Origin of the sequence: Roseibium aestuarii (assembly GCF_008477545.1) — a bacterium.
GTDB lineage: Bacteria > Pseudomonadota > Alphaproteobacteria > Rhizobiales > Stappiaceae > Roseibium > Roseibium aestuarii.
The window spans coordinates 55,589-112,108 of record NZ_VORA01000007.1 but is presented as its reverse complement, the minus strand read 5'-3'; the positions used below and the strand labels follow the sequence as shown (position 1 = coordinate 112,108).

The following is a 56,520-nucleotide window of genomic DNA, read 5'->3' as shown; positions in this document are numbered from 1 at the left end:
GCTTCACTTCCGCCGCAACGACGGCAAAGCCCTTGCCCGCTTCGCCGGCACGCGCCGCCTCGATCGTGGCATTCAGCGCCAGCAGGTTGGTCTGGTCGGCAATGTCGCGAATGAGTTTCATCACCTCGCCGATCCGATCCGCCGCGCGGGCCAGCTCGGCCATGGTGCGCGAAGTTTCGCCCGCACTCTCCACCGCCTGCTTGGCAACTTCCGTCGACTTGTTGGCCTGATGGGCGATCTCGTTGATGGACGCCACGAGCTCTTCGGTCGCCGAGGCGGCCGAATTGACGTTCTCCGCCGCGGTCATCACCGCCGCGCTCGCCTGCTCCGCCTGCTCGGTCATGTCATCGGCTGCCGCATCCACCGCAACGGAGGTCTGGGTCAATTCGCCGGTGGCCCGGTCCAGGCTGGCAAGAGCCTGGTTCACGGTTCCCTCGAAATTACCGATCAGGGTTTCCAGCCGGGCGACACGGGCATCCCGCTCGCGGTTTTCCTCTTCCGAGGCGGCTGCGAGCCGCTGACGCTCGATTGCATTGTCCCGGAACACGGCAACCGCATCCACCATGGTGGTGATCTCGGTGCGGCCGACGGTTTGGGGCAGACGCACATCCGTTTCACCGGCAGCAAGGGTCTTCATCGCCGCGCTCAGGTTGGTCAGAGGACCGGCGATAGACCGGCCGACGAAGACCGCGAGCGCCGGCAGACCGATCAGCATGGACAGCAGCACGACCGACAGCACGGACGTCGACAGGGTGCGCACCCGGGCGAGATCGGCTTCCGCCTCGGTCACGCCTTGCGTCGCCGCTGCATTCAGGGTCGCCACCTGCGGCGGCACCAGATCGAAGAGGTTTTCCAGGAGCTCGACCGAGCGGGCCTTTTCGACCAGCTTTTCCGTGTAGCTGTTGAAGGCAGCGCGATACTCGGTGATCCGCCCCTCGATGTCGGCCTTCACCTCGTTGGGCAGATAGGCCTTCTTGATCAGTCGCTCATAACGTCCGTAGGCAACTTCGAAATTGCCGAGCGCCAGATCGTTATGGTCGATGATGTATTCCTTTTCCGCCAGCTGAATGAAGGCCACCGCGCGCGCCAGCTTCTCGAAGTCAGGGCCGCCGCCGAAGTTCATTTCCTTGGCGATGCGCTTGCTTGCTTCCGTTGCCGTCGACCCCATGATCGCCCGCAGTCCGGTGGTGCTGTCGAAGCCGATCGCGGATTGGGTCTCGTTCAGGGTCGAGAACGCGTTCCCCACGCCTTCGAGCGTCTCCTTCACGTCGGCGATTTCCGCTGACACACCGCCCGCCAGGGGATGGGCGGCAATTTCCGACAGGACCCCAAGCGCCTCGTCCAGCGACGCCTTGAACGCGTCGTGGGCCCGCTGGGTCGGAACGGCAAGATATCCCTTTTCCTGCACATGCATGGAATTGGTCATCTGCTGCAGGGCGGCAACCTTCTGGACCAGATCCAGGCTCGCACGCTGCTCACGGAAAGCCTGATCAACGACCGTCTGGCTCCACCAGAAGACGGAACCGATAACCACCAGTCCACCGGCGGTCAGAATGCTGAGGGAGAGAATTCGCGTCTTGACCGAGAGACGGCCGAGCGAGGGGAAGCGGAGTTGCATCGTGGTGCCAGACCTTTTAGCCCAATGTTCTTCCCCTATGGTGACCGCAAGAAGTTAAGGAAAGTTCGAGCGGACAAGCACTTGCCATTGTAAGAATGCACGAATATTCAGCATGCTGAACAAGAACACATCACCTTCCTGCCACCAGTAACGGAACATTCCGACCGTGTCCCTGCTCCTGCGCTCCGCAATGCCGCTTTTCTTCGTGCTTCTCTGGTCGACCGGGTTCATCGGGTCCAAGATGGGGGCGCCTTATGCACCGCCGATGGTCTTCCTCAGCCTGCGCTTCCTGATCGTCCTGCCGATCCTCGCTCTGGTGGCCATCGCCGCCGGGAGTGTCTGGCCGAAGTCGCGTGCAATCGTCGCCAACAGCATCTTCGTCGGCATGCTCGTGCACGGAGTCTATCTGGGCGGGGTCTTCTGGGCCATCGACAATGGCCTGCCAGCGGGAATGACCGCCATCATCGTCGGCCTTCAGCCGGTCATCAGCACCCTCTTCGCCGCCCTGCTTCTGGGAGAAGCTCTCGACCGCAGACATGCGGCGGGCCTGGCCATGGGTCTGGCCGGGGTCTTCCTCGTCCTCGCGCCGGGCATCGACCTGGAGCACATTGCCCTGCGCTCGGCGGAGATCGCGGCGGTGGCGCTGGCGGTGGCCGCCATCAGCTTCGGCACCGTCTACCAGAAGCGCGCGATCCGGGAAGCAGATCTGATCTCCACCACGGTCTGGCAATATGTGGGTGCGCTGATCGTGACGCTGCCGCTCTGCCTTCTTGAACCCTGGGAGGTCGCCTGGACCGGCGAATTCATCTTCGCGCTCGGCTGGCTGGTGCTGGTCCTGTCGGTCGGCGCGATCCTGCTGCTGATGATCCTCATCCGGCGCGGGGCGGTGTCTCAGGTCTCCTCGCTCTTCTATCTCGTCCCCGTGGCGACAAGCATCGAGAGCTATCTGCTCTTCGGCGAAACCCTGGCGCCCCTGCAGCTGGCCGGCATGGCCCTTGTGGCTCTGGCTGTCGTGATCATCCGCCTGAAGCCGCGCTGAGGCATCAGGCGGCGCGCGCGATGACCTTCTGCCGGATCAGGGCGGCGTTCAGCTCGCCGCCCAGAATGAAGGCCATGGAGCAGATGTAGAGGAAGACCAGGGCGGACATGATCCCGCCCAACCCGCCATAGGTCGACACATAATTGGCGAAATTGGCGAGATAGGCGCCGAAGAGACTGCCCAGCATCATCCACATGACCATGGTGGCCAGCACGCCCGGCAGGATCTCCATGAAGCGCCGGTGACCGGCCGGAAGCAGAAGGTGGGTCAGGATCAGCCCAACCAGCAACAGGCTACCGGCCACGGCAAGGCGCACCAGGTCGAAGGACCGCAGCACCGTTTCCACGCCGGGAATGCGGCTGACCACCGCCTCGATGACCAGAGGCGCCAGAACCACCAGGAACGTGTAGCCGATCAGCACGATGGCCCCGAGAACGACGAGCGCCAGCGACTGGATCCGCAGCACGATGAGCGACCGGGTCTCGCGCCGCCGGTAGGCCCGGTTCAGCGCCGTCCGCATGGCCTCGAGCCCGTTAGACGCAAACCAGAGCGCGGTGATCACGCCGAAGGTCAGCAGGTCCGTGCGCGGCACCGTCAGCACCTGATGGATCTCGTCGACCACGGGGGCCGCCACATCCTCTGGCCAGGCCTCGAACAGCAGGTCGGAGACCTGATCGGCCACACCCTGAAGCCCGAGGAAACCGGTCAGCGCCGCAATGAAGATCAGCAAGGGAAAGAGCGCCAACAGGCCGGACAGGGCCACATGGCTGGCCATGGCATAGCCATCATCCCGGCTGAAATGCCCCAGTGCATCACGAAGCACTTGATAGATGGCGCGAAATCTCGTCTGGCCTGTCATTCCCGGATCAGACAGGCCCCGGCGTCAAAATGCAAGCCTTCCACGGGCGGTTGCACTCGATTTCCCGCAGGGGCTGCATCGCTCCCGGAAAGGGTCGTCAGAGGTTTCCCGGCCCCTCCGAAAGACCAAGAAGAACGCGCTCGACAAAGCCGCTGCTGCATCGCAACATGCTGACCTTTACGGAAGCTGAGACCTTGAGGAGGAAGTCACGGTGTCCATGGCAGAAGCCCCGGAAGCGACAATGGCAAGACCGCATCAGCCCGCACTCGAAACCGCAACCGCCCTGGCGCTGGAAGCTCTGGACGGCCTTCTCGATCTGGCCGCCGCCCGCGTGCGCGAGACCGTGACCCGCGATGGCAAGCTGTCCGCCTCCCTGATGGAAGAGCACCAGAAGGCCACGCATGGTCTTGCCTGGCTCGCCACCTATGTGGAAGCCCTGCGCCAGATGGCCGCCTACGGCGAGAGACTGGCCGCGGAAGGCCGGGGCTCGGAGCTGGAAACGCTCATCATCCGACTGGCCTTTGCCGAATATCTGGCCCAGATCTTCGGCGGGATCCCGATGAACCAGGGCGAGTTCATCCGGCCGCAGGACCTCTTCCTCACCGCCGACGACATGGCCCGCATCCGCACCGATGTCATCGATGACCTGATCGCCTCCGGCGCAACGCCCGAGCTGCGCCAGACGCTGACCGGGCTGATCCGCCAGCAGGCCGGCCGCTCGACCTTCGGCGACAGCGCGCTTGAAGACACCTACGAACAGATCCGCGAGGAAATGCGCAAGTTCGCGGAAGCCCGCGTCACCCCCTTCGCCCACGAATGGCACCTCGCCAACGACTACATCCCCCTCGAGGTCATCGCCGAGATGGCCGAGCTCGGGGTCTTCGGCCTGACCATTCCGGAAGAATTCGGCGGGCTCGGCCTCGGCAAGGAAAGCATGTGCGTGGTCTCCGAAGAGCTGTCCCGCGCCTATATCGGTGTCGGCTCCCTCGGCACCCGCTCCGAGATCGCCGCCGAGCTGATCCTGTGCGGCGGCACCGAGGAGCAGAAGGCCAAGTGGCTGCCGCTGATCGCCTCCGGCGAAATCCTGCCCACCGCCGTCTTCACCGAGCCCAATACCGGTTCCGACCTGGCCTCGCTCAAGACCCGCGCCGTGCGGGACGGAGACGTCTACAAGGTCACCGGCAACAAGACCTGGATCACCCATCCGGTCCGTGCCGACGTGATGACCCTGCTGACCCGCACCAACCCGGAAGAGCCCGGCTACAAGGGCCTGTCCATGTTCCTGGCCGAAAAGCCGCGCGGCACCGACGCGGATCCCTTCCCGGCGCAGGGCATGTCCGGCGGCGAGATCGAGGTTCTGGGCTATCGCGGCATGAAGGAATATGAGATCAGCTTCGACGGCTTCGAGGTGAAGGCGGAAAACCTCCTCGGCGGCGAAGAGGGACAGGGCTTCAAGCAGCTCATGCAGACCTTCGAAGGCGCCCGCATCCAGACGGCAGCCCGCGCCCTCGGCGTGGCGCAGAACGCCCTCGATCTCGGCCTGCGCTATGCGGAGGAGCGGATCCAGTTCGGCAAGCCCCTGGTCGCCTTCCCGCGCGTGTCCGACAAGCTCGCCATGATGGCCATGGAAGTGATGGTGGCCCGCCAGCTCACCTATTTCTCCGCCCGCGAAAAGGACTCCGGCCGCCGCTGCGATCTGGAAGCCGGCATGGCCAAGCTGCTCGGTGCCCGCGTTGCCTGGGCCGCTGCCGACAATGCCCTGCAGATCCATGGCGGCAATGGCTTTGCGCTGGAGTATCAGATCTCCCGCGTGCTCTGCGATGCCCGCATTCTGAACATCTTCGAAGGCGCCGGCGAGATCCAGGCTCAGGTGATTGCCCGCCGTATTCTGGAAACCCGCGGCCTGCAATAAGCCGTTCGGGCGTGCCAGACGCGCTCGAACGCAAGGAAATTCGGGGTGGCTTGCAACCAAATGGCGGCCACCCCATTTTTCCTGTCATGACCAGACAGAGCCAGACAACCCCGGAAGACCTGTTCGACGACGTGGATTTCGACCCCGCGCGCCTTGGCTCGCAGGAGTCCCAGCTGCGCCGCATCCGGGACGGTGTCTTCCGCACAGCCCGCAAGGCTTCCCGCCAGATCCCCTTCCTCGACGAAGTGCTTGCGGCCTATTACTGCCTGCGCGACCCGGCCACACCGGCCCGCGTCCGCTGGACCGTCACGGCGGCCCTTGCGTATTTTGTCCTGCCGCTGGATGCGGTGCCGGATTTCATCCTGGGCCTGGGCTTCGGCGATGACGCCACGGTGCTGCTTGCAGCCCTCTCGGCCATTCGCGGACACATCAAGCCCGAGCACCGGGACAAGGCCCGCGACGCGCTGGCCCGCGAGGAGATCGACGTCTCGCGCGCAGCCGAGGTCCCGACGCGCTAGTCAGTCGCTGAGTTGTCCCGCGGCAGGGTCTTCCAGCACCCGGAAGACCGCCCGGCGAGCAGCCAGTAGGCGGCACCTCCGATGAAGCCGGCCGCCAGCACGATGCTGCCCGCGCTCGTCAGCGCATCGGTCTGAGAGCGTGCCCCATCCGGTCCGAGCATCCAGAGACCGAAAGCCAGAAGTCCGCCCGCGCCCACGTGATAGACAAGGCTGCGCAGGGACGCGATCTCCGCCACCGTCACGAGCAGGACCGCCGGAAGAAACAGCGAGGCGCCGATCACCGACGCCGAGACCAGCGCAGTGCCCACGATGGTCACGACCACCACCGGGTCCCCATCGGCGGTCGCGCCGGAAAAGAAGCTCCAGGCCAGAAAACCGCCGCCACTCACAAGCCCGGCGATGAAGCCGACCGCACTGCGCAGGAGCTGCAGGGTCAGCATGCGTCCATTGATCATTGTCGAAATCCCGGAACCTCTTCTTCGGTCTCCGGTTTACCCCAGGACGCAAACAGGTGAAAGCGATGCCTTTTCCACCCGCATTACAGGGGCCCATACATGAATGCGGGGTTCGGTCGCGGGGCGAGCCAAGGTTTTCGGTTGACTTTTTGCCACTTTCGCTGGATTTTTCCGCCCTGTCCCAGCGGTGATGAAGCGTGGCGCCTCGCGACAAGAACGCGAGCCCTTCAACGCATTTTCACAAGGGGCTGTGAGCAGAGGATGTGCTGACATCTTTCGGCCTCCCCAGCTCGATCCGAAACAACAGAGGAGATAGCGACCATTCGCCGTCCGTTCCGCGCCCCGCCACTTACAAAGGATGGCCCGCGCACAAACCAAGAAATTCGCGTTCGCGAAGTCCAGCTGATCGATCATGAAGGCAACAACCGCGGCATCGTGCTGACGGATGAAGCCATGGACATCGCGATGGAAGCTGGCCTGGACCTGGTCGAGATTCAGCCCAACGCCCAGCCTCCGGTTTGCAAGATTCTGGACTATGGCCGGTTTAAGTACCAGTCCCAGAAGAAGGCATCCGAAGCGCGAAAGAAGCAGAAGACCGTCGAGATCAAGGAGATCAAGATGCGTCCCAACATCGACACGCATGACTATGACGTGAAGATGCGCGCGATGCTGCGGTTCTTTGACGAAGGCGACAAGGTCAAGGTTACTCTTCGCTTCCGTGGCCGTGAAATGGCCCACCAGGACCTGGGCATGAACCTGCTCAACAAGGTCCGGGAAGAAACCGCGGAAATCGCCAAGTGCGAATCCGCGCCGCGCCTCGAAGGCCGCCAGATGGTGATGATCCTGGCGCCGATCAAGTGATCGCGCTGCCGGGCTCAGGCCTCTGATCGGCTGATCTGCCGAGCTACGAAAAACCCCGCCACTGGCGGGGTTTTTTTGTTTGTCTGAAGCTCGTTCAGCGGCTCGAAGCGGATCAGAGATCCACCCAGCCCCCGGTCTTCTCGGAGGCAAACATGGCATCCAGGATCGCCATGTTCTGGACCGCATCCGCCGGCCCGTAGGGCAGATCGATCTCGCCACGGATGGCCCGGCCGAACACATCCACCAGCTCCGCATACTGATCGGCCGCGCCGACGGTCTCCGCCTGAGCCGAGACGTCACCCAGCTGGGACCCGTCGTCGAGCCGCAGCACGGTCTCGGAGCCCTGAGGCGCATTGAAGGGAATGACGATCTCCAGCCGCTTCTTCGTGCCGAAGAGATTGACCCGCTGATAGGGGACGAGCTGGGTGGAGACCGTGAAATCGAGACGGCGGCCGCCGCCGAAGTCCAGGACCGCGCTCGACAGGATGTCGGTTCCGAAACGCGCGTCCCGGTCGATCAGCGACACGACCCGCTTCGGCTCATCCTCGAAGAAATAGCGCCCGGTCACCATCGGGTAGCAGCCGATGTCGAGCAGGGCACCGCCGCCGATCTCCGGATTGTTGCGAATATTGGCCGGGTCCGCATTGAAATAGGAGAAGAAGGACTGGATGGCGCGCAGCTCACCCAGCTCGCCTGAGCGCACGATCTCGCGGGCGCGGACCCACTGCGGATGGGCTCGCACCATGAAGCCTTCCGCCACCAGCTTGTCCTTCGGCAAGGCCAGCAGCTGGCGCGCCTCGTCCGCATTGAGCGCGATCGGCTTTTCGCACAGCACATGCTTGCCGGCGGTCACCGCCTGCAGCGTCAGCGGCACATGCAGGTGGTTCGGCAGCGGATTGTAGATCGCGTCGATCTCCGGATCCGCCAGCAGCTCCTCGTAGGAGCCATAGGCCTTTTCGATGCCCAGACTGTCGGCCACCTTGCGGGCGCTTTCCGTCGAGCGGGAGGCAATGGCAACCGCCTTGCCGGTCGCAGACCGGTTGATACCCGGGATGACCTTCTCGACGCCGATCTTCGCGGTCGAGAGAATCCCCCAGCGGATGGTCTGGGTGTCGGTGGCCATGGTGCGCTCTCCTCCTGAAGCAATCTGTCACGCGGCCTGAGCAACGTCCCTCAGGCCCGGCAGACATGCCAAGGATTGGTGCTTCTGGCAAGGCAACCGAAGCGCGGTTGCCGTCCCGATCAGAATTTTTCCGGCACGTAGAGCTCGTCCGGCAGCACCTTGCGCTCGTAATCCGGATTGAAGACCCGCTCCGGCAGGTGGATCGGATCGTGCGGCACCTCCCCATAAGGCAGGAGCGAGAGCAGATGGCTGATGCAATTCAGCCGCGCCCGCTTCTTGTCATTGCCCTCCACGATGAACCAGGGCGCCTCGGGAATGTTCGTCCGCTCGAAGGTCTCTTCCTTGGCCTTGGTGTATTTTTCCCAGCGCTTGCGGGATTCCAGGTCCATGGGGCTGAGCTTCCACTGCTTCAGCGGATCGTGGATGCGCATGAGGAAACGCAGCTGCTGCTCCTGATCGGTGATGGAGAACCAGTATTTCACCAGGGTAATGCCGGAGCGCACCAGCATGCGCTCGAACTCGGGCACGTCGTTGAAGAACTGTTCAACCTGATCATCGGAGGCAAAGCCCATGACCCGCTCCACCCCGGACCGGTTGTACCAGGACCGGTCGAAGAGAACGATCTCGCCGGCCGCCGGCAGATGGGGCACGTAGCGCTGGAAATACCACTGGCTCTTCTCGCGCTCCGTCGGCGCCGGCAGGGCGACCACGCGGGCAACGCGCGGATTGAGCCGCTGGGTGATGCGCTTAATCACGCCGCCCTTGCCGGCCGCATCGCGCCCTTCGAAGATCACGACGACCTTGCGCCCCTCCGCCTGCACCCAGTCCTGCAGCTTCACCAGCTCGGCCTGCAGGCGCAGCAACTCGTGGAAATAGACCTTCCGGTCCAGCTCGGACGTGTGCCGGTGCTCGGTGATGAAGGCGAGTTCCTTGGAGATCAGGAGATCGTCGATCTCCATTTCCAGTTCCTCGTCCAGACTGTCCAGCCACTCGGCCTCGACCCAGCTGCGGGCACTGTCGTCGCTCATCCCGAAGTCTCCTCGATCCTGTCTCCCGGCCGGAGCGGCCGATGACCCGTTTTACCGTGCCCGACCCGCCGCCGTGTGACCGTTTTCTGACAAGTCGCGGAAAACCGGCGCAAGCGGCCGCAAAAACGGACTAGCCGCGCTCAGTCCGCACCGATCAGCACGCGCCCGTCAGCCCCCCCTCAGCCCGAGGCGAGCTTGCGCTGCCGGTACCGGCGGATGGTCTCGGCAATGCGGGAGGAATCGAGCTTTTCCATGCGGCCTGCGGAATCCGAGAGCTCCGGCTTGCCGTAGATCCGCTCCTTCATCTTCCGGGTGCGCTTGCGCTGTCGCTCCGCGAAGGCCGCAGGCAAGTCCACCCCGGCCCGGTCCAGACCGACCAGCACCCGGTTAAGATCCGGGATCACCTCACAGGACACGGAGAACACATCCCCGTTGCGGGCCCGGAAGATCATGGCCTTGGTTTCCGACCCGGCATTCAGCAGGGTGATTCGCTTGTGGCCGCCACCACCTGCAAAGAGCGACATCATCCAGCCGCGCCCGCCACTTGCGCGCAGGCTCTTCAGCTCGACGTCCCGGATCTCCGAATAGGGAACCCGGGCGGTCAGGCCCATCTGCGTGATCTCGAAGCCGTTGTTGACGAAGCGGATCCAGGAGGTCTCCTGCCGCACGATCAGGATGAAGAGCGGGATGCAGAGACTGCCCGGCAAAAGCAGCGCCAGATAGACCAGCGCCATGGCCGGATCGGCAGCGCCCGCCCCCACAAGCCCGGCGGTGAGGAGCGGCACCCCGATCAGGAAGCCGATGGCATCGCTGATGCCGACAGGAGGCACGGCGGTGGGACGAACGGCCCCCGCCATGAGGCGCGGGTGGGGAAGCGCGAAATAGATCGCGGCAGCCGCCGCCAGGCACATGCCACCGGTGAGCAGGCTGAGAAAGGTCATGGCTCCGGACAGGCCAAGCACCGCAAGTCCCAGCGGCAGCAGGCGCCTCAGGAGTTCCAGTCTCGCGGTCCGTCCCATGGACGCAGCTCCCCCGCTTCACTCGCTTCAGGTCAATGATTCGACCATGAGAATCCGATTGGCGGGAGCGGTCAAGCCGCCAGCACGAGGGGCCCCGCCGAGACGTGGAAAACACAAGCCCTCCCTGTTCGGGAGGCTGACTTCTGGAAAGAAGGAGAAGTGGTGCCGCTGAAGGGACTCGAACCCCCGACCCCATCATTACGAATGACGTGCTCTACCAACTGAGCTACAGCGGCCTGTGCATCCGGAAGGAATTCGACGGATGCGGTTCGGATGACTTCCGAATGCGCCGCTTGATAGCGGAGCGAGGCGGCAGATGCAAGAGGCAACTGACACCTGTTGACGAGGAGAGGGCAGCGCCGGAGCGCCGCCCCCTGAAATTCGGCCCGAAGCCTTGGCTCAATTGAAGAAACGCGGCCGGGTCGGCGTGGCGAAGGCCTCGCCACCTTCCTCGTCCTCAAGGCCCGGATCATCGGGCATGCGCTCCAGCGGGAAGGCAATCGGCTGCTTCGGATCGGCCTGCGCTGGCTTGGCCGGCGAAGGCGCGGCAGCAGCGGGCTTGTCGCGGACGTCCCCGGCTGCCGCTTGCGGCGCAGGTGTCGACGCCTTGGTGTCCGCCGGGGTCGTCGCGGCAGCCGCAGCGGGCGTCCCCGTCGCCGGCGCTTCCGCCAGATCCTGCGGCCGCGTCATGTGGGACACGTCATCCGTCGTGCCTTCATAGCCTTCCTTGCCCGGCAGCACTTCGACTGCGGGGGTGGCTTGCGGCTTTGCAGAAGACGGAGCAGGCGTTGCCGCATCGGCGCGGGCGGCCGGCGAGATATCGCGGCGCGGGGTGACGTCAACCATGGAGGCTTCGTCCGCGGCGGCGCGGCCAGCCTGCGCACCCGCAGGCGACGACACGACGGCAGCCGCCTCGGTCGCTTCAGCCTGGGCCGGGGTGAGGATCGGCAGAGCGGGTTCGTCGAAGGCGGCGTCCTCCAGAAGCACGGCCCCCTCGTCCATTCCGGCAGGCGTGGCCCATTCGAATGCGTCCAGACGACCGGTCACCGGCGACACCGGCCTCCAGTCCCGCGACACGATGCCGTCTGCGACCCAGGCCTTGTCCTGAGGCGCCCGCACGGCACGGGCGAGCCATTCGCGCATGCGCCCCTTATCCCCATGCTCGGCCTCTTCCAGTTCGGCCATGAGCAGGAACGCAGCCCGGGAGGTTTCCGCGCGCAGCACACTCTTAAGGGCGTCGCGGGCCTCGTCGAATTCCCGCGCCTCGATGGCAACCCGGGCAACCGCGAGCGACCCTTCCGCCGCATTGGCCTTCTGACCCGCCAGCACCTTGACCCGCTTCAGACGATCTACCGCGCTGTCGCCCGTACGCACATGGGCATAGGCCTCGGCCAGATCCGGGTGCGGCGCCACGCGCCAGGTGCTCTCGATGAGCTTGGTCGCCTTGCGGATCTCGCCCTTGCGGGTGGCAAGCCGCGCGGCCAGAACTGCGGCGGGCACCAGATCCAGCGCCATGCCATGGGCCTCTCGTGCCAGGGAATAGGCCCGGTCCGGCTCGCCCTGTTCCAGATCCATGGCCAGAGCCGTCAGGATCACCGCGCGATGCCGGCGATAGGTCTTCTTGTCGAGAAGTTTGGCAGTGTAATTGGCCTCCAGCGTGTGCAGGGCCTTTTCCCAGTCCCGCGCCACCGCCTGATAGCCGAGAACGGCCTGACCGGCCCAGGCAAGACCGGGAGCCTCCCGCGCGGCCTCTTCCGCATAGTGGCGGGCGGCCAGAGGCTCGCCCTCACGCTCGGCCTCGATGAAGAGACCATGCAGACCAACCGGCCGGGTGTCGTCTTCCTCCAGCATGGCCTCATAGCGCTCGCGCGCCTCGTCGTGACGCCCGGCCATCTGCGCAGTCTGGGCCAGCAGCAGCTTGGTCGCCGGCTCGTGCTTCAGCAGCTTGTCCGCGTCTACCCCGTGCTTGCGCGCAAGCTTCGCATCGCCCGCGCCCAGCGCCAGAAGACCGCGCGACAGGGCCCGATACCCCTTTTCACGGCGGCGACGGACGAAGAAGCGGTTGGCGATGCGCGGCGAGCGCAGGATCGTCATCACCAGCGAATGAAGCGCCAGCACAGCGACGAGAACAAGGCCCAGCATGACCACGGCCACGATCGGGGACTGCTCCCACACATAGCCTTCCCACCCGATGCTGACCGTTCCGGGCAGGTCCGCGAGCCACGCGAACCCAAGTGCCGCGAAGAAGAGAAGAATGATGAAGATCAAGACACGGATCATTCCGCAGGCTCCCAGTTCACCGGCCGCACCGGCTCTTCAACAGTTCGTCCCGGCCGCGCGCGGCCAGGAAATCATCGCCAGCGCGCTCAGCTCTCGCGGCCAGCAAGCCCCCGCAGCACCTCCTGCGAGGTCTGGCGGGTGAGCGTGTCTACGGCAACGCGCGCCCGCGCCCGCGCCGCCCAATCGGCCCCGGCGGCCTGAACCGGCTCCGGCAGCTTGTCATAGGCGGCAAGGGCGACATCGAGATCCGCCCGGGCAACTGCGGTTTCCATGCGGCGCAGCTCGGCTTCCGGCCCTTCCCCACTCTCGTCCCCCGGTCCGCGCACGGCCACCAGGGATTTGGCGCTGGACAGGAGCGACTGGAACACGTCGTCGGAGCGTTCCGGGCGGATGATCTCGCCGAACATCGCCCGCGACACCGCCGGGAATTCGGCGATCAGCGCCGGCGCAGGAGACACACCCGCCGCCGCATGACTTTCCAGCGCCGCCAGATCCATGCCACCGGGAAGACCGGCGCGTACCGCTGCCAGTTCCGCCTCATAGGGGCGGCCGGAGTCGACCGCGGACTTCAGAGCGGCAATCGACAGGGCCCGCGCCGCCAGCTCCCGCGCGGTGGCGTCACCCATGGTGGCCTCCACCGCCGCCAGCCTCTGGGACAAGCCCTCGATCTGCTCGGCAACCGCGCTCTGGTTCGACGCGACCCGGTCAGAAAGGGTCTGAACGTCGCTCGACAGGGCCGCAAGGGACTCGCTCGCCCGCGCCTGGCTGTCGGAAATGGTCTTCAGCGAGACATCGGAGGTCGAGACCGCGCTCTGGGCAGCCTTTGCCGTCGCCTCGACGCTGTCGAGACGGCTGACGGCCGCCTCAAGCCCGGACTGGACGGTGTCGAGCGAAGCGCTGACATCGGCACCGGCTGAGATCTGACCTTCCAGTCGGGACAGATCGGCACGCACCGCTGCCAGATCCTGGGCAAGGCCCTCATTCGCGCCACCCGGTGCGCCGGCGCCTGCATTCACCCGTTCGGTGAGGGCATCCAGACCGCTGCGCAGATCACTCAGAGCGGCTTCCACCTCGCCCGACCCGGCATCGGTGCCGGGCAGTGCGGAGATCTTGTCCTCGATTGCGGAGATCCGGGTCTCGGCCGCATCCAGAGCGGCGCCGCCCGAGGTCGTCAGACGCTGCTCCAGCTCTGCAAGCCGCGCCTGCAGGGCGCTCTGTTCCGCGCCCTGCCCGACGACGGGCAGAACACCCGCCACATGCAGGCCATAGGCGCCGGAAACGACCACCACACCGCCGAAGACGGCGGCGAAGAGCAGGCTGCCAAGGCCGGGACCGCGCGGCTCGGCAGCCGGAGGCTGATTGAAGGCCCGCGACCGCGCCGCCTTCTCAGTCTCGGTCGCCTCGGATGGGGCAGTCGGCTTTTCGGCGTCCTTCGATGCGGCACGCGCCGCAGACGCACCGGCGGCCGTGTCACTGGAAGGAGCCGCAGGCTTTGCAGCTGTTGACGTGGCTTCGGGCTTCGCACTGGAAGCAGGCGTCGCCGCATCTCCAGAAGCCCCAGATGTTGACTTGGCAGAGGCCGAAGCTGCGGCAGAAGAAGACGCGGCAGCAGAACCGGCGGCAGCGGAGCCGGACGCATCCGGCTTCACGGCAACCTTCGTCGGTTCCAGATCGATGGTCACCGGGCGCTTGCCCTTTCCGGCCTGGGCCGCGGTCTCGGCGGCCGAAGCCCCCTTGGCGGCACTGCCCGGCGCGGCTTGTCCGGTGGACGCGCTACCAGTCGCAGAAGCTCCGCCGGACGCACCGGATGCTGCGGTTTTGCCGGAAGGTTCTTTGTCGGTTGCCATGGGCTGGATCCTCACCGTCTGCCCCGTCTCGAAACGGGAATTCCCTCTACTATACACACCCGCCGGGTCAGGGGTAGCACGGGACAAGGGGTTTTTCGCGCTGCGGAATCTCGTCCCGGCCGCCCTGTTCCCTCACGCCCCCGCCGCCTCGAAGAGGCTGACCTCAGTCGGCTGTCGCGCCACCTCCACCCTCGCGAAATTCGGCAAGGCGGCGGCAACAGTCTCCGACAAGGCTACAACGTGCTGATTACGCAAAAGTTCTAAGGCCGAAGCCTGTTTCAGCAGATCCACGAAAATCTCCGCCGTCCGGCGGGAGTAAAGCAGGATCCGGTCGACCTGCCCGGCGCGCAGCGCATCAAGGATGTCGGGCGCCAGCGCGTCGGCTGGCACCATCCGGTAGAGGTCGAAAGTGTCGCAGGTCACCCCGAGGGCCTGAAGGGCACCGGAAAGATCGAAGGCCCGGTCCTGTGCCGCCGGATAGACGACCCGCGCGCCCGGTTGCGCATCTGCAATCAGTGCCGCCAGATCCGCGCCGGCACCCGACGCTGACCGGACCGTCTGGAACCCGGTCGCCCGCAGCGCTTCCGCCGTGCGGTCGCCCACCGCATAGGCCGGAAGCATCCGAAGGTTCTCAAAAACAGGCAGACTTGCAAGGATCACGGCAACACGAGCGCTCGTGACCGCAAGGGTCGTCCAGCCCCGCGGGTCGAGCCCGTCGGGAAGGGCGAGACGGTCTTCGCGCATCACCGGCGCGCAGAGCACCTCATGGCCCAGCGCCCGCAGCCTTTCGGCCGTCGCCGTTCCCTCGGGGTCGGGCCGGGTCACCAGAAACCGCATGATCCCTCCCTTCTCCGCCACCGGTCAGTTCGCGAGAAACTCCGGTCCCATCAGCGCCTTCAGCGCCTCGCCCGCCTCGCGACCGATCTGCTCGGCCTGCGATACGGGACCCGAACGCTCCAGATCGTGGCGCTCCGAGCCATCCGGCTTGAGCACGCAGCCGCGCAGGGTCAGCGTCTCGCCATCCACCTCGGCCAGACCACCGATCGGGGTCCGGCACGAGCCGTCGAGAACGGTCAGGAAAGCACGTTCGGCCACGAGACGGCATTCGGTCAGCGGATCATGGATGGCCGCAAGCAGGGCCAGCGTGGGGGCATCGCCCTCACGGCTTTCGATGCAGATCGCCCCTTGCCCCACGGCCGGCAGGAAATCGCCGGTGTCGAGCAGGCTGGTCACCACATCGCCCAGCCCGAGGCGGCGAAGCCCCGCATAGGCCAGAAGCGTCGCATCCACTTGCCCCTCGTCCAGCTTGCGCAGGCGCGTCTGCACGTTGCCGCGATACATCACCACCTCGATGTCCGGGCGCAGACGCTTGATCATGGCCTGCCGGCGCAGGGAGCTGGACCCGACCACGGCACCATGGGGCAGGTCGAGAAGGGTCTTCGCCTTGGGCGAAATAAAGGCGTCGCGCACATCTTCGCGCGGCAGGAAGGCCGTCAGTGCCAGCCCATCGGGCAGGACGGTCGGCATGTCCTTGGAGGAATGGACGGCCAGATCGATGGAGCGATTGAGAAGCGCCTCTTCGATCTCCTTCGTGAAGAGCCCTTTGCCACCCACCTCGGACAGGGGCCGATCCTGGATCTGGTCCCCGGAGGTCTTGATGACGACGATCTCGAAGGCGTCCTCCGGCAATCCGTGGGCTGCCATCAGCCGACCGCGGGTCTCGTGAGCCTGAGCGAGGGCGAGAGCGCTGCCTCGGGTGCCGATGCGCAAAGGTTTCGTTTGCAAGGGTCGCTATCCCGATGTTAGGCCCCTCAGGGGCAATTATGAGGCGACAGGACAATCGCCGGATGATAGGCCGTTGACTACCATTGGCCAGCGAAATGGCAACCATGAAAACCGAAAATTCCGCTTGCGACACAGGGTCGCTTACCATTCTGGGGATCGAGACCAGCTGCGACGAGACCGCCGCCGCCGTCGTGCGCGGACCGGTGGACCGCGCCATTCTCTCCAACGTGGTGCGCTCCCAGTTCGACGAGCACAAGGCCTTCGGTGGCGTGGTTCCCGAGATCGCGGCCCGCGCCCATATCGAGGTCCTCGACAAGATCGTCGCCCAGGCGCTCGATGAGGCCGGTTGCAGCTTCGACGACATCGACGCGGTGGCGGCCACGGCCGGTCCGGGTCTCATCGGCGGCGTCATCGTCGGCTTCCTCACCGCCAAGGCCATCGCCATGGCCGCCGGCAAGCCGCTGATCGCGGTGAACCATCTGGAAGGCCACGCCCTGACGGCGCGCCTCACCGACGATCTCGAGTTTCCCTTCCTGCTGCTGCTCGTCTCAGGCGGCCACACCCAGTTTCTCATGGTGCGCGGCGTGGGCGACTACGAGCGTCTTGGCACCACCATCGACGACGCCATCGGCGAGGCCTTCGACAAGACGGCCAAGCTGCTGGGCCTGCCCTATCCCGGCGGCCCCGCCGTGGAGCGCCTGGCCCGGGACGGCGACGTGACCCGTTTCGCCCTGCCTCGCCCGCTGCTGGACCGTCCCGGCCTCGACATGTCCTTCGCCGGACTGAAGACCGCCCTGCGTACCCAGGCCAAGAAGCTGGAGCCGATCGACGATCAGACGGTGGCCGATCTCTGCGCCGGGTTCCAGCGCGCCGTCGCCGATGTGCTGGCGGCCCGCACCCGCCGCGCCTTCGACCTGTTCCGCGAGCAATATCCGCGCATCACCCCGACCATCGTGGTTGCAGGCGGCGTGGCCGCCAACGGCGAGATCCGCGCGGCCCTGCTGAAGGCCTCCGAGGAGGCCGGCGCCCGCTTCGTCGCCCCGCCCATGGCGCTGTGCACCGACAATGCCGCCATGATCGCCTGGGCCGGGCTGGAGCGCCTCCGCCTCGGACCTGTGGACGACATGGGGGTGAGCCCGCGGCCGCGTTGGCCGCTGGATCAGGAAAACAGCGGTGTTCTGGGTTCGGGCAAGAAGGGCGCGAAGGTCTGATCGGCAAGCGGCCGGCGTGCCATGTGCTTTCACCTGCGGCGCGAACTTGCTAGGACAGGAAGAACAGCTTTCTTCCCCATTCCTTTCGGACCGTCGCTTTTCATGAAGATCCATCACAAGGCCTATGTCTACCTGACCTGCGGCACCAAGCTGCTCGTGTTCGACGAGCCCGACACGCCGCAACTGGGCCTGCAGGTTCCCGGCGGAACCCTGGATCCGGGCGAGAGCCATCTCATCGGCGCCCGGCGCGAATTCGCCGAGGAAACCGGCCTCGACCTCGATGCCGCCTTCGATCACTTTGCCGATCAGGACCTGCCCTTCGAAACGCTGGTGCGCGACGGGCTGGTGATCCCGCCCCCGGATCGCCCCCTGAAGGGGCGGCACCTGCGCAAGCATTATCATGTGCGCATATCCACCGCCCCGGCGGAGGAATGGGAACACTTCGAGATGACGCCCAGCAACGGTGGACCGCCCATCCGCTTCCGCTTGCATTGGATCGATCTTTTCGGCAAGACCGCCATGGACCCGAGCGCCTTCTTTGCCGGCTTCGGCGAACCGCTCGACGCCCTGCGCCGCCGCTTCTGAAGGAGACCTGCGTGACCCAATCCCCGGCTCCGGCCCCAGCCCCGGCCGCGTCTTTCCAGAATATCGCCGTCATCGGTGGCGGTGCATGGGGCACGGCACTGGCGCTGACGGCAGCCCGTGCCGGAAGGGATGTCACGCTCTGGGCACGCGACGCCGGTCTGGTGGCCGAAATGCGCGCGAGGCGCCAGAACAGCCGCTATCTTCCGGGCATCACCTTCGATGAGGACCTGACGGTCACCGACCATCTGGCCGACTGCCTGACCGCCGATGCCCTGCTTCTGGTGACCCCGGCCCAGACCACCCGCGACCTGCTGCGCGAGCTCGGCCGTCTGGGCGAGTGGCGCGGCCCGGTCGTTCTCTGCGCCAAGGGCATCGAGCGCGGCACAGGTCAAATGCTCTCGGACATTGTGCGCGAAGAAACCCGCGGCGCGGAAGCTGCCGTGCTCTCCGGCCCGAGCTTTGCCGATGATGTGGCGCGAGGCCTGCCCACGGCGGTCACCATCGCCGCCCAGACGGCGGACACGGCCCGCGCCCTGTGCGAGGCCCTCGCCTCCCCCGCCTTCCGCCCCTATGCCTCGACGGATGTGACCGGCGCCCAGATCGGCGGCGCGCTGAAAAACGTGCTGGCCATTGCCTGCGGGGCCGTCGTCGGACGCAAGCTGGGGGCCAGCGCCCAGGCAGCGCTGACCGCCCGTGGCTTCGCCGAACTGACCCGTCTGGCCCAGGCACTTGGCGCAAGGCAGGAAACGCTGACCGGCCTCTCCGGCCTCGGCGACCTGATCCTCACCTGCTCCTCGACCCAGTCGCGCAACTTCTCCTTCGGCCTGGAACTGGGTCAGGGAAGGTTCGCCTCGGACCTGAAGGCCGCAGGCGGCAAGCTGGCCGAAGGCGCTCACACGGCGCGCATTGCCGTCACCCTCGGCGCGCGCCTCGGAGTGGACCTGCCGATCTGCCAGATCGTCTCGCGCATGGTCGAGGAAGATCTGCCGATCCGGGAAGCGGTGAGCGAACTGATGACCCGTCCGCTGAAATCGGAAATGACAAACCCCTGATCCTGCAAGGAATGCCCTTGGCAGGTCCCAAAAATCAGAGCAGGATCCCGCGCGATCCTCGCCACGAGACGAAAGACGAGAAGGACAGCACATGCTCTTCGCCCTGATCTGCACCGACAAGCCCGGCGCGCTCCAGGTCCGGCTGGACAACCGTCCCGCCCATATCGAATTCCTCAAGGGCCTGGGCGACAAGCTCAAGGCCGCCGGCCCCTTCCTGGACGCCGAGGGCAACATGAGCGGCTCGCTCGTCGTCATCGAGGCGGACGACCGCAGCGCCATCGAGGCCATTGCCGCGCAGGATCCCTATGCCGTGGCCGGGCTGTTTGCCTCCGTCGACATCCGCCCGTGGAACTGGGCCGTGAAGAACCCGGAGGCCAACTGACGTGCGTTACTGGCTGATCAAGTCCGAGCCGGACAAGTGGTCCTGGGAGCAGCAGAAGGCCAAGGGCGCCGAGGGCGAACCCTGGGACGGCATCCGCAACTATCAGGCCCGCAACAACATGCGCGCCATGGAAATCGGCGACAAGGCCTTCTTCTACCACTCCAACATCGGCAAGGAAGTGGTCGGGGTCGTCGAGGTCTGCAGCGGCATTCACCCGGACCCCAAGAGCGACGACCCGCGCTGGGAATGCGTGGACTTCCGCGCTGTGCGCGACATGCCGAAGCCGGTGACCCTGGCGCAGGTCAAGGCCGAGCCGCGTCTGGAAAACATGTCTCTCGTCACCAGCATGCGCCTCTCGGTCCAGCCGGTCACGGCAGAGGAATGGGCGGTGGTGTGCGAAATGGGCGGTCTCTCCGAACCGGCCTGAGCCGCTCACCGGCCGAGGCGGCCCCGCCCAAGGAGGCGCGATGACTGCATTCCGCGATCCCATGGCCTTCATCCGGGCGGAAACCGCCGTCCGGCCGGTGCCCCATGCGCCGGAGATCCGCCTGCACGTGGCGGATGAGGCCATGGACCTCTGGCAGAAGACCGAGGAAGAGCTGGAGGCGCTGGGATTGCCGCCTCCCTTCTGGGCCTTTGCCTGGGCCGGCGGTCAGGCCCTCGCCCGCTACATTCTCGACCACCCGGATCTGGTGCAAGGGCGCTCGGTGCTCGATCTGGCGAGCGGCTCCGGGCTGGTCGGCATCGCCGCCATGAAGTCCGGTGCCAGCGTCTGCCGATCGGTAGACATCGACGCATTCGCCGCCCATGCCGCCCGCGCCAACGCCGAGCTGAACGGCGTGGAGCTGACCATCGAGACCCGGGACATCACCGACGGCCCGGCGCCGGAGGAAAGGGTGCTCTTTTGCGGCGACGTCTTCTATGAAAAACCCATGGCGGGAAAGATGCTGGCCTTTGCCGACCGGGCGCTTGCCGCCGGCATCGCCGTCTATGTGGGGGATCCGGGGCGCAGCTATCTGCCCCGCGTCCGGCTGGAGCATCTGGCGACCTACGACATCCAGGTCATCGCCAATCTGGAGGATGCGGAGATCAAGCGCACCAGCGTCTACCGGCTGCTGCCGCCATCCGCTGCCCCCAAGACCTGACCCGGCCCCTTGCCGATCCTCACGCACCGCACCATCTCGGCGCGTGACCCCTTCCCCTTTGCTGCACTTGCGATAGCATGCGGCGACCCATTCCTCCCAGGGAGCATCACATGCCCATCGTCAACCGCCTCGCCGACATGCATGAGGAAATCACCGCATGGCGCCGGGACTTCCACGAAAATCCCGAGATCCTCTACGAGACCGTGCGCACCGGGCAGAAGGTGGCCGAACTTCTCGAGAGCTTCGGGCTGGATGAGGTGGTGACAGGCATCGGGCGCACCGGCGTTGTCGGCGTGATCCGCGGCCGCAATGGCGGCACCGGCCGCGTCATGGGCCTGCGCGCCGACATGGACGCCCTGCCGATCAAGGAAATCACCGGCAAGCCCTATGCCTCGAAGGTGGAGGGCAAGATGCACGCCTGCGGCCATGACGGCCACACGGCCATGCTGCTGGGTGCCGCCAAGTATCTCGCAGAGACCCGCAACTTCGACGGCACCGTGGTTGTCATCTTCCAGCCGGCCGAAGAGGGCGGCGCCGGCGCCAAGGCCATGATCGACGACGGCCTGATGACCCGCTGGGCCATCGACGAGGTCTATGGCATGCACAATTATCCCGGCATGCCGGTTGGCCAGTTCGCCCTGCGCCCGGGTGCGATGATGGCCGCCACCGACGAATTCGAGATCAAGATCAAGGGCCGCGGCGGCCACGCCGCCCGTCCGCACGACACGATCGACCCCATTGTCACCGGCTCCCAGATCGTCGCCGGACTGCAGTCCATCGCCAGCCGCAACGCCGATCCGTTAAAATCGCTCGTCGTTTCGGTGACGATTTTCCGCGCCGGCGATGCCAGCAACGTCATTCCGCAGGAAGCGACCCTTGCCGGAACCATCCGCACCCTCGACGGACAGGTTCGAAAGCTGGCTAAGGAACGCTTCCTCTCGCTGGTCGAAAACATCGCCGCCGCCCATGGCGCCGTCGCCGAGATCGACTTCATCGAAGGCTATCCGGTCGTCGTCAACCACGAGGAACAGACCGCCTTCGCCGCAGATGTGGCCGAGGAGATCGCAGGTCCCGGCATGGTCAACCGGGATCAGCCGCCGATGATGGGCGGCGAAGACTTCGCCTACATGCTCGAAGAACGTCCGGGCGCCTTCATCTATACCGGCAACGGCGACAGCGCGGGCCTGCATCATCCGCTCTACGACTTCAACGACGACGCCATCCTCTACGGAAGCTCTTACTGGATCCGCCTTGTCGAACGGGCGCTGAACCCGGCGGCCTGAGACCGGAAAACGGCCGGAAATCTCCCCTGCGACGGGCCACCGACAGCCCGCTGCAGGGGCCTTAAGTCTTTGCTTACCTTGAGGATTGATTAGGCACCTCACTGTAATAAATGTCATGTCGACCTGCCCTAGGCTCTGCCGCGAAGTTCATTTTCTCCGCGCGAGACCAGGACACCATGACCCACCACCAGCCCGTCCATCCGGCGACCTTCCGCTTCACGATCAACCCCCAGCAGTTCCTGTCGAACGCTGCCTCGGTGCTCGACTATGCACTGCAGCCGATCGTCGACTGCCACACCGGAGATCTCTACGGGCTGGAGGCCCTGCTGCGGAATGTGGAGCAGCTGGACTGCACCACCCCGGCCCAGGTCTTCGACAAGGCCTACGAGCTGAACTGCCTGGTCGAGCTGGAGCTGATCCTGCGCCGCAAGGCCATTGCCAAGGTCACCCACGCCCGCCTGCCGCGAACGACCCGCCTGTTCCTGAACGTCGACCCGCGCCTCTTCGAAACCGACAGCGACCTCACGGCCCGCACCGCCGCCCTGTTGCGGGAATATGGCCTCTCCGCCGCCAGCATCTGCCTCGAGCTCTCCGAGGCGCGCGACCTGTCGTCGCCGGAACGCATCCGGACCTTCATCAGGGAGGCGCGCCAGCAGGACTTCTCCATCGCCATCGACGATTTCGGCAAGGGCTTTTCCCAGCTCAAGAGCCTCTATGACTTCGAGCCCGAGATCATCAAGATCGACCGCTTCTTCGTCCAGTCGATCCACAGCGATGCCCGCAAGCGCCTGCTCGCGTCCTCGATGGTCGAACTCGCCCATGTGCTCGGCATGCGGGTCGTTGCCGAAGGCGTGGAAACCCGGGCCGAATTCAACACCTGCCGGGAAATCGGCTGCGACCTCATGCAGGGCTATCTCATCTCCCACCCCACGACCCGGACGGACGAGATCCTCGACCGCTACCCCCAGGCGATCAACATTTCCGCCCGCACCGAAGCCGGGTCGAAAGGCCACGAGAACCTGCTGAAGCGGGAGATCAAGCCGCTGGTCGCCCTGCGCGACACCGCCCGCATGGACGAGGTTCTGGCCATGCTGCGCGCCGGCCGGGCCTATCCCTTCATTCCGGTGATCAACGAGGCCGACGAGCCGCGCGGGCTCATCAAGGAAGCCGACATCAAGGACCTGATCTACATGCCCTTCGGCCAGGATCTCCTGCGCAATCGGGCCGTGGACAACCGGGTGAAGAGCTTCCTGCACCGCTGCCCCATCGCCGATCTTCACTCCAAGCTGGACCAGCTCATCGGCCTGATCGCCAACGAGGACGAGCAGACCGGCGGCGTGATCATCACCCGCAACGGCAAGTATTTCGGGTTCCTGACCACCAGCTCCCTGCTGAAGATCGCCAACGAGATCCGCATGCGCGAAGCCGAGGACCAAAACCCGCTGACCAAGCTGCCCGGCAATGGCAGCATCACCGCCTTCGTGCTGGAGGAGGCCGCCCGTTCTGACACGGAGCGCTGTTTCTGCTACATCGACTTCGACCACTTCAAGCCGTTCAACGATGCCTATGGTTTCAAGACCGGCGACCGCGCCCTGCTTCTCTTCGCCGACCTGGCCCGGCGGCATCTGTCGGGCGCCGAGGATTTTCTCGGTCACATCGGCGGTGACGACTTCTTCATCGGCTTCAAGGCCCGCGACCTCGCCAGCATCGAAGAGCGGCTGCAGGTCCTGCGCACCGAGTTCCGCCATCAGGCCGAAAGCTTCTACGACCCCAACCATCGCGAAGCGGGCTTCATCCTGTCCCGGGACCGGGCGGGCGTCGAGCGCCAGTTCCCGCTTCTGAGCTGCTCCATCGCCGTGCTGCACCTGCCGCGCGGTCTGGCCGTCGATGATCAGGACCTGCTCTGGCGTCAGATCGCCCTGATGAAGCAGCGCGCCAAGGACGACCCCGCCGGCCTGGCGACGACCACCTTCGGCCAGAGCCCGGCAAGCACCGCGCCCTCGCGCACGGACTGACGCCGCCGCCGAACGGCAAAGCGCAAAGGCAGCCTTGTCAGGGGAAGAAGCCGGGAGGATAAGACCTTCCCGACCGAAGGTGTGCCCATGACCGACCTGTTTCACTGGCTCCTGCCCGACCAGCTCTCCCTCGCCGTCTCCCTGTTCCTGATCGCCGCCAGTTTCGTCACCTCGGCACTGACGGCAGCCGTCGGCCTCGGCGGAGGCATCGCCCTCATCGCGGTCATGGCCAATCTCATGCCGGGCGCGGCCCTTGTGCCCGTCCACGGCGTCGTGCAGTTCGGCTCCAATGCCGGTAGAGCCCTGGTCCAGTGGCGCCATGTGGACCGCGTCATCTGGCTGTGGTTCGCGGTCGGCGCGGCCCTGGGGGCTGCCCTGGGCGGAGCCATCGCGGTCAATCTGCCCGATGGCTGGCTGCGGGTCGGTATCGGTTGCTTCGTGATCTGGGTGATCTGGGGCCGCCCGCCCCGCCTCGGTCACATGGCCCGTCAGGCGATGGGCATCGCCGGGTTCCTCTCGACGCTGCTGAGCATGTTCTTCGGAGCTGCAGGTCCCATCGGCGGCAGTGTTCTGGCCACCCTCGGGCTGACCCGGCATCAGTTCGTCGCCAATCAGGCCGCGACCGCGCTCACCATGCACATCTTCAAGGTGCTTGCCTTCGGGGCCCTCGGCTTTGCCTTCGCGCCCTGGGCCGGTCTGATCATTCTGATGATCATCAGCGGCTTCATCGGAACCCTCGCCGGCAGCCGCCTCCTCGGCCGCATGCGGGAAGAGACCTTCCGGAAAGGCTTCCGGCTGGTCATGACCCTGCTCGCCCTCAACCTGCTCTGGCAGGGCACGGCGCGCATCCTGGCCGGCTGAAATCCTGCCCCGAGGCCAGAGTTGAGCGTACTCGCAGGTACAGTTGAAATCTTTTGAACACTCTCGCCCTGCGCCCGGCAGGGAGACCGCTTGTCACACCTGCGCCAAGGCGGTAACCCAAATCATCGAAATGTCTTCAAGAAACAGACAAGGGCGGACTCCCATGGCGACACACAAGCTCCTCCTTCTTCCGGGCGACGGCATCGGCCCGGAGATCATGGTCGAAGTGAAGAAGATCATTGCCTGGCTGAACGCCCGCGGCAAGGACACCTTCGAGACCGACGAGGGTCTGGTGGGCGGCGCTGCCTATGATGCCCATGGGCTCGCCATCTCCGAAGAAGACATGGCCAAGGCCATGTCCGCCGATGCGGTGATCTTCGGCGCCGTGGGTGGCCCCAAGTGGGATGATGTCCCCTATGAAGTCCGTCCGGAAGCCGGCCTGCTGCGCCTGCGCAAGGACATGGAACTCTTCGCCAACCTGCGCCCGGCCATCTGCTATCCGGCACTGGCCGATGCCTCGTCCCTCAAGCCGGACGTGATCGAGGGTCTCGACATCCTCATCGTCCGCGAGCTGACCGGCGGCGTCTATTTCGGCGAACCGAAGGAAATCATCGACCTGGGCAACGGCCAGAAGCGCGGCATCGACACCCAGGTCTATGACACCTACGAGATCGAGCGCATTTCCAAGGTTGCCTTCGAGCTGGCCCGCACCCGCGGCAACAAGGTCTGCTCGATGGAAAAGCGCAACGTCATGAAGTCTGGCGTGCTTTGGAACCAGGTCGTGACCGAGACCCACAAGAACGGCTATCAGGACGTCAAGCTCGACCACATGCTGGCCGATGCCGGCGGCATGCAGCTCGTGCGCTGGCCCAAGCAGTTCGACGTCATCGTCACCGACAACCTCTTCGGCGACATGCTCTCCGACGTGGCCGCCATGCTGACCGGCTCGCTCGGCATGCTGCCCTCCGCCTCCCTCGGCGCCCCGGATCCCAAGACCGGCCGCCGCAAGGCCATGTACGAGCCGGTCCACGGCTCCGCTCCGGACATCGCCGGCACGGGTGCTGCCAACCCGATCGCCATGATCGCCTCCTTCGCCATGGCGCTGCGCTATTCCTTCGAGCTGATCGAGGAAGCGGATCTGGTCGAGAAGGCCATCTCCAGCACCCTCGACAAGGGCCTGCGCACCCGTGACATCGCGGCCGAGGGCGACAAGGTCGTCTCCACCGCCGAAATGGGCGACGCGATCCTGGCCGAACTGGATGCGCTGACCGCCTGAGGCCGATCCGGCCCGGTACTGTCGGCTGAAAACTGAAAAAGGCTGTCAGGGTCTTCGCTCTGACAGCCTTTTTCCATTATAAGGCCCGCAAAACCCACACACAGCCGGGATCTCTCCATGAGCGACAAGATCGGCCCCTTCCTGGGCACCTGGATCCTCGACACCGAGGCCAGCGAATATCAGCAGGGCGAAGCGCCAAAGAGCGCCACCCTGAAGATCGAGGACAATTTCGGCATGGCCGTCTTCACCATGAACCAGGTGAGCGCCGACGGTCAGGTGACCAACGACAGCTTCTCCGCCGTGCCGGATGGCCCGGAGACCAAGCTCGGCAAGAGCGGACTGGTCGATGCCATGAGCCTGCGCTTCGTCGGCGACCGCAACCTCGTCTCCGAGGCCCGCAAGGGTCAGCTCACCCTGATGAAGGCGGACCGGGAACTCTCCGAGGACGGGCGGACCCTCACCATCACCCAGACCGTGCATCTGGTGGACGTCGACAGCTTCACCAACACGACCGTCTATCGCCGGGCGCAGTAAACCGGCGTGATCTGGCGCCAAAACGTGCCGCCAGGCGGAATACGGGGCCCAAAATCGGCGCGTGGACTATCAAAAGCGGGAAAAATGCTCCGCTCAGCAGAAATACGCACTTGTGCCGTCCTGTCACAACTACCTAACCTGTCCCCGCAGTCGAAAGCGCGGAGGGCGCGTTCGGTCGTTTGGGAGGGCGGCATGCACACATCTCGTACCGGGCGGGGAGCACACACGCTCTTCAGGTATCCGCCGGCTGGAACCTTGCACCATGCCGGATAACCGAAAGTCGTTCCGCGCGGGAGCGCGCAGGCAGATGCTGCGGCGCAGGCGCCCCATCGAGCAGACCCTGGTCGAGACACCGCAATCTGATCTTCTGCCATCAGACCTTGGCGAATGGCCGTCCGGTCGCACGGCCCTGCCCGCCATCGCGCCCATGCCCGACGCCGGCCTGCGGCGCAAGGGGCGCCCCTGCCGCTCGCTCGAGCTTCCAGGTGCCCGGATCCGGCTCTATGCAGCGCCGCTTCTCCTGGCGGGCGCGGCCCTTGGCCCGACCCTTCAAGCGTTTCTGAGTGCAGTGCCGGGCGCCATCTGAAACGGTCGCCCGGACCATGCGGCGGACCGAAAGCCCACCAAATGGAAGACGCCCGGAAGATTACTCTCCCGGGCGTCCTGCATGCGGTCTGAGGGGACCGGATGGCTTACTTCAGGTCAGAAACCTGACCCAGATGGAACAGCTCGGTGGCGCCCGGGGCGTCATCCACGCCGTCATTGTCGGTCACCAGGATCACTTCGCCCGAGGCAGTGACCGTCAGGCCTTCCGGCTTGTCCAGCACCCAGCCGTGTGAGGCCTGCAGCTCGGGAAGGATGTCCTTCACCTTGACCTTGTCGACCACCGGCAGCTCGGAACCATAGGCAGCCGGAGCGATACCCTTGAGCGAGATCTTGGTGATCTCCTTGATGGTCGCGAATTCGCCACCCTGGTTGTCCCGCTCCAGGATCAGGAACTCTTCGCCACCGAGAGAGACGATTTCCGACAGGCCGACCCAGCCGCCGGCCGGGCTGGCCGGCTTGTCCAGCGGGTAATGCACGAAGCCCCAGGACTTGTCCGCCGGATTGTAGATGGCAAGCTTCACCATGCCCTTCGGATCGTCCTTCCACTCGCGCTGCACGGCGAGGGCGACAAGGGTCTGACCGTCACGCTCGAACTCGGCAACGCCTTCTAAGGAGAAGCGGGCGGACTGGGCAACCAGCTCGGCCGGCAGCTCGATCTCGTCCTCGACGGTGCCGTCGACGGCGGCCTTGATCAGGAGATGCTTCATATCCTTGTCCGGGTTGCCTTCGGAGGCGAGCCAGAAGCCGCCGTCACGGGCGACGGAAATGCCTTCCAGGTCGTATTTCGGCGTGTCCTTGCCATGCAGGGCAACAAAGCCGGTGATGCGGGCTGGCTTCGCGGAGACGTCCAGCGTCAGGATCTTCGCCGTGTCATAGAAGCTGTCGGTCACCGCATAGACCTTGGCGGGATCGCTCGGGTCGGCGGCAAGGCCAGAGAGCGCGCCCCAGCCGATCGGCGCACCGGTTTCCGGATCCTTGTCGGAGACGACCATCGGATAGGCCGCTTCTTCTGCGCCAAACTTGTAGACGCTGACCTGGGCGCGGAACCCGTCCTCGGCACTGTCCGCCTCGTTGGCGACCACGAAGAGCCCGCGGCTCGGGATCGTGACAGAACCTTCCGGAGCGATATGCGTCGGCAGGATCTGGACGAATTCCGGCTCGGCACCCGTATCCTTGTAGACGGCGACGAAGTTGCCGCGCTCGGAATTGATGAAGATGTAGGTCTGGCCGTCGAAGGTGCCGATGGCGACGCCTTCCGGCTCGGTGCCCTTCTTCGCCGCGCGCTTGGCCGGATAATGGCCGGTTTCCATGCCCAGATGCTCGATCTGCGCGCCGCTGTCGAAGAGTACCTCGCCCTTGGTGTTCCAGATGGTGAAGCCGCGCGAGCCGCCTTCATAGTCGCCTTCGTTGGCAGTCACGAACCGGTCCGCATCCAGCCAGGCAACCGCATCCGGTTCACGCTTCACGTTCTCGATGGAGCCGTTGGCATCGCTCACCCGGGTCTTCTTCACCGGGATGTTCTCGACGGTCACGGCACCGGCCGGGAAATGGGAGACGATCTCGCCGGACGCCAGATCCACCACCACGATGTGATTGTTTTCCTGAAGGGTCACGACAGCCTGGTTCTTGTCGTTGATCGACACGAACTCCGGCTCCGGATCGGTGGGGGCGATCTCAGAGAGGCCGGTCATGTCGACGATGCGCACCGCGTCGCAATTGGTCGGCATGCCGTTGGCATCGAGATCGAAGATGGCGAGGTGACCGGCCGGCATCTGCGGAATGACACCGTCATTGAGCTCTTCGTCGCGCTCGTTCTCGATGGCGATGACCACATACTTGCCATCGGCCGAGGTGGCGACGCTGTCGGGCTGGCCCTTCACGTCGCACTTGGCGGCAATCCCCATGTCGGCGAAAGCGATGACGGCCAGATGACCCGACGGGGTCACATAGGTCTCGCTGGTGTTCACACCGGCATAGGCAAAGGCCTGACCGACGGAAACGGACGTCGGCTCACCGGACACGTCGACGCGGCCCTTGGGCGCGAGCGCCGCCGGATCGGTGGCGTCCACGAAGACAATGGCACCGGACGGGCTGTCGGAGAAGACGAGGGTGTTGCCGTCCTTGCTGGCGGAGATGATCTCGGCAGAGGTCTCGGTCTTCATGTCCACGCCCTCAGCCAGGGTCTTGTAGACCGGGAAGGTGCTGACCCGCTCGAAGAACGATCCGGCCTGAGCGCCGCCGCTGGCGGCGACGGTGACAGCCAGGCTGACGCCGGCGAGGAAGCTGGTGCGAAGTGTCATGAAGGAGCCTCTTGGGATGGACCCGCGACTGCGGGTGGTCATGAATTTGCGCCGGACGCTAGGGAACTCTCGTGGAGCTTGCATGACGATTTGCTGAAGGTTTCATGACGACCGCAGACGGCGCGCGCAACGGCCCGCGAGCGGCCGCTTCGACACGCCTCCACATCCCGGCCCGGCGTCGCGCGAGCCAAAGATGAGAGAAGCTCACGAATGGATTGAGCACGCCCGACCGGCCCGGACGCTGTCTCTTGTTGACAAGATCCTGCATCCGCGCAAAAAGATTTCGGCTTTGGACCAGATGGAGCACTTCGGCATGGCTCGGCAGATCGCCGACATCGCAGGCAAGCAGACGACGGTGAACACCGGCGCCGATTTCGCATGCGCAGGCCTTGCTCCCACAACCACCGTCAAACCGACTACCAAAACCACCGCTTAACGGTGCCGCTCATCCCGCACTCCCCGGGGATGGGGGGTGCCTTGAGGCCCGCAGGTCGTCGCGACCGAGCATGGCGGGCCTGAGCGGGGAGACGGATGAGGAACTTCAACATGGGTTACAAGATCGCTATCGCGGGCGCCACGGGCAACGTCGGCCGTGAGATGCTGGACATCCTGGCCGAACGCGGCTTCCCGGCCGACGAGGTCGTGGCTCTCGCCTCCCGCCGCTCCCAGGGCACTGAAGTCTCCTTCGGCGACAAGACGCTGAAGGTCCAGGCCATGGAGAACTACGACTTCTCCGACACCGATATCTGCCTCATGTCCGCTGGCGGTGCCGTCTCCAAGGAATGGTCGCCGAAGATCGGTGCCAAGGGCTGCGTCGTGATCGACAACTCCTCGTCCTGGCGCTACGACGCCGACGTGCCGCTGATCGTTCCGGAAGTGAATGCCGATGCCATCGTCGGCTTCTCCAAGAAAAACATCATCGCCAACCCGAACTGCTCCACCGCCCAGCTGGTCGTGGCTCTCAAGCCCCTGCATGATGCAGCCAAGATCAAGCGCGTCGTGGTCTCCACCTATCAGTCCGTCTCCGGCGGCGGCAAGGAAGCCATGGAAGAGCTGTTCGAACAGACCCGTGCCGTCTTCGTCAACGACCCGATCGAGCCGAAGAAGTTCACCAAGCGCATCGCCTTCAACGTCATTCCCCACATCGACGTCTTCATGGAAGACGGCTACACCAAGGAAGAATGGAAGGTTCTCGCCGAGACCAAGAAGATGCTTGATCCGAAGATCAAGGTCACCTGCACCGCCGTGCGCGTGCCGGTCTTCATCGGTCACTCCGAGAGCGTGAACATCGAGTTCGAGAACGAGATCACCGCCGATGAGGCCCGCGCCATCCTGCGCGAAGCCCCGGGCTGCCTCGTCATCGACAAGCAGGAAGACGGCGGCTACATCACCCCGTACGAAAGCGCCGGTGAAGACGCCACCTACATCTCCCGCATCCGCGAGGACGCGACCGTTGAAAACGGCCTGAACATGTGGGTCGTGGCCGACAACCTGCGCAAGGGTGCGGCCCTGAACGCCGTGCAGATCGCCGAGGTTTTGGTGAACCGCGGCCTGATCAAGCCGAAGAAGCAGGCGGCCTGATCGGTTCATCCGGTCCCCCGACCCCTCATCCAGCGAGACAGACGCCCCGGCCCGCGCCGGGGCGTTTTTTTGCATTCGCCTTGCCAGACCTGCCGCGCACCTGCCAGAAGCCACATTAAATCTTGTTAACGTCTTCTTTTGCAGAGCAACACGGATCCTGATTTTCCTGATCCGTCGCCCCGGATCTCTTCGACATCATGGATGCTTGACGTTTTCCGCAAATGCGAAGACGTCGAATTCTTTCCCACACCAATACAGACCTTGGTGGCAGCCCTGGATTCTCTGGGCCGGTGCTAGGCTTGCCCCGCATGTCAACCACAGGAGGACACGACATGAAGACCTGGACCAAGCCCCAGATGACGGCCGTGGAAGCCGGATTCGAAATCACCCGCTACATGCCGGCGGAAGTGGGCACCTGCGGCCGCAAGAAGTGACCTGATCCATCCATCCCGGGCCCGAACTGCCCGGGACAAGGAGAAAGGGATATCCGGTGAAGGTGCGAATTCTCGGCTCGGCCGCCGGTGGCGGCTTTCCCCAATGGAACTGCAACGCTCCGCTCAGCCGATCAGTGCGGGAAGGCCGGCCCGGATTCCGGGCGAGAACCCAGTCCAGCATCGCGGCCAGCGCCGACGGCCGGGACTGGGTGCTGTTCAATGCTTCACCGGATATTCGCCAGCAGATCGCCGCCACCCCGGAGCTGCATCCCCGTGCAGATGGCCCCTTGCGCCACAGCCCCATTCGCGCCGTGGTGCTGACCAATGCGGATGTGGACCATATCGCGGGCCTGCTGTCCCTGCGCGAAAGCGAACCCTTCGCCCTTTATGCCAGTGAGCGGGTGCTGGCCACCTTGCGCGACAACAGCATCTTCGGCGTGCTGCGCGCCGACGTGGTGGATCGACGCCCCCTGCCCCTCGAAGGCCGGTTGGAACTGGCCGGCCCCGATGGCGCGCCGCTGGGCCTGAGCGTGGAGACCTTCCCCGTTCCCGGCAAGGTGGCGCTCTTTCTGGAAAATGAGGCCGCCGCCGATTTCGGCACGGCGCCCGGCGACACCATGGGCCTGAGCCTCACAAACGGCACTGGCGACGAGAACCCCCTCGTCTATGTTCCCGGCTGCGCCTCCGTTCCGCCGACCCTGCGCAAGCGGCTGGAGGAAGCCGCCTGCCTGCTCTTCGATGGCACCGTATTCCACGACACGGAAATGGCCGACAGCGGCGTCGGCACCAAGACCGGCGCCCGCATGGGCCACATGGCCATTGCCGGGGAGCAGGGGTCCCTCGAAGCCCTGTCCGGCATCGGCGCGGCACGAAAGATCTACGTCCACATCAACACCACCAATCCGATCCTCGACCCGGGATCCGAGGCTGCGGCCCGCGTGCGCGAGGCCGGCTGGGAGATCGGGTTCGACGGCATGGAGATCAGCCTGTGACCCCGCCTGCCACCCTCTCCGCCCTGCAGGGCGACGCCGCCCCGAACCCCTTCTCCCGCCCGGAGGATGTGGGTCCGCAGATCGTCGAGGCGATCCGGGCCGGCCAGCGACTGCTGACGCCGACGGAACTGGAACAGGCCCTGCGGGAAGCCGGTTTCGCGCGCTATCACATTCATCATCCCTTCCACCGCCTGATGAATGCCGGGGACCTCACCCTTGGCCAGATGCAGGCCTGGGCGCTCAACCGCTACTGCTATCAGGCAACCATTCCGAAGAAGGACGCGCTGATCCTCGCCCGGTCCGAAGATCCGGAGTTCCGGCGCGAATGGCGCAAGCGCATCATCGACCATGATGGCGAGGAAAACGGCGAGAAGGATGGCGGCATCCGCCGCTGGCTCAAGCTGGCGGAAGGTCTGGGACTTGACCGCGACATGGTCACCGCCCGGCGCAAGGCGCTTCCCGCCACCCGCTATGCGGTCGGGGCCTATCTGGATCTGGTGACGCAGGGCAGCCTCCTGACCGCCGTGGCCTCCTCGCTCACCGAACTCTTCTCTCCGGTCGCCATCGGTGAACGGGTTCCGGCCATGCTCGCCCGTTACGACTACATCACCGAGGAAACGCTGTCCTATTTCACCCCGCGCCTGCATCAGGCTCCACGCGATGCCGAACACGCGCTGGCCCTCGTCACCCGGTGGGCCGATACGCCAGAGAAGCAGGCCGAGGCGGTCGAGGCGCTTCTGGCCAAATGCGACCTGCTCTGGGCCATGCTCGACGCCCTCCACCACGCCTATGTCAGCCCCGGCCAGATCCCTCCCGGTGCCTTCCGGCCGAAGGACCACCGCACATGACGGGCCCCGCCTCCCGCCATCGGGTCACCCTTCTGAGTTGCCTGCGCCTCGCTCCCCAGGTCCTGCTCCGGCGCGACCGCACACGGGGCCGCTGGATGGTGCTGGCGCCTGAAAAGGTGCTCTGGCCCGATGAGATCAGCGTCGACATCCTGCGCCGCTGCGACGGGAGCGCCACGGTCGCCGAAGTGATCGAGGATCTGGCCTGCGACTATGCCGCGCCGGTCGAGGTGATCGCCCCGGACGTCATCGAATTCCTGCAGGACTGGTGCGACAGGCTGCTTCTGCGCCCGCGCGCGGGACGGTCCCGAAACCCCGGAGCGGCCGATGCGGCACGCCCGGCGGCTTCCTCCGCTGCCCAACGACAGGTGGATCCCCTGCCCTCATCCTTCGCCGAGCTGGACAGGCGGATCGGCGCGCCCCTCGGACTGCTGGCGGAGCTGACCCATCGCTGTCCACTCCAGTGCGGCTACTGCTCCAATCCGCTGGAGCTTCTGAAGGCAAACCGGGAGCTCCCTGACGCGGCGTGGTTGGACATCTTCACCCAGGCCGCCGAGCTCGGGGTGGTGCAGGCTCATCTGTCCGGGGGAGAACCGACCCTGCGCAAGGATCTGGAGGAGATCATCGCCCATCTGGCGCGGCTCGGGGTCTATTCCAATCTCATCACCGCCGGCGTGACCCTGGGTGGCGACCGGCTGGAGCGGCTGGCGGATGCCGGGCTCAATCACGTGCAGATCAGCTTCCAGGGCGCCCATGCGGAGACGACGGAACGGGTCGGCCGCTATCCCGGTGCTCACGCGAAGAAACTGGCGGCGGCCGCTCAGGCGCGGGACCTGGGCCTGCCCTTGACGATCAACGCGCCCATCCATCGCCTGAACATCGACGAAGTCCCGGACTATGTGGCCCTTGCCCTCTCGCTGGGTGCGGACCGGCTCGAGATCGCGAATGTGCAATATTACGGCTGGGCCTGGCTCAACCGCTCGGCGCTGCTGCCCCACCGGGACGATGTATTGCGACAGGTGGACTATGTGGAGAAGATCCGCCGCGATCTGACCGGGGTTCTCGCCATCGATTTCGTGACGCCGGACTATTACGCCGATTATCCCAAGCCCTGCATGGGCGGCTGGGGAGCGGATGCCTTCGCGCTCACTCCCGACGGCACCATGCTGCCGTGCCATGCCGCGCAGACCATCACGTCCATGCGCTTCGAGAACGCGACGCGCATGCCGGTTCGCGATATCTGGGAGCGATCGGAGGCGTTCAACCGCTTTCGGGGTCTCGACTGGATGCCGGAGCCCTGCCGGAGTTGCGAGCGCAAGGAGCAGGACTTCGGCGGCTGCCGGTGTCAGGCCTTCGCCATGACGGGCAATGCGGCGGCCACCGATCCGGTCTGCATCAAGTCCCCCCATCACGCCGACCTGCGGCAATTGCCGCCGCGCCAAGAGATCCGCCCGCGGGTGATCGGGGCCGCCCGCGAGCTTGTCTGAAGGATCGTCGGCCTGTAGCGGACGGCTCAGGCCTCTTCGGCCGCGCCCACATCCGTTTCCGTGGTGTGGAAGACCTGGGTCTCCGGATCCATGACGCGCAACTCGCCCGAGCCGATGTCGAACCAAGCACCGTGGATGGACAGGCTGCCCGCCTCGAGCTCTTCCTTCACGAAGGGGAAGGTCTCCAGGTTCTTCAGGGACTGGCGCACGCCGGCATATTCCATGGCCAGCTGCGGATCATCCAGCTTGTCGACGGGCATGCAGGCCATGGCAATCGCCGCCGGTTCCAGCAGCTTGATCCAGCGGCCGATGAAGTCGCCCTTCAGCGTCGGCGCATTGGCGTTCTCGCGGAAAGCCTGGACGCCGCCGCACTTGGCATGGCCCATGACGACGATGTGCTTCACCTTGAGCGCGCGCACCGCATATTCGATGGCGGCACTCGTGCCGTGCAGACCGCTGTCCTCCTCGCAGGGCGGCACGAGATTGGCAACGTTGCGGAAGACGAAGAGTTCGCCCGGCCCGGCATGGAAGATGCCTTCCGGCGTGACCCGGCTGTCGCAGCAGGAAATGACCATCACCTGCGGCTTCTGGCCGTAGATTGCCAGATGCTCGTGGGTCTCCTTGTAGCGGACGAACCCCTTCTGGAGATAGCGGCCGTATCCTGCAATCAGATCGCTTGGAAAGTTCAAGAGCTTGCCTCCGGCATACTGCACATTCGGGAACATCAGGCTGCCTTATAGAAAATAAAGCAGCCCATGCCTAGCACACCGCCGGGAGGCTTTTCGTCTAGAACCGCTCTGCGCGCAGGACTTCGCAGTCGCTGACGCTGACCACGCCGATGTGCCGGTTCACCACCTTGAAGGCGGCCTCCAGCAGGCCATCCAGCCGCTCGGGCCGCACGATGCTGATGACGGCGACCATGCCGCCAGCCCGCGAGACCTGCCCCTCCCGGCTCCATCGGCCCGAGCGCCCGCTGCCCCCGAGCACCGGCAGCACGGTGAAGCCGGTGACGCCCGCAGCCTCCAGCGCATCGGTCAGGCGTCCTTCCATCGGTGCCTCGATGATGATTTCGACCCGTTTGGCCTTGTTGGTTTCCATGGTTCAGCTCCCGGCGAGGCTGGCCAGCGTCAGATAGAGCGGCACGCCAAGTGTGAGGTTGAAGGGGAAGGTGATCCCGAGGGACATGGTGAGATAGACGGACGGATTGGCTTCCGGCAGGGCCACGCGCATGGCCGCCGGAACGGCGATGTAGGACGCCGAAGCGCACAGGGTCATGAGCAGCACACTGCCGCCGACCGACAGGCCGATCGGCAGGCTGGCGCCAAGACCGAGCAAGCTGCCAAGCACCGGCATGACGACCCCGAAGGCGACCAGTCCGGGTTTCAGCACGTCACGGGCCGAGCGCAGGCCGCGACCGGCCACCAGCCCCATGTCGAGCAGGAAGAGGCAGAGCACGCCCTTGAAGGGCGAGACGATGAAGCTCTCGATTTCCTTCAGCCCGTTCTTGCCCGTGATCATGCCGATCACGAAGGATCCGACCAGAAGCACGATCGAGCCATTGAGCAGGATCTCGCGCAGGAGTCCCTCGCGTTCTCCGGTGCTGTCGCCAGCAACCGCGCCATAGCGGGCGACGAGCCAGAGGGCGGAGAGGATGGCGGGTGCTTCCATGGCGGCGGCGGTTGCCACCATGTAGCCCTCGCTGGCAAGGCCCTGGCTCTGCAGCACCGATGTCGCCGCCACGAAGGTGACGATGGAGATCGAGCCGTAGTGACCGGCCACCGCCGCCGCGTCGATGACGCTCAGGCGCGTCATGACCCGCAGGAGGCCGAAGGCAATCAGCGGAATGGCAAAGGACAGGACCACCCCCGCCAGCAGCGTCGTGATCAGCATCCGGTCGACACCGTGATCGCTGACAGCGACACCGCCCTTGAAGCCGATGGCGAAGAGCAGATAGATCGACAGGGCCTTGGCAGCCGCCTCCGGCACCGACAGATCGGAGCGCAGGAAGGAGGCAGCCAGACCGAGTACGAAGAAGAGGATGATGGGCGACAAGAGGTTGTTCACCGCAAGGGTGACGATTGTCTCGAGCAAGATGACCCCCGTGGAGCTGCGCTCCCGTTTCGTTTTCGACTGTATCCCGCGCGCTCAAGATGAACGGGGAAAGGCCTTCGGTCCTGCAAGGATCTGCGCACAGCGCATCGATGCCGACCGAAGCTGGAGGCAGACTTGGAACCGGTCAGACGGATTTCAAGGGGATGGCCTCGGGAAAATACTTAGAAAACCACAGGGTGTACTACAAACCGCGCGTCATCGGCGCAGGCGACGCCTCGCTTCGCCCGAAGGTTGCTTGAAGATGCCTTACGTGGCGATGTTCAGCCGATGCGGGGGCTCCTGTGCGGGATGGTCCTCATAGGCGTGACGGACAAGCCCGGACGGCATGCTGGCCTCCCCGCTCTCGTCGCTTGCCGCCGGTTCGTCATCGCTCCTACGCGGCGGTTCCGCTACATCGCCCCCGACATCTTGCCCAGTCTCTTGCCCAGCCTCTGGAGCCGCGTCTGCCGCTGCCGAAGGAGATGCGGACGGCGACAGGGGCGGCGGGGCGGGCACATGATGAAGCGCGGCCACGCCCAGGCTTACATAGGCGCTGACACTGTCCAGCCGGTGGTCCTCTTCCAGATGATCGATGACGAAAGCCGCCTCCTCGGGCGCATCGCTCTCCGGCGCAGGTTTCTCTGCGGGCTCCGCGTCGAAGCGCTCACCAGAGCCCTGCTGCTTTCTCTCGCCATGGCTCTCCCCATCGCCCTCCCTTTGGCGCCGGCGTTCCCGGTCCCGGGGATATTCGGTGGCGTGAGGCACGGCCTGCGAATGAATCGGTCTTTCGATGGTGTCTGGCATGAGGGCCTCCTGGCCTTCGTGGCAAAGGCACCCTTCTGGGCACAGTTCCACGGTGGCGCAGAAAGATTAACAAAGAATTAGGCTTCGTAAAGAAGCGTTAACCCTGCCATGTCCACTGCGGCCAAAGAAAAAGGCGGGCCTTACGGCCCGCCTCTCTCATGGTCTCTTGCGTCAGATCCGAAGGATCATGCGCTTTCCTTGTTGGCTGCACGCTCGGCGCGCTTGCGCTCATGCGGATCCAGCAGGGTCTTGCGCAGACGGATGGAGGTCGGGGTCACTTCGACCAGCTCGTCGTCGGCGATGTAGGACAGGGCGCCTTCCAGCGACAGCTTGATCGGCGTGGTCAGACGCACGGCGTCGTCCTTGCCGGCCGAGCGGATGTTGGTCAGCTGCTTGCCCTTCAGCACGTTCACTTCCAGGTCGTTGCCACGGGTGTGCTCGCCGATGATCATGCCCGGATAGACCTTGGTGCCCGGCTCGATCATCATCGGGCCGCGATCTTCCAGGTTGAACAGGGCATAGGCCACCGCTTCACCGGAACCGTTGGACAGCAGAACGCCGGTGTGACGGCCCTGGATCGGACCCTTGTACGGCTGGTAGCTGTGGAACAGGCGGTTGAAGATGGCCGAACCACGGGTGTCGGACATCAGCTCGGCCTGATAGCCGATCAGGCCACGGGTCGGAGCATGGAACACCAGACGGGTGCGGCCACCGCCGGACGGCTTCATTTCCAGAAGGTCGGCCTTGCGTTCCTGCAGCTTCTGCACGACGGCACCGGAGAACTCCTCATCCACGTCGATGATGACTTCTTCGATCGGCTCCAGACGGTTGCCATCCGCGTCTTCCTGATAGACCACGCGCGGACGACCGACGCCCAGCTCGAAGCCTTCGCGGCGCATGTTTTCGATCAGGATCGACAGCAGCAGTTCGCCACGGCCCGACACGATGAACGCATCCGGCTCGTCGGTTTCTTCCACCTTGAGCGCCACGTTGCCTTCTGCTTCCTTGAGCAGTCGCTCGCGGATCACGCGGGACTGCACCTTGGTGCCTTCGGTGCCGGCCAGCGGGCTGTCGTTGACGCGGAAGGTCATGGACAGGGTGGGCGGATCGATCGGCTGGGCCTGAAGCGCTTCGCTCACGTCGGTGGCGCAGAGCGTGTCGGCCACGGTGGCCTTGGTCAGGCCGGCAATGGCGACGATGTCGCCCGCTTCACCGCTCTCGATCGGCTGACGCTCGAGACCACGGAAGGCGAGGATCTTGGAGACGCGGCCGGTTTCGATCAGCTTGCCATCGCGGGACAGGGCCTTGATGGCCATGTTCGGGGTGGCCTGACCGGACACGATGCGACCGGTGAGGATGCGGCCCAGGAACGGATCGGATTCGATCGTCGTCGCCAGCATCTTGAAGGAGCCCGGTTCGGACGCCGGAGCCGGCACCTTGTTGAGAACCATTTCGAAGAGCGGAGCCATGCTGTCCTTCGGGCCTTCCGGCTCGGTGGACATCCACTCCTGCTTGGCGGAGCCGTAGAGGACCGGGAAGTCGAGCTGATCTTCGTTGGCGTCCAGCGAGGCGAACAGATCGAAGACCTCGTCGAGAACTTCGTCGGCGCGCTGTTCCGGCTTGTCGATCTTGTTGATGGCGACGATCGGCTTCAGGCCGAGCTTCAGGGCCTTACCGAGCACGAACTTGGTCTGCGGCATCGGGCCTTCGGCAGCGTCAACCAGCAGGATCACGCCGTCGACCATGTGCAGGATACGTTCCACTTCGCCGCCGAAGTCGGCGTGGCCCGGGGTATCCACGATGTTGATGCGGGTGTTGTTCCACTCCAGCGAGGTCACCTTGGCGAGAATGGTGATGCCACGCTCGCGTTCGATGTCGTTGCTGTCCATCATCCGCTCGCCGGTCCGTTGGTTGTCGCGGAAAGCGCCGGACTTCTTCAGAAGCACGTCGATGAGGGTCGTCTTGCCATGGTCGACGTGTGCGATGATGGCGATATTGCGCAGGTTCATAAGTCTAGGCTCCAAAAGACACGCGCGGGCCTTCTGATCAGAAAAGGGCCCGCGTGACATGCCTTGGCTTGAATCGCATGAGGTTACGGTCCGGAACCAAAGCGCAGAGTCCCGAAGCCGAATTTGCGCCCTGTATACGCGTGCGACCTGATTTGTGCAATGCGGCGCATCGCGGTTTCCTTGACATGGTTAGGACCCCGCCCTAAAGAGATAAGGAATCCTTACTTTATCCGGGTACCCATGCCTGCAAGAGAAGCCACCAACGCCGTCACCCTGACGATTGTCGACATTTCGCGTCTGCTGCGCCGCCGGTTCGAACGGCGCCTGACGAGCATCGACACGGGCCTGACGGTCGCGGAAGCCCGCGCCCTTGCCTTCGTCTGGCGAAATCCCAACCTGCGCCAGGCCGCCCTTGCCGAACGGATGGGCGTCGAGCCCATGACCGTCGTCGGCTATCTCGACGGGCTGGAGCGGGCCGGACTGGTGGAGCGCACCGTCGACCCGACCGACCGCCGCGCCAAGCTCGTCAATCTCTCCCCCACGGCCGGGCCTGTGGTCCACGACATTGCCGGCGTGATCTTCGATCTGCGCGACGAGGCCCTTCAGGGCATTCCCGAAGAGCATCAGGAGCTGCTGACCGAGCTGCTGGAAAAGATGAAGCATAACCTCTGCGTGGCCGACGCCGAAGAATGAGCGAAACCGCCGCGCCGTTGCCGCAACTCATGAGCGCCCGCCGCACGACCCTGCTCGGCGCGGCTCTCGTGGCCATCGGCCCGCTGACCATGGCGCTTTATACGCCCGCCATGCCGGCGCTTACCGCGGAACTCGGCACCACCGACGCGATGGTGAAGCTCACGCTCACCGCCTATTTTGCGGGCTTTGCCCTGACGCAGCTCGTCAGCGGACCGCTCACCGATGCCTTCGGCCGCAAGCCCGTCACCCTCGCCTTTCTGCTGCTCTATCTGGCCTCTTCCATGCTGGCGACCTTTGCTCCGACGGTCGACTGGCTGATCATCGCCCGCGTGTTGCAGGGGATCGGCGCCGCCGTCGGCATCACCGTGTCCCGCGCCATCGTCCGCGACCAGTACACCGGACAGACCTCGGCCCAGATCATGAACACCATCGGCACCATGCTGGCCCTGGCGCCGGCCGTCTCGCCGACCATCGGCGGGCTGATCCTGGAATTCTTCGGCTGGCACCAGATCTTCTACGCCATGATCGTCTATGGCGCGACGCTCGCCCTGGCGGTGCTGCTGTTCCAGAGGGAAACCAACACCGCCCGCGACCGCAGCCACATCCGGCCCGGCAAGGTCCTGCGCAACTACATGACCCTGTTGCGGGATCCCCGCTACATGGCGCCCACCCTCGTCATCGGCCTGGGCCTCGGCAACATCTACGCCCTCGCCACCGTGCAGGCCTTCATCCTGGTGAACGTGGTTGGCCTCAGCCCCTCGCAATATGGCCTCGGCATGATGCTGCAATCCGTCAGCTTCATGAGCGGCACCCTGGTGACCGGCCGCCTGCTGAAGCGGATGGATGCCTCGAAGTTGCTGCTGCCAGGCATGGCCGGCGTCCTTCTGGCCTGCCTGCTCATTGCCACCCTGACCCGGATCTTCGAGCCGACCTATCTGCTGGTCATGGGACCGACGGCGCTCTTTGTCTTCTTCATCGCCCTGCTCATGCCCTCCACCTTCACGGCGGCGCTCATGCCCTTCCCTCACATGGCCGGGGCGGCCTCCTCGCTGATGGGCTTCTTTCAGTTCGGCAGCGGCATCGTCGGCAGCCTGGCGATTGCCGCCCTCGGCGATCCGGTTCTCGGAATGACCACCGTGACCGCGGTGCTCCCGCTGATCGGCATCGCGGGATATCTCCTCCTGCGGCGGCGCGCGGTCGACCTTGCCGACGCCAGCTGACCGGCCGGCAGGCCAAAGCGGATCATTTCCACCTGCGGCCGCCGCTGCGTCTTGACCTCCTCCCGGAAACCCGGCATCACCCGCCACATGTCCGCCTGGCCGGACCGCGACGACGAGGACCCTCCCATGCCTGCCTGCACCGCCTATGAGCTGCCCGGCTCCATGCCGCCCGGCCGGGCCCATGTGATGGGCATCCTGAACGTGACCCCGGATTCCTTCTCCGACGGCGGGCGCCACGACAGCGGGCAAGCTGCCCTCGACCATGCACGCAGGATGATCGCCGAGGGCGCGGACATTCTCGACATTGGCGGTGAAAGCACCAGACCGGGCGCCCCCGTCGTCAGCCCCGAGGACGAATGGGCCCGCCTTGCCCCTGTCCTGCCGGCCGTCTGCGCGCTCGGCGTTCCGGTTTCCATCGACACCTACAAGGCGGAGATCGCCCGGCGTGCCTGTGCCGCCGGTGCCGTGATCGTCAATGACGTCTGGGGTCTGCAAAAGGATCCAGAGATGGCCGACGCGGTCGCGGAGGCCGGCGTTCACGTGGTCATGATGCACAACCGACTGGAGACTGACCCTCATCTCGACGTGATGAGCGACATTCACCGGTTCTTCGAGCGCTCCATGGAGCTGGCCGGCAGGGCCGGCATTGCGCGCGAGCGCCAGATTCTCGACCCGGGCTACGGCTTCGGCAAGACCATGGACCAGAATTTCGTGATCCTGAACCGGCAGGACGACCTTGGCCGCCACGGCCTTCCGATCCTGGCCGGCGCCTCGCGCAAGCGCATGATCGGCGCGGCACTGGACGCCGAAGTCGGAGACCGGCTCTTCGGCTCCCTCGCCTTCCACCTTCTGGCCGTGGAGCGCGGCGCCGCGATTGTCCGCGTGCACGACGTGAAGCCCCATGCCGATGCGGTGCGCATTCAGGCCGCCATGCGCCGCGAGAGGATTGTTCCGTGACTTCCAGACCCTCCGTTCGGGCCGCGCTCGGCCTCGGATCCAATCTGGGCGACACCCGCCGGAACCTGGACGAGGCCCTGCGCCGCCTTCAGGCCACGCCGGGTCTGCGGCTGATTGCCCGCTCGTCCGACTACCGGACGCCGCCCTGGGGCCCCGTGCCGCAGGATGACTACCGCAATGCCTGCGTGGTCATCGAGACCGAGCTTGGCCCCCGCGATCTGCTGGACCGGTGTCTGGCCGTCGAAAAGGAGCTGGGCCGGGTGCGCGACATCCGCTGGGGCCCCCGGATCATCGACATCGACGTTCTGATCTACGGACTGGAAAGGCTCGACGAGGACCACCTCACCCTGCCCCATCCCCGCATGGGCGAGCGCGCCTTCGTTCTGGTGCCCCTGGCCGAGATCTGGCCGGACGCGCCGCTGGGCGACGGGCGAACCGCCCATGAAGCCTTGGGCCACTGCCCCGATCAGGATCAGATCGTCCGTCTGGACGACTGAGCAAACGGTCGATACATGCGAAAAGGCCGCCCCGGATGGGAGCGGCCTTGAAGGGCGTCAGTTCAGGACGACCAGCCCCGCATTCAGATAGGTCGCGAAGCTGACCCAGCCGAGATAGGGCAGGAACAGCGCCGCCGCGACCATATCCCGCGACCAGCGATTGCCGATGAAGGCCAGGATCGACACCCACATGGCCAGGATCACGACCAGGCCGCAGAGCAGGTTGTTCAGCCCGAAGACGATCGGCGACCACATGAAGTTCAGCAGCAGCTGGATCATCCAGAGGCGCATGGCACCCCGGTCTCCGCTCAGCCACGTGCGCCAGCCGGCGATGGCGATCAGCACGTAGAGCGTGGTCCAGGCCGGGCCGAACAGCCAGCCCGGCGGGGTGAAGGCCGGCTTTTCCAGTCCCTGATACCAGGCGCCGGGCATGAACAGAAAGCCGATCGCCAGCCCGCCGCCGACGACAAGGGCGAGAAAGCCCGCAAGGCTCAGCGCCTTTTTCATGTTAATCTCCAGATTTCCTTTGGCAACACAACGGCTTGATGCATGCGTTGGTTCCCTCTCATGGCAGAGATAGGCGCCTCGCGCGCAGGGACAAGCACCACCATCGCGCGAGGGACACGGAAAATTCACCCGAAACGCAAACGGGGCGCCCGAAGGCGCCCCGCTCAATGGGATGGCAATGGTCCGGATCAGGTCCGGTCGCGCTTGGCCAGGGTGCGCAGGCGCAGGGCGTTCAGCTTGATGAAGCCGGCTGCGTCCTTCTGGTCGTAGGCGCCGTGGTCGTCCTCGAAGGTGACCAGAGCGTCGGAATAGAGCGACTTCGGGCTTTCGCGGCCGGTGACGATGACGTTGCCCTTGTAGAGCTTCAGGGTCACTTCGCCTTCGACGTGTTCCTGGCTCTTGTCGATCAGGGCCTGCAGCATCTCGCGCTCCGGAGAGAACCAGAAGCCGAAGTAGATCAGCTCCGCATAACGCGGCATGATCTCGTCCTTCAGGTGGGCTGCACCCCGGTCGAGCGTGATGGATTCCATCGCGCGGTGTGCGGCCAGCAGGATCGTGCCGCCCGGGGTTTCGTAGACGCCGCGGCTCTTCATGCCGACGAAGCGGTTCTCGACCAGGTCGAGACGGCCGATGCCGTTGTCACGGCCATAGTCGTTCAGCTTGGCCAGCAGGTTTGCCGGGGACAGACGCTCACCGTTGATGGAGACCGCGTCACCGCGCTCGAAGCCGATCTTGATGATGGTCGGCTTGTCCGGAGCGGTTTCCGGAGAGATCGTGCGCATATGCACGTATTCCGGAGCCTCGACGGCCGGATCTTCCAGCACCTTGCCCTCGGACGAGGAGTGCAGCAGGTTGGCGTCGACGGAGAACGGAGCCTCGCCCTTCTTGTCCTTGGCAACCGGGATCTGGTGCTTCTCGGCGAAATCCAGCAGGTCGGTACGGGACTTGAAGGACCAGTCGCGCCAGGGGGCGATGATCTTGATGTCCGGGTTCAGCGCATAGGCGGACAGCTCGAAGCGGACCTGGTCGTTGCCCTTGCCGGTCGCGCCATGGGCGATGGCATCGGCACCGGTCTTCTTGGCGATCTCGATCAGGTGCTTGGAGATCAGCGGACGGGCGATCGACGTGCCGAGCAGATAGACGCCTTCATAGACGGCGTTGGCGCGGAACATCGGGAACACGAAGTCACGGACGAATTCTTCACGAACGTCTTCGATGAAGATTTCCTTGATGCCGAGCATCTCGGCCTTCTTGCGTGCCGGTTCCAGTTCCTCGCCCTGGCCCAGGTCGGCGGTGAAGGTCACCACTTCGGCGCCCAGCTCGGTCTGCAGCCACTTCAGGATGATGGAGGTGTCGAGGCCGCCGGAATAGGCAAGCACGACCTTCTTGATGTCACCATGTGCCATGGGAATTCGGTCCGTTCGAGATCAGATGGGGGCGTCGGGCGCCCCTCGTGAAAGTTCGGCGCAATTTAGCTGCACTGGCGCGCGGCGCAAGGGGCGAATGGACGAAATTGCGCCGGTTCTGCCGGCGATGCGACGGCTTACCTCACCCGGCACGAGGCCCTGGGAGCCCATGCCCTCGCTTTGCGCAAGGGCAGTTGCAGGGGATCGGAAATGGCAGCCGGACACCATGGGCGGTGCCCGGTCTCAGGCCGTCACCCTCAGGCGGTCACCGGCTGGCGCGCGCCGTAAGAGGCGAGGAAGACATTCACCGTATCTTCGAGGATCGCGGCAAACTCCGTTTCCGAAATCATCCGCTCCCGGAAGATCTGCGGATAGAAGGCCCGTTCCTTGATCATGCCGAGGAACTGCTCTGCGGCCACGATGGTGTTGGGAATGGAAAGCTTGCCGGCCCGTACACCGCCTTCCAGGAAGCTGGCGACGATGCGTACCAGATCCATGCGGCGGTTGAGCTTGGCCGTGAGATCGGGGGCGCGCAGCACCTCACCGAGCAGCATGCGCACCATGCTCAGCATTTCGGCATCCAGAAGCAGCTTGCCCTGGGCCCAGCCGAGCCGCAGCAGCTCGTCCTTGGCCGGCTTGTCCGCGTCGAACTCGATGCACAGATTGGCCTTCAGCTTCTCGAACAGGCAGGCATTGATCTGCTGGAACAGGGCTTCCTTGCTCTCGAAGTGATTGTAGACCGTGCGCTTGGAGACCTGCGCCCGTTCCGAAATCCGGTCCATGCTTGCGCCAAGGAAACCCTTTTCCTTGAACTCTGCAATCGCCGCGTCGAGAATTTGCCTGTTCTTCTGTTCTGCCAGTGCCATGCGCCAGATCCGTCTCCAGTTCGAGGAGGATCCCGCAAGACGTAAACCACCACGTCTACGGTTTCATTGCTCCCAGTCTTCAGGTCAACTCCCATGACCTGAATTGGATGCCTCCCATCCGCGCTCACTCTACATGAAACGGTCTGAATAGCAAATTGTAACCAGAGTGTAATTTCGGCAGTTTCGCAAGCATTTGCAATTATCTAGGGCAATTGCCCTTTTCGACGAATGCTTGCCGGGGCGAAACGAAACCTTTCCCTCACGTCAGAGTTAGGGAAAATTTGCCCCGAACCCGACGGGACAGCGCCGCTCCGGTGCCGTCCCATCAATGCCGCAGTGCGGTAAACCTATGAGTTGCGCTCTCTCATCCGCACCACGGCGGCACAGACGACCCCGAAGATGAGATGCCCGACAAGCGATGCCCAGGTAAGCGGAATGAACCCGAGGAAGACAGGCAGACCGGCGATCAGATGCGCCATGACGTAGAGCGCGAAGATCCACAGCCCCACACCAAAGCCGAGACCGACCACCCACCACGGCAGGAAGGGGGTGATGACCCGGGCAATGGGACGGGCGACGAACAGATAGCCCAGCGGATAGGCAACGATCCCGACGAAGCCGTGGATCAGCTCGGCGACGAACCGGCTGCCGAGCCCGAAGACCGATTGCACCAGACCGGCCGGCTCAAGCGGCCCACCGACCCAGAGTGGCGTGAGCAGGCGCGCCCAGACCTCCCAGGCGATGTCGGCCGCAAGACCCGCGACCACGGCGGTGATCAGGGTGCGCACCACGAGGGGCGGGAACAGGGAAGCATGGGGGTCTGCGGCATGGGACAGGGACATCACAGGGTCTCCTCAACCGGCCGCCGATCGGCCGACGTCGTGAGAATGCACCCACTCGCCCCTCCGCACAAATCACGGTTCGCTCAGCCAAAGACACGCTTTCCTCACGGAAAAGGGGACCACCCTCACGCGAGAGTGATCCCCTGATCAAAGGCTCGGCAAGGCCGCAGGCCGACGGATGGTCAGGCAGCGGTGCCGGCGGCGGTGGCCGCGTCGCGATCCTTCTTGCGCATGCGCTCGGAGGCCGACTTCAGCTGGCCGCAGGCGGCAAAGATGTCGCGGCCGCGCGGCGTGCGGATCGGCGAGGCGTAACCGGCCCGGTTGACGATATCGGCGAATTCCTCGATCCGCTCCCAGTCGGAGCAGGCATATTGCGAGCCCGGCCAGGGGTTGAAGGGGATCAGGTTGATCTTCGCCGGAATCCCCTTCAGCAGACGCACCAGCTCCAGCGCGTCCTGATTGCTGTCGTTGATGTCCTTCAGCATCACATATTCGAAGGTGATGCGCTTGGCATTGGACAGGCCCGGATAGTTGCGGCAGGCGTCGAGAAGCTCCTTGATCGGCCACTTCTTGTTGATCGGCACCAGGATATCCCGGTCCTCGTCACGCACCGCATGCAGGGAGATGGCGAGCATGCAGCCGATCTCGTCGCCGGTGCGGAAGATTTCCGGCACGACGCCCGAGGTCGACAGGGTAATGCGGCGCTTCGACAGGGACAGGCCGTCCCCATCGGAGGCGATCAGCAGCGCCTTCTTGACGTTCTCGAAATTGTAGAGCGGCTCGCCCATGCCCATCATCACGATGTTGGTCACCATGCGGCCTTCGCTCGGCACGATCGCGCCCTGGGGCGTGGTCGCGTCGGGGAAGTCGCCGAGCCGGTCACGGGCCATCAGCACCTGAGCGAGGATCTCTTCCGACGTCAGGTTGCGAACCATCTTCTGGGTGCCGGTGTGGCAGAAGGTGCAGGTCAGGGTGCAGCCTACCTGAGAGGAGACGCAAAGCGTGCCGCGCCCCTCTTCCGGAATGTAGACCGTCTCCACCTCGACCGGACGCCCGGCGCCGCGGGCGGGGAAGCGGAACAGCCACTTGCGGGTGCCATCGACGGAAATCTGCTCGTCGACCATTTCCGGACGGGCAATGGAGAAGACCTCGTCGAGCCGTGCCCGAAGATCCTTTGCCACATTGGTCATGTGCGAGAAGTCGGAGACGCCGCGCACATAGAGCCAGTGCCACAGCTGGGACGCACGCATGCGGCGCTGCTTTTCCGGCACATCCACCAGCGCCATCGCCTCGGCCAGCTCCTCGCGGCTCAGGCCGATGAGCGGCGGCTTGTCCTCGCTCATCACCTTGATCGGCTGAGGGGATGCCACGATGGTTTGCGCGTTGGGATTGTCCCGCGCGATGTCGAGCGTCGTCGCCATGTCTGTCTGATCCGTCCAGCGGCCGGCCTCGAACACCCGAGGGACCTGGCCGTCAAAAGTCGCGTTCCTGGTCTGCTGGCTCAAACCGGGCGGGTCGCCTCGCGCATCCGGAGCAACTGTCCGAAGCGTATCGGGAACCGCGTCGATCGGGCCTGCCGGCGCCCGGGCATGCCCGGCGCGTATGACCCCTGCCGCAAACGGCAAATGGCCGACCCAACGGTCAGCCTGTCTTCAGCTCGTCTGAAAACCACAAGCGCGGGGAAAAATCAAGGGATCCGCCCCGGTGCAGGCCGCATGGCTGCCATGACCGGACAAGCGAAGGGGCTCTCCCGCCGACCTACCGGCATGGAAAGCCCCTTCGGATCCGTCGCAGGGTCGCCTTACTTGCAGGCGTTTTCCGCGGTGGTGATCGCAGCGGTGATCCCCGACAGCGAGAAGGCGTAGCTGGTCTTGGTGCCGCGCTGGCTCTCGCCTTCCACGTTCATCTCGCGACCGGCCTTCATGGCGGCAATCAGTTGGGCCTCGGTGGCCGCATTGTCGATCCACGCGCCGTCGTTCTTGGAGAACATGTTGAATTTCTTGCCATCCACGTCCACCACGACCGGCGCACCATCCTTGAAGGGGTAGCCCACGAGGAAACTCGGCTCTTCCTTCACGCCTTCGCCCGGACGGGTCGACACGAAGAAGAACACATCGCCATGGTTACGATCGCCGGGCAGCATCTTCGTCGGAACGGAGAGCGCGTAACACACCTTGCCATTGCTGCCGGCATGGGCGAATGCGAACCAGTCCTTGTGCTTTTCCAAGAGCTTTGCGTCTTGGGCAGAAGCCGCTGCACCAGATACCAGAAGGCCGAGAAGGCCTGCCATCAGCGTTTTTGCTTGCATCATCTCCACACCGTTTAGGGTTGCGAATGCCTTGCACATTCTTGATAAAATGCCCTTCGGCACATAAACCTTGCTTTAAGGTTACTGGGCGTCGGTTACGAAAGGGTTGAGACGGAGGCCCTTTCGGCGCAATTCCCATCCGCAAATCACGCTGCCCGACGCGGCAACTCAAGAGCCACGCTGAAGCTATAAATTGGACGACAGTGTGGCATCCGCCCTTCCGAAATCCGCGCAAGCTGATAAGAAGGGCTGGCAAGCATGGAGTTGCACCCCGGTGTCGTCGTATCACTCAGAGCTGATCGTGAAGGTGGCCGAGTCCGCCGACAAGATCGCCTTTGCCGAACTCTTCGATCATTACGCCCCACGTCTCAAAGGCTTTCTCATGCAGAAAGGTGCCGAGGCTGCGCTGGCGGAAGAGATCGTGCAGGACGTGATGACCACCCTGTGGCGCAAGGCGCATCTCTTTGATCCCCGCAAGGCTTCCGCCAGCACATGGCTTTATCGCATCGCCCGCAACCGGCGCATCGACCTGCTGCGGCGCGACCGGTCCGACGAGATTGACGGGGAAGATCCGGCGCTCCAGCCCGAGGCCCCGGCCGATGTGTCCAGTGAGATGGATGCCCGCCTGCGCGAGGAACGGGTGCGCGAGGCGTTGCGCTCGCTGCCCCCCGAGCAGGAAGAGGTGATCCGGCTGGCCTTCTTCACCGATCTCAGCCACAGCGAGATCGCCGATCGCATCGGCCTGCCACTGGGCACCGTGAAGTCGCGCATACGCCTGGCCTTCAATCGGCTGCGCGCGACCCTGGAAGCCGACCGGGCCGTCGACGTCGACTGACCGACAGCCCGGAACTCCCCACTCTCAGGTGCCCGGAACGATCCGCCCGGTGCGCGAAATCGGACCGCCGTGCTTGTGCGGCTCGCGCAGGATGGTCGGCGCGCCGGCCGTCAGGGGCCGCTCGTGGTGCTTGCCGTGGACCCGGTGCCGGTCATACATGACAATCGCCCCGGCGGTGGCCACGTTGATGCAGAACTTGGTCGGGATCTTGATCACGTGATCGCACCGCGCCAGCATCTGCGGTGACAGGGAGCCCCGCTCCGGACCGAGAATATAGGCCGCCTGCAACGGATGGCCGAAGCTCGGCAGGTCGATGGCGTCGTCGGTCAGCTCCACTCCCACAAGCTGGCAGCCCTTGGGCAGATCCATCTCGTCGACCGAGTTCCAGGAAAACAGCGGCAGATGGCCGGGGCTCTTGGACGTGTCGGACTTCGGTGACCGGCCCAGCGCCTTGTCCGCATCGACAGTGAAGAAGAAATTGGCGCCGAAAGCGTGCGCCGAACGCATCAGGTTGCCCAGGTTCATCCGTTTGGACAGTCCTTCCGCGCCTACGGCAAAATATCCGCGCATCGCGTTCCGAGCTCCTTGTTGTCATGTCTTGGGGTGTGACGCTTCTTAAGCGGCACCCCGCCACAGGGCAACCCCTCCTACGACTTAAGCGCAAACCGCAGCTGCTTTCCGGATGTCGGGCGCCGTGTTACCAATTCGCAGAATCGACGATGGAAGACTTGAGAGCACGAGGTCGAACTCCGTTGAAAGCCTGTCTCTGCACTGCCTTCGGGCCCGCCTCCACCCTGACCATCGCGGACCTTCCCGACCCCACCCCGGGGGCTGGCGAGGTTCTCGTCCGGGTTCATGCCCTGGCGCTGAATTTCGCCGACACGCTCATCATCCAGGGCAAGTATCAGCATCGCCCGGAGCCGCCATTCATTCCCGCCGGTGAATTTGCAGGCGTTGTGGAAGCCGTCGGGCCGGGCGTCGAAAGCCTCGCCCCCGGCGACCGGGTCATGGGCTACCGGCCCTATGGTGCGGCCTGCGAACTGGTCATCTCCGACGAGGACAGCCTGATCGAGTTGCCCGACGGCCTCGACTTCACGATGGCGGCCGGACTGACGGTGACCTATGGCACGACCCTTCATGCCTTGCGTGACCGAGGCGAGCTGAAACCGGGCGAGCGGGTCGCCGTCCTGGGAGCTTCCGGCGGGGTCGGTCAGGCGGCCGTGGAAATTGCCACGCTGATGGGCGGAGAGGTGATCGCCTGCGCCTCATCCCGGGAGAAGCTGGACTATGCCCGCACCCTGGGGGCGCGCCACACCGTCGACTACTCGACGGAGGACCTGAAGACCGCCCTGAAGACCCTAACCGCCGGCGAGGGCGTCGATGTGGTCTATGATGCCATCGGCGGCGATTATGCCGAGCAGGCGCTGCGCGCCACCGGGTGGCTGGGCCGTTATCTGGTGATCGGCTTTGCAGCCGGAGAGATCCCCCGCCTGCCCCTCAACATCATCATGCTCAAGGGCTGCGACGTGCGCGGTGTCTTCTGGGGCGAGGCCATCGTACGCAATCCGGAAGGTCACCGCGCCAACATGGAGCAGATCCTCTCCTGGGTGCAGGACGGCAGCCTGAAGCCGCACATCCATGCCATCTACCCGCTGGACCGCATTGCCGAAGGCCTGACCGAGCTCTCCGAACGCCGGGTGCGCGGCAAGGTGATCATCACTGTCTAGAGGGAGCCGCCTCCGGCTCCCGGAGCCTCACGCCTCAAACACGGCGATGACAGGCGCGTGGTCGGAGGGCTTCTCCCAGCCGCGTGCATCCCGCAGTACGGAGGTCGAGCGCATCGCCCCTTCAAGGGGCTGCGACACCCAGACGTGATCCAGACGCCGGCCCTTGTCGGCGGCCGACCAGTCCTTCGCGCGATAGCTCCACCAAGTGTAGAGCTTTTCGTCCATGGGCAGGAAGCGGCGCATCATGTCGATCCAGCCGCCGCTCTCGCGCAGCTCTTCGAAGAGCGCACATTCCAGCGGCGTATGGGAGACCACCTTGAGCAGCGCCTTGTGGGACCAGACGTCATGCTCGTAAGGGGCGATGTTCAGGTCTCCGACCAGCACGGCCGGGCGCGCGGTCTCTTCCCCCTTCAGCCAGCCCTTCATCTCGGCCAGGAAGTCGAGCTTGTGCCGGAACTTCGGGTTGATCTCCGGATCCGGCTCGTCGCCCCCTGCCGGCACGTACAAATTATGCACGCGCAGTGGCGCTCCGGCGAACTCCACGTCCACACCCAGGTGACGGCTGTCGCCCATGTCGCAGAAGCCGCGCTTCTCGACATTGGTCAGCGGCCGCTTCGAGACTGTCGCGACCCCGTGATAGCCCTTCTGGCCATGGATCTCGATATGCTCATAACCGGCCTTGCGCAGGGCGCCGAAGGGGAAGTTCGCGTCCGGGCACTTGGTCTCCTGCAGGCAGAGCACATCCGGCTGCACCTCTTCGAGGAACTTCTCGACGATCGGCATGCGCAGGCGCACGGAGTTGATGTTCCAGGTGGCAAGGGTCAGGCGGTCGGACATGAGGTCTCTCGTGCGTCGGATCGGAAACGGGCGAAGCTCGCAGACCCCGGCAATGAGCGGAGCCGCTTCACTCCTTAAAGCCTTGCCCCCCCCTGCGCCAGACCCGGCACGGCAAAAGATGTCCTCTTTTCATTAGGGGCCCCCTCGTCAAACCAATGCCCCTTTTCCATGTTCACTCTTTCGCGATCTCCACGAAGCATTAGGACTTTTGCGGCAGGTTCCGGCCGAACCTTAGTCCTCTCTTAACCAAGCGAGCGCTGTCTTGATCGAAATACTCCGCCAGGTCTGCACAATGGCCGGACTGCTGCTTCTATCTGCCTGTTCCGCCTTTGATTTTCCGGATCCGACCCCCGAGGACTATGCGATCCACGGCATCGACATCTCGAAATACCAGGGCGAAGTTGACTGGGACGCCGCACGTCAGGGCGGGGTCGCCTTCGCCTGGATCAAGGCGACCGAAGGGGGCGACCACTTCGACGAGAAGTTCCTTACCAACTGGTATGGGGCCAAGATGGCCGGCGTTCCACGCGGGGCCTATCACTTCTACTATTTCTGCCGTCCGGTGGAGGAACAGGTCGCCTGGGTGAAGCAGATCGTCCCGCAGGACCCTCAGGCGCTGCCGCTGGTCCTCGACATGGAGTGGAATGGCCATTCCAAGACCTGCCGGATCCAGCCTCCGCGCGAACAGATCCTCCGCGACATGGCCTATTTCCTCGACGAGATCGAGAGACACTATGGCAAGCGCCCGGTGATCTACTCCTCCGTCGACTTCCACCGCGACCGGCTGGTCGGGGCCTTCCAGGACGAACAGTTCTGGCTGCGTTCGGTGGCCGCCCACCCGAGCCGCGTCTATCACCATCGGCCTGACTGGTACTTCTGGCAGTACACCGCCGAAGGACGCGTGCCCGGCATCAAGGGCAACGTGGACCGCAACACCTTCTTCGGCACCAAGTCGCAGTTCCGCGACTGGCTGCAGGGGGAGGATCTGGATCGCTGAGATCCGGTACATGAGCCTTCAGGTGGCGGTGTCCTCACCGGCGTCGCCACCTTTCCCGGCCCCGTCACCGGCACCATCACCGGCCCCTTCCCCCTCGAAGCCGATCAGCAGGCCGGAGAGCGCCGCATTCAGTGCCGCTCGCTGGTCCGGATCCAGCGCCGCCACGAGCCGAGCCTGCGTGGCCACATGCGCCGTGACCGCACGATCGATGAGCGCCATCCCCTCCGGCGTCAGGCAGATCAGGAAACCCCGGCCATCGGTCGGGCTCTTGCGCCGCTCCACCAGCCCCGTCTTGACCAGCTGGTCGATCCGGTTGGTCATCGTGCCCGAGGTGATCATCATCATGGCCGCCAGGTCCGTCGGCGACAGGGCATGCGGCGGCCCCGCCCGAAGCAGCGTGGCCAGCAGGTCGAAACTCGCGGCGTTCAATCCGAATTCGGCAAAGGTCTGGTCCATGGCCCGGGCCATGTGATTGCGCACCCGCGCCATGCGGCCGATGAGCTCCATCGGCGCGGTGTCCAGGTCCGGGCGCTGGCGCGCCCACTGCTCAACAATTCGATCGACGGCATCCATGAGAAAACCGATGCCCGAGATTTATCTTGACGTCAAGACAAACAGAACTATCTTGACCTCAAGATAAATCGCTCGGCAGGACCGTCATGCCCTTCTCGAAAGATCTGCTGCCCACCGCGCTCGCGCCGATGATCTGGGGCAGTTCCTACATCACCGCGACGACATTTCTGCCGCACGTCGATCCTGTCATCGTGGCCTTCCTGCGGGCGCTGCCGGCCGGGCTCTTGATCCTGGTCCTGACGCGGACCCTCCCGCAAGGGATCTGGTGGCTGCGGATCCTGATCCTCGGTTTCCTGAATTTCACCCTGTTCTTCGTCTGCATGTTCAAGGCCGCCTATCTTCTGCCCGGAGGCATCGCCGCCGTGGTCGGCGCCATCCAGCCGCTCATCGTGGTCGGTCTGTCAGGCGTTCTGCTGGGGGCGCAGGTGCGGCTCGTACAGGTCTTCGCGGCCCTGCTGGGCATCGCAGGCGTGGCGCTGCTGGTGCTCTCTCCCGAGGCGCGGCTCGACCCGTTCGGCCTCGCGGCGGGCCTTCTGGGTGCGGTCTCCATGGCCTGCGGCACGGTCTTCACCCGCAAGTGGCAGCCGCCCGTCTCTCCGCTGACCTTCGCCGGCTGGCAGATGACCGCCGGCGGACTGATGCTCGGTCCGGTCGTGTGGCTGATGGACGTGCCTTTGCCGCCCGCCTCGCTCGACACCGTCATCGGCTTCGGCTGGCTGTGCATCGTCGGCGGCGTTTTCGCCTACGCCCTGTGGTTCCGGGGGATCGGCCGGCTGGGCGCGCAGATCGCAGCGCCCCTTGGCTTCCTGAGCCCGCTCAGCGCGGTGCTGCTGGGATGGCTGTTCAGGGCCGAAGCCCTGAACGCCCTGCAGGTCGCCGGCGTGGCCACCGTGCTCGTCAGTGTGCTTTTGGGGTCGGCACCAGCGAATAGCTGGTCGTCGTGGAGGAAACCGGTACCGCCGACTGGGACCCCTGCGGCGCGGCCATGATCAGCGACCAGAACACCTTGTGCTTGGCATTGGCCGAATAGGCGGTCGCAATGCCGAAGCGGGTGGCCCGGGCATCAAGCATCACCGCATTGTGCTTGGGACTTTCGCGCCAGCCGGAGAAGGCCTCCGCCAGGGTGCGGTAGCCGCCGCTCACATTGTTGGTCGCATCCGTGTTGCCCTGACCGATCCCGGCAAGCAGGTCCGGCAGGCGGTTGCCGGGCTCCAGCGACGCATTCACGCTTCCCGCATTGGCCATGGCCCGGGCCTGGGCCTGGGCCAGCTGCATCAGCGCCGGATCGGCCATGATCAGTCCCAGACCATTGTTGGCCCGGTAGTTGGAAATCATTGCCGCCGCGGACTGGCTGTCCACCACCGCATTCACCCGCGCCATGTCATCGTAAAAGGGCGGCGCCTTGGGCTCGGACACGCAGGCGGCCAGCATCAGCACGAGCGCCGTGCCGACAATGCCCCCGGTCATCCCGGCGGACAGTCCCCGCACGAGCCCGCGCGCCACGCCCCGCTGCCGCTGCGCGCCATGGCGCTTGTTGCCGGTCACGGTCTCCCGCATGCGGATCGGCTCCGCCTTCAAGTCTTCCGACATTCCTGTAAAACCCCTTGCCGCCTGCCAGGCGTACCTCCTTGAGGCGCGACTCGCCGGTAGGTCCATCCCACAAGGCTTCGAAGCGGATCAGGGTGAAAGTGAGGCGAGACGGCCTCCACACTGAAATTTATTCCGAAGTCCCTTCCCCACCGAGGCGCGGAAGATCGACCCTGTTTTACACATCGGGGCTTTCACAGGGCGACAGAAGTCCAGTTCGAAAAAGATGCTACTTAGCTGAAATTCAACTCAAGATTTCATGTCATATCGTTATTTCTACCTAATTGCCGCTTATCGATTGGTTCACCAAACCACCCTATTACTTTAGGGCAGTGTCAATGGTCCCGGCTCGGCTCCGGAAGATCAAAGCCGATGGAAGCCCCCATGTCCGAGACCGAACCTCGAAAGATCCGCGTCATCATCGCCGATGACTCCACCACCGTCTGCAAGTTCATCGCTCGCGCGCTCCTGGCAACAGGACGGGACTTCGAGATCACGCTTGCCCACGACGGCAAGACCGCCGTCCAATGCCTGAGCCGCTCGTCCTTCGACATCGCATTTCTCGACATCAACATGCCGCAACTGAGCGGTGTCGAGGTGATGGCCGCGATCCACGTGATGGGCTCAAAGACCTTCGCCATCTCCATGTCCGACCGCCTGAGCGCCGCATCGGAGGACAAGCTAAAAACCTTCGGCGCCTATGACTTCCTCTCCAAGCCCTTCAACAATGGTCAGGTTCTTCAGATTGTCGAGACCTTCGAAGCGATCCAGCAGACCTATGACGTGCTGCTCGTCGATGATTCCGCCACCGTGCGACGTATCGTCAGCAAG

The 56,520-nt window shown here is 64.8% G+C and carries 57 protein-coding genes and 1 tRNA gene (2 of these 58 only partly in view); 31 read left to right on the top strand and 27 right to left on the bottom strand.

Translation table 11 applies throughout. The annotated features are described in order from the left end of the window. Positions 1-1,618 carry the 5' portion of a methyl-accepting chemotaxis protein gene (locus tag FR728_RS17870; RefSeq protein ID WP_149894113.1) on the bottom strand. 377 nt of this gene lie to the left of the window's left edge, so 1,618 of the gene's 1,995 nt are visible here — the first part of the coding sequence; it begins with the start codon at positions 1,616-1,618; its stop codon lies off the left edge, out of view. A 166-nt stretch (positions 1,619-1,784) separates the two neighbouring features. Between FR728_RS17870 and FR728_RS17865 the strand changes: the two genes are divergently transcribed. Further along, on the top strand, positions 1,785-2,657 hold the full coding sequence (locus tag FR728_RS17865) for a DMT family transporter (RefSeq protein ID WP_244304736.1): 873 nt from the start codon (positions 1,785-1,787) through the stop codon (positions 2,655-2,657). Between the two features lie 4 nt (positions 2,658-2,661). On the opposite strand, the gene FR728_RS17860 is transcribed toward FR728_RS17865, so the two are convergent. Continuing rightward, positions 2,662-3,516, bottom strand: coding sequence for a YihY/virulence factor BrkB family protein (locus FR728_RS17860; RefSeq protein ID WP_149894111.1), 855 nt, complete (start codon positions 3,514-3,516; stop codon positions 2,662-2,664). A gap of 241 nt (positions 3,517-3,757) precedes the next feature. Here FR728_RS17860 and FR728_RS17855 point away from each other — a divergent pair, with 241 nt between their 5' ends. Next, positions 3,758-5,428, top strand: coding sequence for an acyl-CoA dehydrogenase family protein (locus FR728_RS17855; RefSeq protein WP_208998903.1), 1,671 nt, complete (start codon positions 3,758-3,760; stop codon positions 5,426-5,428). Between the two features lie 86 nt (positions 5,429-5,514). Beyond that, positions 5,515-5,946 carry a YkvA family protein gene (locus FR728_RS17850; protein ID WP_149894109.1) on the top strand — a complete coding sequence of 144 codons (432 nt, stop codon included), beginning with the start codon at positions 5,515-5,517 and terminating at the stop codon, positions 5,944-5,946. Here the strand turns inward: FR728_RS17850 and FR728_RS17845 are convergent. Beyond that, positions 5,943-6,401 (bottom strand): hypothetical protein, encoded by a 459-nt coding sequence (locus tag FR728_RS17845; protein WP_208998902.1) that lies wholly within the window; start codon positions 6,399-6,401, stop codon positions 5,943-5,945. The genes FR728_RS17850 and FR728_RS17845 overlap by 4 nt on opposite strands. A gap of 321 nt (positions 6,402-6,722) precedes the next feature. Between FR728_RS17845 and infC the strand changes: the two genes are divergently transcribed. Then, complete coding sequence (gene infC / locus FR728_RS17840; RefSeq protein WP_149894108.1) at positions 6,723-7,262, top strand: translation initiation factor IF-3; 540 nt, start codon at positions 6,723-6,725, stop codon at positions 7,260-7,262. Between the two features lie 112 nt (positions 7,263-7,374). Here the strand turns inward: infC and FR728_RS17835 are convergent, their stop codons facing one another. The 8 genes from FR728_RS17835 to hemC form a co-directional block, all read right to left on the bottom strand. Then, positions 7,375-8,385: a Gfo/Idh/MocA family protein gene (locus FR728_RS17835; RefSeq protein WP_149894107.1), complete on the bottom strand. Its 1,011-nt coding sequence runs from the start codon at positions 8,383-8,385 to the stop codon at positions 7,375-7,377. Positions 8,386-8,504: 119 nt separating this feature from the next. After that, positions 8,505-9,413, bottom strand: a complete 909-nt coding sequence (ppk2, locus tag FR728_RS17830; protein WP_149894106.1) for a polyphosphate kinase 2 — start codon at positions 9,411-9,413, stop codon at positions 8,505-8,507. A 179-nt stretch (positions 9,414-9,592) separates the two neighbouring features. Beyond that, on the bottom strand, positions 9,593-10,432 hold the full coding sequence (locus FR728_RS17825) for a hypothetical protein (RefSeq protein ID WP_149894105.1): 840 nt from the start codon (positions 10,430-10,432) through the stop codon (positions 9,593-9,595). A 160-nt stretch (positions 10,433-10,592) separates the two neighbouring features. Beyond that, positions 10,593-10,668, bottom strand: a tRNA-Thr gene (locus FR728_RS17820). A 163-nt stretch (positions 10,669-10,831) separates the two neighbouring features. Beyond that, entirely contained in the window at positions 10,832-12,712 is a 1,881-nt protein-coding gene (locus tag FR728_RS17815) for a heme biosynthesis protein HemY (RefSeq protein WP_149894104.1), read from the bottom strand. 86 nt (positions 12,713-12,798) lie between these two features. Next, positions 12,799-14,559, bottom strand: a complete 1,761-nt coding sequence (locus tag FR728_RS17810; RefSeq protein ID WP_149894103.1) for a hypothetical protein — start codon at positions 14,557-14,559, stop codon at positions 12,799-12,801. 132 nt (positions 14,560-14,691) lie between these two features. After that, positions 14,692-15,396 (bottom strand): uroporphyrinogen-III synthase, encoded by a 705-nt coding sequence (locus tag FR728_RS17805; RefSeq protein ID WP_149894102.1) that lies wholly within the window; start codon positions 15,394-15,396, stop codon positions 14,692-14,694. A 24-nt stretch (positions 15,397-15,420) separates the two neighbouring features. Further along, a complete protein-coding gene (gene hemC / locus FR728_RS17800; RefSeq protein WP_149894101.1) occupies positions 15,421-16,344 on the bottom strand; it encodes a hydroxymethylbilane synthase in 924 nt (307 codons plus the stop codon). Positions 16,345-16,448: 104 nt separating this feature from the next. On the opposite strand from hemC, the gene tsaD reads away from it, so the two are divergent. The 12 genes from tsaD (at position 16,449) to FR728_RS17740 (ending at position 27,274) form a co-directional block, all read left to right on the top strand. Continuing rightward, positions 16,449-17,555, top strand: a complete 1,107-nt coding sequence (gene tsaD, locus FR728_RS17795; RefSeq protein WP_208998901.1) for a tRNA (adenosine(37)-N6)-threonylcarbamoyltransferase complex transferase subunit TsaD — start codon at positions 16,449-16,451, stop codon at positions 17,553-17,555. Positions 17,556-17,657: 102 nt separating this feature from the next. Beyond that, positions 17,658-18,140: an NUDIX hydrolase gene (locus tag FR728_RS19645; RefSeq protein ID WP_149894099.1), complete on the top strand. Its 483-nt coding sequence runs from the start codon at positions 17,658-17,660 to the stop codon at positions 18,138-18,140. An 11-nt stretch (positions 18,141-18,151) separates the two neighbouring features. Continuing rightward, on the top strand, positions 18,152-19,192 hold the full coding sequence (locus tag FR728_RS17785; RefSeq protein WP_149894098.1) for an NAD(P)H-dependent glycerol-3-phosphate dehydrogenase: 1,041 nt from the start codon (positions 18,152-18,154) through the stop codon (positions 19,190-19,192). Between the two features lie 91 nt (positions 19,193-19,283). Then, positions 19,284-19,574: a YciI-like protein gene (locus FR728_RS17780; protein ID WP_149894097.1), complete on the top strand. Its 291-nt coding sequence runs from the start codon at positions 19,284-19,286 to the stop codon at positions 19,572-19,574. Between the two features lies 1 nt (position 19,575). Further along, a complete protein-coding gene (locus FR728_RS17775) occupies positions 19,576-20,001 on the top strand; it encodes an EVE domain-containing protein (RefSeq protein ID WP_149894096.1) in 426 nt (141 codons plus the stop codon). A gap of 40 nt (positions 20,002-20,041) precedes the next feature. Continuing rightward, a complete protein-coding gene (locus FR728_RS17770) occupies positions 20,042-20,719 on the top strand; it encodes a class I SAM-dependent methyltransferase (RefSeq protein WP_149894095.1) in 678 nt (225 codons plus the stop codon). Between the two features lie 110 nt (positions 20,720-20,829). Then, on the top strand, positions 20,830-22,002 hold the full coding sequence (locus FR728_RS17765; RefSeq protein WP_149894094.1) for a M20 aminoacylase family protein: 1,173 nt from the start codon (positions 20,830-20,832) through the stop codon (positions 22,000-22,002). A gap of 176 nt (positions 22,003-22,178) precedes the next feature. Beyond that, positions 22,179-24,017 carry a bifunctional diguanylate cyclase/phosphodiesterase gene (locus tag FR728_RS17760; protein WP_149894093.1) on the top strand — a complete coding sequence of 613 codons (1,839 nt, stop codon included), beginning with the start codon at positions 22,179-22,181 and terminating at the stop codon, positions 24,015-24,017. Positions 24,018-24,104: 87 nt separating this feature from the next. Continuing rightward, a complete protein-coding gene (locus FR728_RS17755; protein WP_149894091.1) occupies positions 24,105-24,878 on the top strand; it encodes a sulfite exporter TauE/SafE family protein in 774 nt (257 codons plus the stop codon). A gap of 163 nt (positions 24,879-25,041) precedes the next feature. Further along, a complete protein-coding gene (gene leuB, locus FR728_RS17750; protein ID WP_149894090.1) occupies positions 25,042-26,154 on the top strand; it encodes a 3-isopropylmalate dehydrogenase in 1,113 nt (370 codons plus the stop codon). 117 nt (positions 26,155-26,271) lie between these two features. Beyond that, positions 26,272-26,688, top strand: coding sequence for a hypothetical protein (locus FR728_RS17745; RefSeq protein ID WP_149894089.1), 417 nt, complete (start codon positions 26,272-26,274; stop codon positions 26,686-26,688). Positions 26,689-26,995: 307 nt separating this feature from the next. Further along, the gene (locus FR728_RS17740) at positions 26,996-27,274 is read left to right on the top strand and encodes a hypothetical protein (protein ID WP_149894088.1); all 279 of its coding nucleotides are present in this window, start codon (positions 26,996-26,998) and stop codon (positions 27,272-27,274) included. Between the two features lie 106 nt (positions 27,275-27,380). Here FR728_RS17740 and FR728_RS17735 read toward each other — a convergent pair whose 3' ends face one another. Then, complete coding sequence (locus tag FR728_RS17735; RefSeq protein ID WP_149894087.1) at positions 27,381-29,594, bottom strand: esterase-like activity of phytase family protein; 2,214 nt, start codon at positions 29,592-29,594, stop codon at positions 27,381-27,383. Positions 29,595-29,787: 193 nt separating this feature from the next. Here FR728_RS17735 and FR728_RS17730 point away from each other — a divergent pair, with 193 nt between their 5' ends. From FR728_RS17730 to pqqE, 6 genes are all read left to right on the top strand, one after another. Beyond that, a complete protein-coding gene (locus FR728_RS17730) occupies positions 29,788-30,030 on the top strand; it encodes a hypothetical protein (protein ID WP_149894085.1) in 243 nt (80 codons plus the stop codon). A 110-nt stretch (positions 30,031-30,140) separates the two neighbouring features. Continuing rightward, positions 30,141-31,175, top strand: coding sequence for an aspartate-semialdehyde dehydrogenase (locus FR728_RS17725; protein ID WP_149894084.1), 1,035 nt, complete (start codon positions 30,141-30,143; stop codon positions 31,173-31,175). A gap of 332 nt (positions 31,176-31,507) precedes the next feature. Then, positions 31,508-31,609: a pyrroloquinoline quinone precursor peptide PqqA gene (gene pqqA, locus FR728_RS17720; RefSeq protein WP_149894083.1), complete on the top strand. Its 102-nt coding sequence runs from the start codon at positions 31,508-31,510 to the stop codon at positions 31,607-31,609. Between the two features lie 56 nt (positions 31,610-31,665). After that, positions 31,666-32,601: a pyrroloquinoline quinone biosynthesis protein PqqB gene (gene pqqB / locus FR728_RS17715; protein ID WP_149894082.1), complete on the top strand. Its 936-nt coding sequence runs from the start codon at positions 31,666-31,668 to the stop codon at positions 32,599-32,601. Then, on the top strand, positions 32,598-33,449 hold the full coding sequence (gene pqqC / locus FR728_RS17710) for a pyrroloquinoline-quinone synthase PqqC (protein ID WP_341872944.1): 852 nt from the start codon (positions 32,598-32,600) through the stop codon (positions 33,447-33,449). Before pqqB ends, pqqC begins: the two co-directional genes overlap by 4 nt. Next, the gene (gene pqqE / locus FR728_RS17705; protein WP_188318947.1) at positions 33,446-34,933 is read left to right on the top strand and encodes a pyrroloquinoline quinone biosynthesis protein PqqE; all 1,488 of its coding nucleotides are present in this window, start codon (positions 33,446-33,448) and stop codon (positions 34,931-34,933) included. The genes pqqC and pqqE overlap by 4 nt, the downstream gene beginning before the upstream one ends. A gap of 26 nt (positions 34,934-34,959) precedes the next feature. On the opposite strand, the gene FR728_RS17700 is transcribed toward pqqE, so the two are convergent. From FR728_RS17700 to typA, 5 genes are all read right to left on the bottom strand, one after another. Next, on the bottom strand, positions 34,960-35,622 hold the full coding sequence (locus tag FR728_RS17700; protein WP_377175527.1) for a carbonic anhydrase: 663 nt from the start codon (positions 35,620-35,622) through the stop codon (positions 34,960-34,962). A 97-nt stretch (positions 35,623-35,719) separates the two neighbouring features. After that, the gene (locus FR728_RS17695; protein ID WP_149894079.1) at positions 35,720-36,031 is read right to left on the bottom strand and encodes a P-II family nitrogen regulator; all 312 of its coding nucleotides are present in this window, start codon (positions 36,029-36,031) and stop codon (positions 35,720-35,722) included. A gap of 3 nt (positions 36,032-36,034) precedes the next feature. Further along, entirely contained in the window at positions 36,035-37,024 is a 990-nt protein-coding gene (locus FR728_RS17690; RefSeq protein WP_149894078.1) for a sodium-dependent bicarbonate transport family permease, read from the bottom strand. Positions 37,025-37,291: 267 nt separating this feature from the next. Continuing rightward, on the bottom strand, positions 37,292-37,828 hold the full coding sequence (locus FR728_RS17685; RefSeq protein WP_149894077.1) for a hypothetical protein: 537 nt from the start codon (positions 37,826-37,828) through the stop codon (positions 37,292-37,294). A 185-nt stretch (positions 37,829-38,013) separates the two neighbouring features. Then, positions 38,014-39,837, bottom strand: a complete 1,824-nt coding sequence (typA, locus tag FR728_RS17680; RefSeq protein WP_149894076.1) for a translational GTPase TypA — start codon at positions 39,835-39,837, stop codon at positions 38,014-38,016. Between the two features lie 240 nt (positions 39,838-40,077). Here typA and FR728_RS17675 point away from each other — a divergent pair, with 240 nt between their 5' ends. The 4 genes from FR728_RS17675 (at position 40,078) to folK (ending at position 43,204) form a co-directional block, all read left to right on the top strand. After that, positions 40,078-40,530, top strand: coding sequence for a MarR family winged helix-turn-helix transcriptional regulator (locus FR728_RS17675; RefSeq protein ID WP_149894075.1), 453 nt, complete (start codon positions 40,078-40,080; stop codon positions 40,528-40,530). Beyond that, positions 40,527-41,750: a multidrug effflux MFS transporter gene (locus tag FR728_RS17670; RefSeq protein ID WP_149894074.1), complete on the top strand. Its 1,224-nt coding sequence runs from the start codon at positions 40,527-40,529 to the stop codon at positions 41,748-41,750. The genes FR728_RS17675 and FR728_RS17670 overlap by 4 nt, the downstream gene beginning before the upstream one ends. Before the next feature lie 126 nt (positions 41,751-41,876). Next, positions 41,877-42,707 (top strand): dihydropteroate synthase, encoded by an 831-nt coding sequence (gene folP / locus FR728_RS17665; RefSeq protein WP_208998899.1) that lies wholly within the window; start codon positions 41,877-41,879, stop codon positions 42,705-42,707. Then, a complete protein-coding gene (folK, locus tag FR728_RS17660; protein WP_149894073.1) occupies positions 42,704-43,204 on the top strand; it encodes a 2-amino-4-hydroxy-6-hydroxymethyldihydropteridine diphosphokinase in 501 nt (166 codons plus the stop codon). Before folP ends, folK begins: the two co-directional genes overlap by 4 nt. Before the next feature lie 57 nt (positions 43,205-43,261). On the opposite strand, the gene FR728_RS17655 is transcribed toward folK, so the two are convergent. The 6 genes from FR728_RS17655 to FR728_RS17630 all read right to left on the bottom strand — a co-directional run bounded on the left by FR728_RS17655 (position 43,262) and on the right by FR728_RS17630 (position 49,052). Further along, on the bottom strand, positions 43,262-43,711 hold the full coding sequence (locus FR728_RS17655) for a TspO/MBR family protein (protein ID WP_149894072.1): 450 nt from the start codon (positions 43,709-43,711) through the stop codon (positions 43,262-43,264). Positions 43,712-43,899: 188 nt separating this feature from the next. Further along, positions 43,900-45,117 carry an argininosuccinate synthase gene (locus FR728_RS17650; RefSeq protein ID WP_149894071.1) on the bottom strand — a complete coding sequence of 406 codons (1,218 nt, stop codon included), beginning with the start codon at positions 45,115-45,117 and terminating at the stop codon, positions 43,900-43,902. Positions 45,118-45,374: 257 nt separating this feature from the next. Continuing rightward, positions 45,375-45,983, bottom strand: coding sequence for a TetR/AcrR family transcriptional regulator (locus FR728_RS17645; RefSeq protein ID WP_149894070.1), 609 nt, complete (start codon positions 45,981-45,983; stop codon positions 45,375-45,377). Positions 45,984-46,330: 347 nt separating this feature from the next. Continuing rightward, on the bottom strand, positions 46,331-46,825 hold the full coding sequence (locus FR728_RS17640; RefSeq protein WP_244304733.1) for a hypothetical protein: 495 nt from the start codon (positions 46,823-46,825) through the stop codon (positions 46,331-46,333). A 182-nt stretch (positions 46,826-47,007) separates the two neighbouring features. Continuing rightward, the gene (gene rlmN / locus FR728_RS17635; protein ID WP_244304740.1) at positions 47,008-48,168 is read right to left on the bottom strand and encodes a dual-specificity RNA methyltransferase RlmN; all 1,161 of its coding nucleotides are present in this window, start codon (positions 48,166-48,168) and stop codon (positions 47,008-47,010) included. A 458-nt stretch (positions 48,169-48,626) separates the two neighbouring features. Continuing rightward, positions 48,627-49,052: an invasion associated locus B family protein gene (locus FR728_RS17630; RefSeq protein WP_341872943.1), complete on the bottom strand. Its 426-nt coding sequence runs from the start codon at positions 49,050-49,052 to the stop codon at positions 48,627-48,629. A gap of 355 nt (positions 49,053-49,407) precedes the next feature. Between FR728_RS17630 and FR728_RS17625 the strand changes: the two genes are divergently transcribed. Continuing rightward, positions 49,408-49,968 (top strand): sigma-70 family RNA polymerase sigma factor, encoded by a 561-nt coding sequence (locus tag FR728_RS17625; protein ID WP_149894068.1) that lies wholly within the window; start codon positions 49,408-49,410, stop codon positions 49,966-49,968. Positions 49,969-49,992: 24 nt separating this feature from the next. On the opposite strand, the gene FR728_RS17620 is transcribed toward FR728_RS17625, so the two are convergent. Next, on the bottom strand, positions 49,993-50,538 hold the full coding sequence (locus tag FR728_RS17620; RefSeq protein ID WP_149894067.1) for an RNA methyltransferase: 546 nt from the start codon (positions 50,536-50,538) through the stop codon (positions 49,993-49,995). 182 nt (positions 50,539-50,720) lie between these two features. Between FR728_RS17620 and FR728_RS17615 the strand changes: the two genes are divergently transcribed. Next, the gene (locus FR728_RS17615) at positions 50,721-51,695 is read left to right on the top strand and encodes an NADPH:quinone oxidoreductase family protein (RefSeq protein ID WP_149894066.1); all 975 of its coding nucleotides are present in this window, start codon (positions 50,721-50,723) and stop codon (positions 51,693-51,695) included. 27 nt (positions 51,696-51,722) lie between these two features. Here FR728_RS17615 and xth read toward each other — a convergent pair whose 3' ends face one another. Continuing rightward, positions 51,723-52,532, bottom strand: a complete 810-nt coding sequence (gene xth, locus FR728_RS17610; RefSeq protein ID WP_149894065.1) for an exodeoxyribonuclease III — start codon at positions 52,530-52,532, stop codon at positions 51,723-51,725. 292 nt (positions 52,533-52,824) lie between these two features. Between xth and FR728_RS17605 the strand changes: the two genes are divergently transcribed. Continuing rightward, positions 52,825-53,529, top strand: coding sequence for a glycoside hydrolase family 25 protein (locus FR728_RS17605; RefSeq protein WP_149894064.1), 705 nt, complete (start codon positions 52,825-52,827; stop codon positions 53,527-53,529). 18 nt (positions 53,530-53,547) lie between these two features. On the opposite strand, the gene FR728_RS17600 is transcribed toward FR728_RS17605, so the two are convergent. After that, the gene (locus tag FR728_RS17600) at positions 53,548-54,102 is read right to left on the bottom strand and encodes a MarR family winged helix-turn-helix transcriptional regulator (RefSeq protein WP_149894063.1); all 555 of its coding nucleotides are present in this window, start codon (positions 54,100-54,102) and stop codon (positions 53,548-53,550) included. Positions 54,103-54,188: 86 nt separating this feature from the next. Here FR728_RS17600 and FR728_RS17595 point away from each other — a divergent pair, with 86 nt between their 5' ends. Further along, positions 54,189-55,091 carry a DMT family transporter gene (locus tag FR728_RS17595; protein ID WP_149894062.1) on the top strand — a complete coding sequence of 301 codons (903 nt, stop codon included), beginning with the start codon at positions 54,189-54,191 and terminating at the stop codon, positions 55,089-55,091. On the opposite strand, the gene FR728_RS17590 is transcribed toward FR728_RS17595, so the two are convergent. Then, entirely contained in the window at positions 55,000-55,692 is a 693-nt protein-coding gene (locus FR728_RS17590) for a CAP domain-containing protein (RefSeq protein WP_244304731.1), read from the bottom strand. The two genes, FR728_RS17595 and FR728_RS17590, sit on opposite strands and share 92 nt — an antisense overlap. 381 nt (positions 55,693-56,073) lie before the next feature. Between FR728_RS17590 and FR728_RS17585 the strand changes: the two genes are divergently transcribed. Then, on the top strand, positions 56,074-56,520 hold the 5' portion of the coding sequence (locus FR728_RS17585; protein ID WP_149894061.1) for a response regulator. Its footprint extends 354 nt past the window's final position; 447 of the gene's 801 nt are visible here — the first part of the coding sequence; its start codon is at positions 56,074-56,076; its stop codon lies beyond the right edge, outside the window.

Coding starts and splice junctions, on each gene's coding strand:
- FR728_RS17860 (WP_149894111.1), bottom strand. CDS start 3,516: ATGACAGGCCAGACGAGATTTCGCGCCATCTATCAAGTGCTTCGTGAT.
- FR728_RS17855 (WP_208998903.1), top strand. CDS start 3,758: ATGGCAAGACCGCATCAGCCCGCACTCGAAACCGCAACCGCCCTGGCG.
- FR728_RS17850 (WP_149894109.1), top strand. CDS start 5,515: ATGACCAGACAGAGCCAGACAACCCCGGAAGACCTGTTCGACGACGTG.
- FR728_RS17845 (WP_208998902.1), bottom strand. CDS start 6,401: ATGATCAATGGACGCATGCTGACCCTGCAGCTCCTGCGCAGTGCGGTC.
- FR728_RS17835 (WP_149894107.1), bottom strand. CDS start 8,385: ATGGCCACCGACACCCAGACCATCCGCTGGGGGATTCTCTCGACCGCG.
- ppk2 (WP_149894106.1), bottom strand. CDS start 9,413: ATGAGCGACGACAGTGCCCGCAGCTGGGTCGAGGCCGAGTGGCTGGAC.
- FR728_RS17825 (WP_149894105.1), bottom strand. CDS start 10,432: ATGGGACGGACCGCGAGACTGGAACTCCTGAGGCGCCTGCTGCCGCTG.
- FR728_RS17815 (WP_149894104.1), bottom strand. CDS start 12,712: ATGATCCGTGTCTTGATCTTCATCATTCTTCTCTTCTTCGCGGCACTT.
- FR728_RS17810 (WP_149894103.1), bottom strand. CDS start 14,559: ATGGCAACCGACAAAGAACCTTCCGGCAAAACCGCAGCATCCGGTGCG.
- FR728_RS17805 (WP_149894102.1), bottom strand. CDS start 15,396: ATGCGGTTTCTGGTGACCCGGCCCGACCCCGAGGGAACGGCGACGGCC.
- tsaD (WP_208998901.1), top strand. CDS start 16,449: ATGAAAACCGAAAATTCCGCTTGCGACACAGGGTCGCTTACCATTCTG.
- FR728_RS19645 (WP_149894099.1), top strand. CDS start 17,658: ATGAAGATCCATCACAAGGCCTATGTCTACCTGACCTGCGGCACCAAG.
- FR728_RS17780 (WP_149894097.1), top strand. CDS start 19,284: ATGCTCTTCGCCCTGATCTGCACCGACAAGCCCGGCGCGCTCCAGGTC.
- FR728_RS17770 (WP_149894095.1), top strand. CDS start 20,042: ATGACTGCATTCCGCGATCCCATGGCCTTCATCCGGGCGGAAACCGCC.
- FR728_RS17765 (WP_149894094.1), top strand. CDS start 20,830: ATGCCCATCGTCAACCGCCTCGCCGACATGCATGAGGAAATCACCGCA.
- FR728_RS17760 (WP_149894093.1), top strand. CDS start 22,179: ATGACCCACCACCAGCCCGTCCATCCGGCGACCTTCCGCTTCACGATC.
- FR728_RS17755 (WP_149894091.1), top strand. CDS start 24,105: ATGACCGACCTGTTTCACTGGCTCCTGCCCGACCAGCTCTCCCTCGCC.
- leuB (WP_149894090.1), top strand. CDS start 25,042: ATGGCGACACACAAGCTCCTCCTTCTTCCGGGCGACGGCATCGGCCCG.
- FR728_RS17745 (WP_149894089.1), top strand. CDS start 26,272: ATGAGCGACAAGATCGGCCCCTTCCTGGGCACCTGGATCCTCGACACC.
- FR728_RS17740 (WP_149894088.1), top strand. CDS start 26,996: ATGCTGCGGCGCAGGCGCCCCATCGAGCAGACCCTGGTCGAGACACCG.
- FR728_RS17735 (WP_149894087.1), bottom strand. CDS start 29,594: ATGACACTTCGCACCAGCTTCCTCGCCGGCGTCAGCCTGGCTGTCACC.
- FR728_RS17730 (WP_149894085.1), top strand. CDS start 29,788: ATGAGAGAAGCTCACGAATGGATTGAGCACGCCCGACCGGCCCGGACG.
- FR728_RS17725 (WP_149894084.1), top strand. CDS start 30,141: ATGGGTTACAAGATCGCTATCGCGGGCGCCACGGGCAACGTCGGCCGT.
- pqqA (WP_149894083.1), top strand. CDS start 31,508: ATGAAGACCTGGACCAAGCCCCAGATGACGGCCGTGGAAGCCGGATTC.
- pqqE (WP_188318947.1), top strand. CDS start 33,446: ATGACGGGCCCCGCCTCCCGCCATCGGGTCACCCTTCTGAGTTGCCTG.
- FR728_RS17695 (WP_149894079.1), bottom strand. CDS start 36,031: ATGGAAACCAACAAGGCCAAACGGGTCGAAATCATCATCGAGGCACCG.
- FR728_RS17685 (WP_149894077.1), bottom strand. CDS start 37,828: ATGCCAGACACCATCGAAAGACCGATTCATTCGCAGGCCGTGCCTCAC.
- typA (WP_149894076.1), bottom strand. CDS start 39,837: ATGAACCTGCGCAATATCGCCATCATCGCACACGTCGACCATGGCAAG.
- FR728_RS17675 (WP_149894075.1), top strand. CDS start 40,078: ATGCCTGCAAGAGAAGCCACCAACGCCGTCACCCTGACGATTGTCGAC.
- FR728_RS17670 (WP_149894074.1), top strand. CDS start 40,527: ATGAGCGAAACCGCCGCGCCGTTGCCGCAACTCATGAGCGCCCGCCGC.
- folP (WP_208998899.1), top strand. CDS start 41,877: ATGCCTGCCTGCACCGCCTATGAGCTGCCCGGCTCCATGCCGCCCGGC.
- FR728_RS17655 (WP_149894072.1), bottom strand. CDS start 43,711: ATGAAAAAGGCGCTGAGCCTTGCGGGCTTTCTCGCCCTTGTCGTCGGC.
- FR728_RS17650 (WP_149894071.1), bottom strand. CDS start 45,117: ATGGCACATGGTGACATCAAGAAGGTCGTGCTTGCCTATTCCGGCGGC.
- FR728_RS17645 (WP_149894070.1), bottom strand. CDS start 45,983: ATGGCACTGGCAGAACAGAAGAACAGGCAAATTCTCGACGCGGCGATT.
- FR728_RS17640 (WP_244304733.1), bottom strand. CDS start 46,825: ATGTCCCTGTCCCATGCCGCAGACCCCCATGCTTCCCTGTTCCCGCCC.
- rlmN (WP_244304740.1), bottom strand. CDS start 48,168: ATGAGCGAGGACAAGCCGCCGCTCATCGGCCTGAGCCGCGAGGAGCTG.
- FR728_RS17620 (WP_149894067.1), bottom strand. CDS start 50,538: ATGCGCGGATATTTTGCCGTAGGCGCGGAAGGACTGTCCAAACGGATG.
- xth (WP_149894065.1), bottom strand. CDS start 52,532: ATGTCCGACCGCCTGACCCTTGCCACCTGGAACATCAACTCCGTGCGC.
- FR728_RS17605 (WP_149894064.1), top strand. CDS start 52,825: ATGGCCGGACTGCTGCTTCTATCTGCCTGTTCCGCCTTTGATTTTCCG.
- FR728_RS17600 (WP_149894063.1), bottom strand. CDS start 54,102: ATGGATGCCGTCGATCGAATTGTTGAGCAGTGGGCGCGCCAGCGCCCG.
- FR728_RS17595 (WP_149894062.1), top strand. CDS start 54,189: ATGCCCTTCTCGAAAGATCTGCTGCCCACCGCGCTCGCGCCGATGATC.
- FR728_RS17590 (WP_244304731.1), bottom strand. CDS start 55,692: ATGTCGGAAGACTTGAAGGCGGAGCCGATCCGCATGCGGGAGACCGTG.